Origin of the sequence: Nostoc sp. DedQUE08, assembly GCF_034530895.1 — a bacterium.
Lineage (GTDB): Bacteria > Cyanobacteriota > Cyanobacteriia > Cyanobacteriales > Nostocaceae > Nostoc.
The window spans coordinates 1-57,671 of sequence record NZ_JAVRCD010000053.1 but is presented as its reverse complement, the minus strand read 5'-3'; the positions used below and the strand labels follow the sequence as shown (position 1 = coordinate 57,671).

Below are 57,671 nucleotides of genomic sequence, written 5' to 3'. Positions count from 1 at the left end.
GCTAACCCCAACCCCGAACCATTTGACTCAATAGTGTTACTGGTACAAAAAGAAGTCGCAGAAAGATTGTATGCTAAAGCAGGATCAAAAGCTTTTGGGGCGTTGAGTGTGCGGGTACAATATTTGGCTGAGTGTGAGTTGATCTGCACAGTCCCAGCCGCCGCATTCCATCCACCGCCAAAAGTCGATTCAGCAGTGGTGCGATTGCGTCCCCGAAAAATAGAAATACCAGCGCTTAATCCCCGACAATTAGAGAATTTCTTAAAATTGGGGTTTGGTGCCAAGCGCAAAATGTTACGAAATAATTTGCAATCAGTTATAGAACGCGATCGCCTGAGCCACTTACTGGAACAATTAAAAATAAATCCCCAAGCTAGAGCCGAAGACCTCAGCGTTCAGCAATGGGTAATTTTAGCAAATGAACTGGGAGTAGAAAGTAGGGAGTAGGGAACAAGGCAGATTTTTCCCATTCGTCCTTCTTCATTCCCCATTCCCCATTCCCCACTTCTAGAAAATGCGTTCCTACAGCCTAATTGCCCCTGCTAAAATCAACTTGTATTTGGAAATCATTGGCGATCGCCCCGATGGTTATCACGAGTTAGCCATGATACTTCAAAGTATCGGACTTGCAGACAAAATTGATGTGCGTTCTCTCAGCACTGACAGCATTCGTGTTCACTGCAACCACCCACAAGTACCGACAGATAAAAGTAATCTGGCATACCGAGCAGCAGAATTAATGGTAAGGCAATTTCCCGAAGCCTTTGCTAAATATGGGGGTGTGGAGATTACCGTTAATAAGCAGATTCCTGTAGCTGCTGGGTTGGCTGGAGGTTCGACAAATGCAGCAGCTGTGTTGGTGGGGATAGATTTATTATGGAAGTTGGGGCTAACTCAGTCAGAATTAGAAGAGTTGGCAAGTACACTTGGTTCAGATGTACCTTTTTGTGTAGCGGGTGGAACTGCGATCGCAACAGGTAGGGGTGAGCAACTTTCTCCCCTGCCGAGTTTAGATAACATATATATAGTATTGGGGAAATACCGCAGTCTGGAAGTTTCCACACCTTGGGCATACAAAACTTATCGACAGCAGTTTGGTCATTCTTATATTAGAGATAGCAAAAATTTGGAAGCGCGTGCTAATGCAGTTCATTCAGGGGCTATAGTAAAAGCTATTCTGGATAGAGATGCCAGAAAAATTGCCCAAAAACTGCACAATGATTTAGAGCGTGTCGTATTGCCAGCCTATCCGCAAGTCTTGCAGTTGCGAGAAATGTTTGCAAATCAAGAAGGTGTTTTAGGAACAATGATGTCTGGTTCTGGGCCAACAGTTTTTACTCTTGTTGAGTCTCAGCAGCAGGCAGAACAAGTCAAACTGCAAGCTAGGGAAGCAATTCTTGATGAAGACTTAGAATTGTTTGTGACTCGGACAATTACACATGGTATTCAGGTGGCATCTTCAATTTAAATAAATCTTTATTGTTAATGAAGTATGGGCAATAAGCTGATGAATGAGCTTTTAAGTTGCATAGTTCAAATCATCAAAAAAACGCAAAGATGCAATTTAAATGACAAACAATAATTATTCCTAATGCTCCAATCCAAAATCTAACATCTAAAATCTAAATATTATGAATGACCAAAATCTAACGCCGCAAACAAATGCTAAAGAACAGGTGACAGCTAGTCCGTTACGCTGTTTTACTGGGGCGGCGATTTCTGGAGGGATGGCATTTGCAGCCTATTCGCTGATGATTGCGATCGCGACAAATTTTGCTAGTAAACCGATCCATTCAATCAATCCATTGGTGGTAAAGATTTCTTCTGCTGTTCGTACTCTGGTAGTTGGTGTAGTTGCTTTAGGTAGCGGGATTTTTGCTATAGTGGCAATTGGTTTGTTGGCTTTGGGAGTACAATTATTAGTGCAGCAATTGACGAAGCAAAAAAGTAGTGAAAACTAGTAATTTACTTTTAATCAGTAATCTAAAAGCACAAGTTTTTCTAATATTTTGCAAGGAGTTGATTTTACTCTTGCCAAATTTATTTAGCACAAGCAGCAGGTGCAGATGCAGTGCTACTGGTTCCAGTAATTCTCTAGTTTATTGTATCCCTAATGTTATCAGACATAGATCCTTGAATAGCAAATGTTGTAATTTTAGTGAATAGTATAAAATTTGACTTTAAAAGATTTTTGGTTGACACTTTACAGACTGGCTCAATATTCACGAATTTATGCGGAATTAATACCAACGACACTGAAATAAATAACATTATTTATAAGCAAAATTTATGAACACAATCAAGAGATATTTTTTACCCCCTATTTTTGTGACAATGGTTGTGAGCCTTGGTAGTTGTAGTTCTAACCCTACCGCAGGTAATATTGACAGCGCAACTTCATACCCTACTACAGTACCAGCACCGACGAATAGCCTACCTTCTCAGTCTCCCAGCCAAATTCCTAGCGTAGCTCAGTTGAGAGAAAAGTTTCCTAATCAAGAATCTTCTAAGGAAAATACGCCTTCTTCACCAAAGGAAAATACGCCTTCCTCACCAACTTCTAAGGTTGCCACTAGCAAAACTACTAACGTAACACTATACACAAGTGATACCCAATGTCAAAAGCTAATTCCAGAAAAGATTTCAGTACCAGCCGAGGAACCAGTGACAAATGTCGTAAGTAAAATCTTAGAAAAACGAGATACAAGCGACTTTAGCTTGTCTGGGTATCGTGTCAACATCAAAAATGGCATTGCTACAGTTGATTTACGAATATCTCCTGAGTCAAAGCGGCAAATAACTTCTCTTTCTAGTTGTGAACAGTTTGCTCTGTTTGGCAGTCTCCGCAAAACCTTAACGAGTAATACTCAATGGAATATAAAAGAAGTTCGCTTCACGGAGCGAGGCGAGGACATTGTTCTTTAGTTAAATATTGTAATAAGTGCCGTCATCAGCTAGCTAAAAAAATTTTCTAATCTGAACAGCTACAGGACTCATGCATCAGTAGTTGTCAAAATAGTGGATTTTCTAGCCAATTGAAAACAGCTGTAAATAGTGGTATGCTTAATTTTAAGCATAAGTTTATGTTAGCAATTTGCGGGTGTAATTCAGTGGTAGAATGTCATCTTCCCATGGTGAACGTCGTGGGTTCGAGTCCCATCGCCCGCTCTAGAATCTGTAACTGTACATTCGCACATTATATGTCGTAATTCGCAAATTAATGTCGTTTTTCGCAAATTAATGTCGTTCGGGCTATTTTTTAGAGTCAATTTAATTATGCTAGTTTTTCGCAAATTAATGTCGTATTAGATTGTGGTCTAATTGGCACACTAGCTTCTATATTAAACTTACTCACCAATATTCTGCTAAAACAAGTTTCAATGGGTAAATTTTCTTACTCCGTTCTCAGGACGACCCTTACCCATTAAACATAATTATGATGAAGCAACTAATCAGTGAAATTAACTAGTAGCATATTGTCTTTACAAGAAAATACTCATTTATTTCAACCTTTTATTAGCCAGTATAGATTTTGACACTTTAGATGATTTCCAGAATAAAAATTACTACTCAACATCATTCCATCGTAGAGGAGAACGGCTGTTGGCTCTTCTAATCGGTAAATTCTTTCTTGTAAATCACCTTAGTATTGGGAAGATGACATTCCTTTCAACCCTCTTAGGCAACTTTTAGACGAGATGGTTCTTGAGCATCAATAGCTAGTACTAATTGGAACAGACGCAAATACTTTAAACCCACCCCTAGCCAGGATGGTTGTCGAAACTTCAGTCTCGCGCCGACGCCTGTGCATCGGAATCCTTTCAACCCACCCCTAGCCGGGATGGTTGTTGAAACCACCTGCCTATCTCCCTGAACCTCGTCCCTTCATGTCTTTCAACCCACCCCTAGCCGGGATGGTTGTTGAAACTTCGGGGTCTTCAGGGTCTGGAGCAATTTTGAACTTAGACTTTCAACCCACCCCTAGCCGGGATGGTTGTTGAAACTCTACCCGTCTAGAACCCTTGCTATAAAAGCTTTCCATACACATAATTTGGCAGGTCTGCTTAAAATGTCTCGAATTGCAAATTAAAAAACTAAATGCATTGACATACTAGTTTCTTAAATCAAGACTGGATAAGGGTTTTAAAGTTTTGGCGGGACTCCAGGGATTTTGCCCCCGCTTTGACACGCCAAAAAAATATTTGGAGGGTTCCCCTGACGAAGGGGGTGATTCAGTAGCCACCACTGTGGTAATCCACACCGTTATGAATAACGACTATGGCTAAAAGCCTTACTCCTTATTGCTGGGAGCGCACCTATCCTGTCTTGCGACAGCAGCATCAGAAGCGGGCAGCTACCAGGGTCAGAAAGCATGACGATCTGACAACCGCCAAACTAACCCAGATTTTTCACAGTACATTGGCTCAAAAGAGCATGAACTGCGGCGCTGTTATAAAAATATTATATTTTCTAGGTTCGGATTAGTGAATTAAATTTAAGCAGCTTGACGTTCTTGGTAAGCAAAGACGGCTAAATTTCCCGCCTTTTCTTGTGGACTACCTTTAATTGGCTGTGTACCAATTTCAGTAGAAATTCCGACTTTTGCAGCTTGGGATTTAATACTCTCAATTAATCGACCGTAACTCCAGCGATGAATGCTTATACGATATTCTTTGGCATATTTTTGTTGAGCTTCCTTGTAACCAGGGCATTTCTTTTCTGCTCTGGATTGGATTTCGCTACTGATTTGCTCACGCATATCGCGGAGTTTTGGGATAACTATGCTATCTGCTTGATAGGTTTTGGCGATCGCAATAATTGCATCTGCTAATAATCTATCTATATATTGCCCTAACTCTGATTCACCAAAGGAGGTTGGCGCATTCTGTTTCTGAGCTTTGTGCCGTTCGTGAGATAGGCGTTGCTGTTGTTGTCGCTGACGATTGAGAAGATTGTAGTTTTCACCAAGTAGTTGTTTGACGCTGCGATAAGCTAGAACTTCATTTTTAACAACATCTACCACCGCTACTGTGACTGGCTTTTTTAGACCAAAACTAACGCCAACTAGGATTGAAGGTTGACCTTGATAATTAGGCTTGCTGGGACGAGGGAAAGGGTTGTTAATTCGATCTAGCGTTGATTGCTGACGAGTGATAGAAGCTTGTTGTTTATCGTTGAGGTCATCTTTCTGTTTTGTCTTCGTTAAACTTTTGGTAATTTTTGTGACTTTCTCCTCAATTACTTGTTGAGTCCCTTCAGTAGTCAACAACCGAGTATCTAAAGCACAATAAAGATTCAATTGATTTACTTTCCAGGCTTCACCTTTTTCTTCTCTTGGCAACCAAGCAAGCCTTCCTGAACGCAGAGTGAACACACTGCTTGAGTGTTGCTTTTTACTACTGCGTTTAATTTCTTGATCCTCTAGGAAACGTTGGAAGTAGTGCAAATGACGTTTGTCGCAGTAAATCTCAAAGGTCAGTTTTCTCAAACCCTTGCCATTGAACCGAACAAAAAGACGATTTTTATCATTCTTTAACCATGTCATATCTTCGTTAGATTCGTAAGCCACAGGAAAGGGGACATCAGCAGTTTTTCTTAAAAGTGCTGCTTGCCAAGCTTTTGCCTCTTTTTCATTTTGAGCTACATTAGCTGTAACAATTTCTAAAGTTTCTAACCACTCTTCTCCTGTCAAATCTCTACCTTTCGGTATGCGGCTTTGAAGTTGGTTTTTTAATCGCTCAATTTCTATTTCCTTTTTGCGTCTATTTCTAGTAAATTCTTCCGGGTCTTCGTTGAGTTCACTGATTTTACACTGATTTTTGAGCAGATATGCGAGAGCGCAACGAGTCAGAGGGTCTTGTGTTTCTCCGTAAGTGTTTAAGAGAATTTGGAAAAGTGAAGATTTTTTGGACTTTGTAGATTTTTTAGTCTTTTTGCCCTTGCTCTGGTTGCTATTCTGTTCGGACTGGGGGGTAAATTTGGTAAGAATTTCCGTGGCTTTAGTACGAATTACGTTTAAGCTACATTGACTTTCTTGTTCGAGTTCAAGATCGCTTTTGAGCATTTTCAGCCAACGCTCTTTCCCTTCTATTTGGTACTTTCTGCGTTTTTGTAACGCGAACCAGGATTTATATACATAATCCACTAAAGCGATCGCTGAGGTGTAAAAGCGTCCAGGTTGATCAGCAAAACGCTCTTGAGTTTCGAGGGAGTTAACAAGTGTTTTAAGTAATTTAGTAGGTATTTTGCCTTCTTCTAGCCAGGTTTCAAATCCTGGGTGCTTTCCTACCTGTAGCAACAATTCATTGATAAGTGGTGTATTTTTTTCAGCCATAAGTTCCCACAGTTGACGGAGAGTGTCTTCTTCCGCAACCAAGCGACATTGAATTGTAATAACGCTCATGGTGTCCTCAGCTTTGTGGATTGGGTAACACTGACAGGATTGTTAATTGTTTTTTTACTTCTAATATTATAGCGCAATGCCGCAATAGCGCAATTCCGCAAATGTTTTTTTACTGAGAGGCTGTGCAAAAATGAAAGCCGCAAGCTTTGGCTTCAAATTAGGATGGCAGAAGAAACTAGAGAAGTTCGGGGTAGACTCCCTAAAGACTTAAAAATCGCTTTTGAAATTGCCTGTGCGCGTCTGGAATTGACCCAGACTGCGGCTTTGGAGGAGGCGATTAGAGATTGGTTAAAAAAGAAAGAGTCCGCTACTTATGAAAAGTAGCAGGATTGTGGAAAGCGATCGCCTTTTACTCGTGTAAACTCTAACTAAGAACTTAGCTGTAATTGTTGAACAGCAGAGGCGATGTTTACGACGGCTACGCCTACGTATTCTTTTTTCTTAGAGCGATCGCTTTTTAAAATGCGACGTGTTGTTTCAGCACAAGCGTAAATTGAATTTGCTCACAAGAAACCCAGCAATTAAAATTTGGTTTTTGGAAAATTACCTTGGATACAACACCTCTTGCTTTACCGTAATGCTGCTGAGGTAGTTTGTCTCAAATTGCATTATCAAAGATATGTACTGAACTTTATATATTAATCGTAATTTTACGAAGTAACTTAGTTACCGATTAAACATTACAAATAATATCTATTGGCACTTTAGAGAGGGCAGGTAGTAAGAAATCAATCCTTACTGCCTATCCTTTGCTGCCTACTCTTAAATACAGAGAAACGATGACGGAAACGTTAAACCCTGCACCAGAAGGGGTGGAATATGTAGGACGGAATCACCCTTTGGTAGAAGGTTTAGCGCGTCACATTATTGAAGATGCACTCTCAAATAATCAAGAACCTGTAGCAGCACGGTGCGGTTTTACTACGACGGATACTGTCACCAAGCGCACGACTTTGCTGTTATTGCGGCTACGGCATTTGTTAAACAGTCCCAAACACCAAAGTTTGCTGGCGGAAGAGTGTGCAGTAGTTGGATTTACAGGCCCTCCATCAAATCCCATCTGGCTGATACCAGAGGATGCAAAATCTCTGCTGGAACAAGCTAACCCTGTGGGTGATGCGCCTCTAGGCATCAAACAAGCGGAAATTGAAGAGTTACTCAGCAAAATTACAGAGATTGAGTCTGATTTAGAACTATTTGCTAGAGAGCGATCGCATTCTCTTTCCCAATCCCATCGGCGAGTCAGATCCATCACCCAAGAAGGACAGATTCAGGTTAAACCCCAGCTACCAATGGATATTCTAGGGGTTTATATTCTCCAGCCTGGAAAAATTCGTAATTCGTAATTCGTAATTCGTAATTCGTAATTTTTTAGACAATTTTTAATATTAGGTGCGTGACAGATGAGTGTAGCAAGGATTACTTTAGCAGGCGTTCAGATTGAAGGGAATTTGCTAGCAGCCGATATTACTGCCGAATTGCTGGCAGGTAATATCAAAGGGCAAGCACCAGAGGATTTTGGTTTTACGAAAACTGACAAGCTAGCAGATGAAATTGCGATCGCTTGGGGTGATGCTAAAGCTTATTGGGTTGCATTTCAACGGCAATTAGACAGGTTAGATGCAGATGATACCGCTACCAGCGTTACCCGCGAACTGTGGGTAGTTCCCTTGCTACGAAGTCTCGGATATAACCCTGTTTACACTGCAAAAGCCGAAGTCGTGGAGGGACAAACCTATGCGATTTCTCATCGTGCGGAATTAGGCGAAAACAAGCCACCAATCCACATTATTGGTTGTCGCATCAAGGTAGATCATCGTCCTCCCAGTGGCACACCCAGGTTATCAGCACACGCACTGGTGCAGGAGTATCTTAACAAGACGGAACATTTGTGGGCGATCGCAACTAACGGTTTTCGCTGGCGGTTACTGCGCGACTCTTCCTTGATGACTCGTCTTACCTACGTTGAATTTGACTTAGAACAGATTCTCAACGGTGAGAACTTTGCCGAATTTGGGCTATTTTATCGGTTGTTTCACCGTTCACGCTTGCCTGAAGGTATGGACGATGCCGATAAGTGCTTGCTGGAATATTACCACCAAGAAGCACTGCAACAGGGTGGACGGGTACGCGACAGACTCCGAGATGGGGTAGAAAAAGCACTAATACAGCTAGGCACTGGTTTTCTACAACATCCCAGTAATGAAAACTTGCGGCAGAAGCTTGCTGCTGGTACAGAATTAACAGATATCGGATATTATCGCCAACTGTTGCGGCTGATTTATCGTCTGCTGTTTTTGATGGTGGCAGAGTCTCGCAATTTATTAATTGGTGAAGATGTCGAGAAAGCACGAATCTACCGAGAATATTACAGCATTGAGCGACTGCGAGAGTTAGCCGAGCGTCCCCATTGGCGGCGGGAAGGCTTTCAAGATTTATGGCAGGGTTTGCGGGTTACATTCTTGCTGTTTGATGAAAATTGGCGGGGAAAATATTTAGGATTATCACCATTAAATGGCGATTTATTTGGTTCGTATACTCTACCAGCTTTAGATGATTGTGCTATTGATAATCACGATTTGCTAGTAGCGATTCGGGAGTTATCATTATATCAAAATAAGGGGCAATTACGACGGGTAAATTATGCTGCCTTGGATGTGGAAGAATTGGGTAGTGTATATGAAAGTCTCCTTGATTTTCACCCAGAAATTTCTCCTAAAAATTACGAATTCAAATTAGTATTTGGTAGTGAAAGGAAAACTACTGGCTCTTACTATACGCCACCGCAGCTAGTAGGACAACTGATAAAAACAGCTTTAGAACCTGTAATCGAAGAAAAACTTCGTAGTACAAAAGAAAAGCTTCGGAATGCAGAAAGCAATTACGAATTAGAAAAAGCACTTCTCGACCTCAAAATTGTAGACCCCGCCTGTGGTTCCGGTCATTTTCTCTTAGCCGCAGCACGTCGGGTAGGAAAGGAATTAGCTAAAATTCGCACTGGGGAAGCTGAACCAGGTAGTGAACCTTTAAAGTTAGCGATTCGAGATGTTATTCAAAATTGCATTTATGGGGTGGATTTAAACCCCTTAGCTGTTGATTTGTGCAAAGTAGCCTTATGGATTGAAGGCTTTTCTCGCGGCTTCCCTCTTAACTTTTTAGACCACAGAATTAAGTGTGGTAATTCCCTTGTGGGTGTGATGGATTTGAGTTGTTTGAATGAAGGAATCCCTGATGAAGCGTTTAAGCCAGTAACAGGTGATGATAAAAAACTATCTACACAGCTTAAGAAACGGAACAAAAACGAACGAGATAAAGCAGGACAACTATCAATTGGTGAGAAGTTAGAAACTGATAGCGTAGATTATGCGGAAATGTGGCGACAGTTGGGGGTAATTCCTGAAACCACACCACAACAAGTTAAAGATAAGCAAAAGCAATATAAAGAGAATCTGCAAGAACCTAGTTGGTGGTTGAAATATTCTGCTTGCAACTTATGGACAGCAGCATTTTTTATGTCATTAACTGAACATCATTTACAGTTACTACCGACAACTGAAGCATTAAACCGTTTAAAGCGTGAAAAAGTAGAAAAAAATCGTAAATCAGAGGATAATTACGAATTACGAATTACGAACTACGAATTAAATAAGGTTGTAGATGCGGCGAATAAATTATCTGAAGAAAAACACTTTTTTCACTGGTGCTTAGAGTTTCCTGAAGTGTTTGAACAAGGTGGATTTAATTGTGTATTGGGTAATCCGCCTTGGGAACGGATTAAGTTACAAGAGAAAGAATTTTTTACTTCTAAAAGTGCGGAAATTGCTAACGCTGTAAATAAAGCAGCGCGGGAGAAGTTAATTAAGGAATTACCCAATAAAAATCCTGAGTTAGCACAAGCATTTGAAGATGCGAAACATGATGCTGAGGCACAAGGTAAATTTATTCGGGAGTCGGGTAGATTTCCTTTAACTGCGGTGGGAGATATCAATACTTATGCTATTTTTGCTGAGACTACGAGAAAGTTGATTTCTTCTGATGGAAGAGTTGGGGTAATTGTTCCTACCGGAATTGCAACTGATGACACTTGTAAAATGTTTTTTGGAGATTTGACGCAGAAACAAGCTTTAGCAAGTCTGTATGATTTTGAAAATCGAGAAGCTTTATTTACTGCGGTACATCGTAGTTATAAATTTTCACTACTGGCTATGAGTGGTAAACCAATCAAACAGAGTAAGTTTGCCTTTTTTATAACTCAACCAAAACAATTAGATAATCAATCTCGTCTATTTCAGCTTTCACCTCAAGATATTGCTTTAATTAATCCTAATACACTAACTTGTCCGATTTTTAGAACTAGTCAAGATGCTGAACTTACCAAGAAAATTTATCAGCGTTTTCCTGTTTTGGAGAATGAAACCCAGTCTAAAAATACATGGAATACTTTTTATATGAGACTAGTTGATTTAGGAGATCATTCAGAAAATATAAGATTCCCCTGGCAAGAAAAGGAAGAAAATTGTGATATTCCCCTCTATGAAGCCAAACTGATATGGTTATATGACCATAGATTTGCAACTTTTGAAGGACTTCCACAATTAGATTTAATCGATGGTAAAGCAAAAGCAGTAAATGATAAAGATAAATCAAATCAAGATTTTAAACTAGTTCACAGATACCATTTGCAACGCAGTTTCGCAGAAAGCTTATTTGATAAATATTCCGAATATACACATAAATGGTTATTAGTTTGGCGAGATATAACTGGCGCTACAAATGAAAGAACTTGTGTTACTACAATTATTCCTAAATTTTTAGCCTCACGCAGTTTACCTGCATTAGGATTTACTTCTCGCTCCAATCCATGTTTATTAATTGCTAACTTAAACAGTTTACTTATTGACTATATAACACGTCAAAAAATAGGTGGAAATCATTTAACTTATACAATTTTAAAACAACTGCCCGTTCTTCCCCAGCGAAACATTTCGCGTGTTGAAGAATAATGAAATCAAGCAATTTGGCGAATATCGCACCCAAAGATTAGTCCTAGAGGCATGGGATAGAATGTTTAAGTAATTAGTAATTAGTAATTATGAAAACAGATGCAATTTTTTACGAACTAATTAGAGAACTACCACAATTATTTTTTGAATTAATTGGCAAGCCTGACACCAATCCTAATGTTTATGAATTTACTGCACTAGAAATTAAACAAAAAAGCTTCCGATTAGATGGTTTATTTTCCACGATTGCAGGTTTTGAGAATGAGCCATTATATTTTGTAGAACTCCAAACATACAAAGATGAAGAATTCTACGAACGACTTTTTGGTGAAATTTTCCTTTACTTCCGTCAATATAAACCAGCAAACTACGAATGGTATGCAATTGTTATTTACGACAGACGTATTAATGAAACTCTACCCCACCCACGTTATCAGTTTTTGATAGAACATCATGTGCGTCGTATTTACCTTAACGAGCTTAACAGCGAAACAGATGACTCTATAGGGATAGGAATTACAAAATTATTTGTAGAAACTCCAAGAAAAACTCCGGCTATTGCCAAAAAACTTATAAACCAAGCAAGAGAAGAGTTAACTGATGAAAACTTACGTCTGAAAGTGTTAGCATTTATCCAAACCGTTGTTGTTTACAAATTTCCAGATATGACCCTGGAGGAAATAGAAACCATGCTTAACTTAGGTGAAGATATAGAAAAAACTGCTTTTTATCAAAGTATCCTGAAAAAAACTAAGTTACAAGTTGTACCAGCATTACTGAAGAGAGGACTAAGCATTCAGGAAATTGCTGAATCATTAGAGATAGATGTAGAAGAAGTAAGAAAAATTGCAGAAGAACAATAAGTATTTTGTTATTTTCCGTCTCTATAACGGGAAATATAGTAGAGAGGGTGCGTTAACGAACTAACGCACCCTCTCTACTAAAATCTAGAATCAAACTTTATGAAAATTATTATAAAACTACAGGAATTATTACAGCAGCCTGAAAATGCAATTTTACCTATTAGCAATTTATTAAGTCAAAAATTAGCATTCCTAGATTGTACAGGAGTAATAGCTGTTACACCAGAACAATTAACTTTGCTATTTACAAGTATTCCTCAAAATTGGGATATACAAGAAATTGCAGAAATCTTTGAATTTTCTACTATTACTCAAACCTTTAATCACCAACTTCGAGAATGGATTGACCAACGCTTCGGTCGAACAAATCCTCAAGTACCAGCAAAGACTAATTCATCTTCTTCTACCAATTCTCAATTCCTTGATATATTTAATTTTCGCAACGAAGTAATTGGCGACTACCGCCGCTATATTGAAAGCTTCCTTAAAATCCGCGACGAAAAAGTAAAAGCATTTGTCGATAACGAGTTAGAAAAAGGTCAACTCTGGACTGACCCTTTAGTGCAACTTAACCCTAAATATCGTCCAGGCGCATCAGTCACTACATTAGTACAGCAACGTGTTCTCCATCCCGACTGTACACGCTACTTTTCACAAGATGGTAAACCTTTTACCTTCCACTACCACCAAAAAGAAGCCTTTGAAACAGCACAACGTCAAGAACCCTACGTTGTCACTACAGGAACCGGTTCCGGTAAAAGCCTAACTTATGTTGTACCCATCATTGATGATTTGCTACACCATCCTGAAATCAAAGGAGTTAGGGCTATTTTGGTTTATCCCATGAATGCCCTAATTAATTCTCAAGAAGAAGAATTAAGAAAATTTCTCAAACAAGTACCTAACACCCATATTTGCGTTGAAAAGTACACTGGGCAAGAAAAACTAGAGAAGAAAACCGAAATTCAAAATAACCCGCCCCAAATTTTGCTCACAAATTACGTGATGCTAGAGTTAATGCTGTCTCGCACTCACGAAGATAAATTAGTAGCATCCCCCGATTTAAAATTTCTCATACTAGATGAACTGCATACTTACAGAGGACGGCAAGGTGCAGATGTCGCCATCTTAATTCGCAAACTTCGGCAACGCTGCGGCCAGAAACTTCTGTGTATTGGCACTAGCGCCACCATGTCTTCCGAAGGTTCCCGCCAGCAACGCCGTCAGGTAGTCGCAGATGTTGCTAGTAAATTATTCGGCGTAGAAATTCAACCCAGCAACGTCATCGATGAAACTTTAGAACGTTCTATCAAAAGTGCTGCACCCACCACCGAAAAATTGCGGGAAAGCATTACCCAAGGTTTACCTCCAAAGTCCGAACAAACCTTAGACGCTTTTAAACAGCATTCCCTTAGCCACTGGGTAGAGATGAACTTTGGTTTAGAAGACAAACAAGGACATCTCGTCCGCCGCACACCCATTACCCTAGAAACAGGTGCAAATCAACTCGCAAATGAAACCCAACTCAACGAGGAAACTTGCTTAAATATCCTCAAACAGATATTTCTTTGGGGAAGCAAAACTAAGGGGTTGGCATTCCGCCTGCATCAGTTTATTTCCCAAGGGGGTAGCGTTTACGCCACCATTGAAAATCGAGACAAACGACTTCTCACCCTGGAAGGCCAGTACACAACCACCGAAAACCGCCTGCTTTATCCCCTCGTCTTTTGTCGGGAATGCGGACAGGATTATTATGTAGTACGCTACGATTCTGAAAAAGATATTGTACTGCCCCAATTACCCACAGCCTTAGATAGTCTTGACAATGAAGATATCAAGGAAGGCTATCTAACCCTTGATGAACCCGGACTTTGGGATAAAGAAGACGAAGAGAGACTTCCTGACTCATGGTTTAAAGAAACTAAAAGGCAAGGGCGTATTCCCGAAAAGAAATATGCACCTTTTATTCCCCACAAACTGCAAGTTTTACCCAACGGTAAAGTCATAAATTCTGTATTACAGGGAACTACCTGTTGGTTTATTCCTAAACCCTTTCTTACCTGTCTCCACTGCGGTGTATTGTACGACCAAAAGAAAAACGAATTTACCAAACTCTCTCGCCTAAGTAGTGAAGGACGCAGTACCGCAACAACTCTACTTTGTCTTTCTACCGTCAGTCGCCTCAAGCAAGTTTTCACTGGCGAGAAAGCCAAAGCCGCAAAAATCCTCAGCTTTACTGATAACCGTCAGGATGCTTCATTACAGGCAGGACATTTCAATGATTTTGTCCAAACCAGTTTCTTACGGGCAGCTTTGAATAGTGCTATTCAAGAAAATGAAAAGTTAACTCACAAAGCACTTGCGGCGGAAGTTGTCAAACAGATGGGTTTATCTCAAGCAGATTATGCAATCGAAGCCGCAGAATTTGGCTTTGGTAAACGCAAGAATGAAGAAGCTTTTAGCAATTTAATTGAATATCGGCTATACGAAGATTTGCGTCGCGGTTGGCGAATTGTCCAGCCAAATCTAGAACAATGCGGTCTATTAACTATAGAATATGCCGAACTATTAGCGACTTGTGAAAATACTCAACTCTGGCAAAAATACCGCCATCCAATTTTACTGCAAGCCTCACCGTCACAAAGATATTTTGTTGTTAAAACCTTCCTCGACCACCTCAGAAAAAAATTGGTAATTGATGCGAAAATTTTACAACGAGAGGGTACAGAACAACTGAAAAAAGAAGTATCCCAAGCACTAAAAGACCCTTGGACAATTGATAATTTTGAATATTTACACGAAGCTAGTTGGGCAAGCCTCAGCCCCACGGAGAAAAAAGGAAAATCACGGCGAAATACAATTAGACTGACATTTCGTGGTGAAATCGGGCGCTTTCTGCGTTCTAATCGGGCATGGAATTGGTTGCAAAAACCTTTATCAGAGTCAGATTATAACCAATTAATTAATGCTTTGGTAAATGCTCTAGCAGATGCAGGTTACTTATACAAGAAGGAAGAAGAAGTCCAACTAAAAATTAATTCAATGGTCTGGGTAGCCTCAAAATTAACTGAAATTCCCCCCGACCCTTTAACCTCGCGTCGCTTGCAGGGTAGCGACAGAAATACTTCTGTCAACCAATTTTTTCAAGACTTCTACCAAACTAACGCTCATCAAATTAAAGCACTAGAAGGGCGAGAACATACCGGACAGGTAAAAAACGAAAACCGCCAGAAACGAGAAGACGCATTCCGTCATGGCAAATTAGCAACTTTATTTTGCTCCCCGACAATGGAATTGGGGATAGACATTTCCGACCTCAGCGTTGTCCATCTGCGGAATGTTCCCCCCAGTCCAGCCAACTACGCCCAACGCAGTGGTCGCGCTGGCAGAAGTGGACAGGAAGCTTTAGTAATTACTTATGCCTCCATTGGTAGCGGTCACGACCAATATTTCTTTAAACGTCAAAGTCAAATGGTTGCTGGTGTCGTCGCCCCGCCCAAATTAGAACTAGCAAACCAGGATTTAATTAAATCTCATGTGTATTCAATTTGGCTAGCACACACTGGCTTATACCTGGAAAATTCCATGAACCAAATTCTGGAGTTAGATTCGCCGGACTGTCCGCTAAAAGAAGATGTGACTCAGAAAATCAAGATGAGTCAGGAAAAATTAGCCAAATGTTTAGCAGCTACAAAACTGATTTTATCTGATACTTTCTGCCAAAACGATCTGAACAAAACTTCTTGGTATTCGGAAAATTGGTTACATTTTACCCTAGAAAATGCAGATAATGCCTTTGATCAAGCTTGCGATCGCTGGCGTAGACTATACAAAGATGCAGTTGAACAATTAGACAAAGCCCGCGACAGCACAAGTCGTTATACCAGAGGCTATGCAACCCAAGAAGAACGAGATATCGCTAAAGCCCAAGAAAAAGAAGCACTGCGACAAATTGACCTGCTAGTAGGACAAGTCCAAGGCAAAAGCAATAATCAGTTTGAATTTTACCCCTATCGTTACTTTGCTGCCGAGGGATTTTTACCTGGGTTTAACTTCCCCCGCTTACCAGTCCGGGCATTTATTCCCACAGAAGAAAGTGGCGAATTTATTTCCCGCCTCCGCAGCGTAGCTTTGAGAGAATTTGCTCCTGGTAATGTTATTTACTACGAGGGTAGTAAATTTATGGTGGCTAAAACCAAAATCCCTGTTGGCGGTGCTGACTATCAACGGGTAAATGTCTGCTTTAAATGCGGTTATTTTCATGAAGGGGCAACCAGTCACCGCGATACCTGTGAGAACTGCGGGGCAAAACTTGTCGATAGTAACAATAATAAGGCTTTACTTACACGCTTATTATCAATGAAAACTGCGATCGCTTGGAGACGAGAACGCATTACCTGTGATGAAGAAGAACGCCTGAAATACGGTTACAACATCACCACCCATTTCCGTTACGACCAGCAAAAACGCCAATCAGCAACAGTACAGACTGCCGATGGTACAGAATTATTACGTTTAACCTATGGCGCTACGGCAGACATCTGGCATATTAATCGCGGATTGAATAAGAAAAAAAGCGAGGAACGAGGATTTAAACTCGATATCAAAACTGGTATTTGGGGCGATGCCAAAAACGACTCAGCAAAAGATAGCATTCACGGCGACGTTAACTTAATGGTGAACAACACCTGCAATATTCTGGTTGTTGAACCATTAGGTGTACCCACAGACGAAAGAGAAGCTTTTATTGCCACCCTCCAATATGTCTTGGAAACTGCCATCCAAGCAGTGTACAAGTTAGAAGCCGACGAACTCGACTCCGAACGCCTGGGAGACGGAAAATATTTGCTGTTCTGGGAGGCTACGGAAGGCGGTGCAGGTGTTCTTTCTCAACTATTAGAAAAACCTAATGCTTTTCAAAAAATAGCCGATGCAGCTTTAGATATCTGCCATTTCAAAGAACCTAAAGATACCTGTATCCAAGCTTGCTATGAATGCTTACTTTCTTACCGCAACCAGTTCGACCATGCTTTGATAAATCGTCATCTTATCAAACCCTTACTTGACGAACTGCAAAACAGTACAGTGCAGGTAGAAGGAATATGCCGTGATGAACAGTATCAACAACTCCTGCAACAAACAGACCCCAATTCCGAATTTGAACGCATAGTTCTAGATGAAATTTATCACCGGGGATATAAATTACCCGATACTGCACAAAAATTGATTCCAGAGTCAAACTGTAAGCCAGATTTTCTTTATAAAGAAGATTGCATTGCTGTTTTCTGCGACGGTTCAGTTCATGACAGCCCTGAAAAACGCAAGCAAGACCAAATTGAACGGGATAATCTCAAATACAACACCAATTACCATATCCTTGTCTTACGACATGATGAAGATTGGCAAACATATCTAGCCATCTTGGAGAGTTTGTAATCGAATTTAAGTGGCTAAAGTAAACTGAAATTCAAACTCTTCCATCACTTTAGTCAAAGAAAAATCTCAGCCAGCTTTTAAACAACACGCAGAAACTGGGTTTGGAGCTTTATTTTCTAACATTATGCTTAGAATCATCTGTTTTACCTGAAAGTCTTGTATACCAATAATTATTGTTTTTTCTCTGGAGAGAGTGATGTAAGAGGATTATGCCGCCTTGCTAGGCTCTGTTTTAGCCCTGCGCTTAAAATCTTCAATGTCAATTACTTTGGATTGTTTAGCTATGTCCCAAATCTCATCAACAATATCTCGTAAAGCTGGGACAACTAGCAGTGTATACTGACCAATTCCTTTACCACGTCGATCTCCTACCTTAAGCACTGAAATTCTTTCGGCAAAATCTGACCAATCATGATCTATCCAAAAAACCTCTTCGTTAATCGCTACTATCCGCTTATCTCTCAAGCTTTTATTGATTTGATACTCTTCAAAGAAATCTAAAATCTTCCGAATAACTTGAAGCGAAGTAGTTTCTCTGAGATTTCGTATTGCTCTAATGTCTAAAACCTGTTGCCAGCTGTAGTAAACTTCAGGCTTTTTCTTACCGTTCCATTCCCGTGTAGGTTTGATCAGCTCTGAACGCTCAAGATACTGCAACTGATTGGAAGTTGCCCCAGTCAGTTCCATTGTCTCTCGTCTAGTAAACTGTCCAATTACACTCATATTTAAATAAAACGTATTCAAAAACGCAAAAATAAATACATCTGCTAGTATAGTTTTTAGTGCATGAGCCAAGCGCCACTTAGCCCATGCTGGTTGTTTTTTCCTTTTTTACAAGGAGGTTTTCCTATGCAATATCATCCAGGTCAACTAGCTCAGGTTAGTGGTCAATATGCAGTTATTGACACACTGGAAAGAAACACAGGATATGAAGTTACGGTTGTTAGGGGAGAACCCTTTCCACCAACTTCTGCTCCTGGTTACACTTTTGTACTGGTTGACGCGACGAAACATAGAAGATAACTCTATCTTACCTTTGCTGGTTTTTTAAGTAAAAGTAAAATACATCTTCAAACAGGGACGGAATATTAAGTATTCCGTTCCTATTTTTGTTAGAAGCAATATGAATACAGAGACAAATTTAAATGAAAGGCTAAAGCAGTTGATTTTAAGAAGATTTATGACGCTTTGCCATCTTTTGAAAAAGTAAAAAGCAATGTGGACATTCTCCTTGCTCTCAATCTGCGAGAACTAAGAAGAGTGCCTCATAGTTAGTGCATTTTGTCACACCCAACTGGTGGCGATCGCACTTACGCCACATCAACAATAGAAACAACTTTATCATCACCACCATCCGGGGCATATTCCAAAAGCTCACCAGGCTGACAATTCAACGCCCTGCAAATCCCGTTTAAGCGTTCTGGTGTTAATCGCGGCATCTCGTCAACCTTGCGAAGTCTATAAACCGAATTTTCTGTTATCCCTAGCACCTCTGCCAAGTCCTTGTTTCTAACCCGCTTTCGCGCCATCACTTCATTTAATTTCCAACGAATCACTTTATCCAAAGGCATATCACTACATCCTCAGTTTAGTAGCTGCTAGACGTAGATTTCTCTACTTATCAGTATCTATGCTTAAAAGTAGATTTATAACATTCTAAATTTTATTAATCTACACTTGACGTAAATCTACGTGTCACGTAGATTAGGTTATAGAAAAAACAAAAGCGATCGCCACTCCGGGAAGAGACTGCGATCGCCTTTTGTGCAACCCCATTGATGAGGTCATTCACATGATTACACAAGAAGTATTTGATAACCAAAGTTTGGCACAATCCGAGTTTGAGGAATACGTTGAGGAGTTAGCTGATGCAGTAGCACCAGAAATTGAAATCGACTCAGTGCCAGATGATCTTGGAGAAATGTACCGAGTTTGGTATGGTTCTCAGCTTCTCGGAACTTTTTATCAAAATTTTGAGGGCAAATGGGTAGCACAACCCTGTAATAGAGATGAAAGACCTTGTTGTAACACTCCTGAGTTAGCACAGATTTTCATCGTCGCTGTCAATGGTTTGCTAGTAGCAGATGTAGCCTAATAAGTTTCATGCATTAATTTTCCATTACCTGGAGACGTGAACTTAATCACGTCTTTTTCTTATTTAGAGTTTTTTCAATAGCGCTTCTGACGCTTCACCATTTTTGCAAAAGGCAGGGAACAATGGGTGCATTCCCCTAGCTCCCAATCAGCAGGGATTGGAAATGGTGTCTCACAGTTAGTACATTTTGTTAATAAACCCAACTGGTGGCGATCGCACTTCATTTTCTCCTTAAACTGCCACTCAATGCGGTGACAAGGAGCTTCTGCATAGCAAGCACCACATAACCGAATTGGTCTGGGTTTCATAGTCATACCCTTTGGTGGCAGCATCTCATATAACCTCTCGACCTCCACACCAATCAGCTTACTCAAAGCTTTTAATTCCTTAAGACTCGGAAAGGGATTGAAATAAAACTTCTCCCATCGCGTTGTGATAGCACCAAGACCAGTAATTTTTCCTAAAGAATATCCTGAAGGAAGACTGTTAGCCTTAAATCGGCGCAAGCGTCCCAGATAATGACTGATGCTTTCATTTGGATATGGCTCAACATAGCCCAACCTTGGCAGAATCTCATAATCTTCATTTATTGCTATTTCTGTTTTCAGGGGGAATGTATTTTCTGCCATAGCGACTAGCGATTTTTTCTAAAATGCTTTGATCAACTTTGCCAAAACCATTCTTGAGTGAATGTAATACTGCCTTCGTTAGTATTTTGACTAGCAATCCTATTCGCGCACCTGTACTTTCTGCCAGAAGCTCGAAGATAATTCCCTCAGATAAATTAGAAGCTTCAGGCAGAGCCAGAATATCGAATTCAATTGTACTTAGTGTTTTCTTAAAATCATCGTATTCTAGGCGGTCAAACTCATACAGTGTTGGAAAGCTAGTCAACAAATCAAAATCTGCCAAGATTTTATCTAGCTCCTGTCCTCCAACTAAAACGACAGGAACATGACATTCGTCAAAAAGTTGCTTGAGGTCTAGCAATGCTTCTCTTTGGAGATTTTCAGCATTGTCAATAATGACCTGTTCTATCCCAAATAATTCAAGACTACCAGCCAATCTTGGACGTAAATCTACCCGCTTACCTGTTGGTGCTGCGTGGTTAATATCCTTAAGAATTTGCGAAAATAGACGCTTGGAACTCGATGCTGACCAAGCTCTGACATAGGAAAGTTTTTTCCTATCCTCTTGGCGATAGTGACGAGACGCTCGACTTTTCCCCACATCTCTGGGGCCAATTACTCGACCGCATTGTTTCAGTATCCGCAACTCATCTAACCATCTGAAATATTCGGAAGCACGATCAGTTGGTATGAAGCAATTATTGAATATCTCTTCAATTTCAACGACTTTAGCAAGTTGGGCATTTAAATCTAACTGAGGAGCTAGGGCTTCAACGGAGGACTGAATAGCAAGTTGCGCTCGCGCCATAAATTACCAAATCTTCTTCAAATCTTGTTTACGGTTAGGGATAAGCAGCTTGTGTCTCTCCTGCTCTTGAGTGTCAGCTTGACCAGATACTTCTGGTTGCAGTTCTGTTTTCGGAAGCTGTATTTCTTCCCTTGAAACTCTCTCTGGCAAGAGTTCCAGTTTGTCATCTTTGTTTGAAGAAACGTTAGCTCTACTTGTCCTCAGTTCAACAACATTTGAGACTTTCTTGGAAGCTGAACGTAGACGCTTTTGTTCTGAGCGTCTTTTTTCCTTTTTGTCTTCTTTACGTTCCTTTACAAGTTCCTTCCGTTTACCTAATGCTAATAAGGCATCATAGTTAAAATGCTCCTTACGAGCTTGACTTCGCTCTTTATTCAAAGCTTTCAATTCTTCTATACTCAAATCATGGGTATCCATGTTGACGGCATGAGCGTAACCCAAAAATTCTTCTCCATTATCATTAGTTTCGCAGCTGTAGATATATAAAGTCAGGATATGGTCTGGATCATATCTCAGCGTTACAAATTCACCTCTATATGCCTTGAGCGATTCTCCTCGATAAATCAGGTTCTCAAACTGTATAGATCCATGCGCTTGAACAACTCGTTGCGCTTCTTTCATCAAACAGATATCTAATTCTCGCTCATCCAAAGGTTCAGGTAGTTTTCTTCCCATTCCTGTAAACCAGCGCTCAAATCTTGTTTCGCGGGGATCTTTGGGATATGGTTCATGGTTATAAATATCACAAAAGAAACTAGCTAGGATCTTGTCTATATCTTGTATTGTCAAACACGCTTCCTTCTCTGCATTTTTGGGGCGTTCCTGAACATTTGATCCTGTATAACCAGGTAAATCTTTGAGAACTTGAGTATTAATAGTTCCAAAAAGCCGTTCTACAATACCGCCTTCGGGAGGGCGATCGCGTAGTTCACACTTAAATCCTAGTTTCTTCCCAATGGCTTTTAGATGTTTTGATCCCAAATCTTTTCCACCATCAGTAAAAAAATATTGCAAAGGAGGCCCGCATATTTCCCAAACTTTATTTAGCTGATAATCTTCAGGATACTTCTTGGGCAAAATAGCATGTCTTAAGGATAAAGCCACCTCTGTAGAACCTGGTTGTTTGATCCATAAGTGGAAACCAACAATACAGCTTGAAAAAGTATCCACAACAGTAGTTAGCCAAGGACGGTCAGACCATAAATTACCATCACTATCAACTATGCGAATATCCAGTTCAGTATGGTCGCATTGAATAATTTGGTTACTAAAGTCAGCCCTCAGTAGCTGTCCATCTTTTGTTACAACTGTCATCCAAGATCCCGAACCCGGATTTCTAACTCTTGTCTTCCGTTTATGTTGTTGGATTAAGGGATCTAAAATTCGATAAACAGTAGCTGGATGAGGATAATCTCCTGGTTTAAGTCCAAGATCCACAATCGCGTGTCGCTTTACTTCGCGAACTATAGATGCTGGGGAAATTGGATGTTTGTCTTTAATACTCTTTTCATAAATTGTTTTGATAAATTCTTGCCAGTCTTCGCTGACTCGATGTTTTCCCTTATCTGAGCGTTGTACTCCTGCTGATTCTGATAACTTGTCATCATGGTATTGCTTGAGGAGACGTTCCACCTGGCGAGTAGAAACACTGAGTGTATCTGCAACAGCCTGCTTTCTCTGAGATTTAATCATGCGATTTGGTGATTCAGCAAGCCACTGGATCAGATTAAATGCCAGTTTATGCCTATCTGATGTTTCCAGAATAATTTGGGATGGATCTACAACAAAATTATTCTTGTCAAGAAAAATAGCATCTGGGACTTGCGTTGATTCTTCCGTGAATTTAATTTGTTTGTCTGCCATTGGAGTGAAAAACACTCATGAATAATTATTGTACTAATGTACCATTAATTGACCAAGAATGCGACATACAATTTGCGAAATGGTTAAATATTAATAAACGACCTTTAATTTGCGAAATCAGGATTTGCGACATTTAATATGCGAATTGAGCAAATTCTAATTTTGTGTAAGTAAATAGTTTATAATCCTTACAGGATAAAGCTTTCAGGGATTTAAGGCAGTTGCGACATGATTTGCAAATTGCGACATTTAATGTGCGAATGTACACTAGAATCTGTAACTTTTAGCCAGTAGTGCGATCGCTATTTTCCTTAAATAAGAAAAACCCTGACATAATACTTACTATGTCAGGGTTTTAGGTATTTGAAATGCTGTGGCAGTATTTTGTTAAATTGACAAATAATTAGTTAATGTACAATTCATCCTTTATACTTCAATCGGTATTTTACTTACCCGCCTAAAGTCCGCGTATAAATTACCTGACCTTGGGAATCATAAAGAAAAAGGGATAGATTGGCATTTTCACCAATTACGGCTAGGGCTTCGCGTAAGATTTGCAAGTGATTGGTAACGTCAACAGCAGTATCCGAATTCTGAGAATAAGGATTAGCGAAGTTATTTTGCCTTATTTGGTCATACTCAGGGGTTAGTCGGACAATAATTTCTGCATTGTCTATGCTAAAGGTGCAAATCCGAATTCCATTAATGCAAGTCTTATCTAAGTCAGTGCGGGTTTGTTGCAAACTACTAACAACTTGTACTTTTTCTTGTGTTTGTTTGAGCGCAGACGAATAGGGTTCGAGGAGAGACTGAGCCTGAGTGTAGTACAAGCTATCTTGAGGAACTTTTTTAGCAGTTTGCAAAGCCTGCTCCCAATATATCGCCGCTGCTTGCCATTGTTTTTGTTGTTCATAAACTTTGGCTTGCTTGGCAGTGGTAAGGGCCTGTTGGTAAGTTTTAACAGCTAATTGTTCTTTAGTAGCGCGATCGCGTACTAATACTAATTTAGGTTTATAATCTAGCAACAGCTTTTGGGCTTCTTGGTATCCAACGCTATTTCGGGGAATCGTATTCAAGGCATTAATTACCACCAGCCAAGTAGATTGCGCCTTTTGCCAGTCTTTCAAGGATTTAGCAGCAGTTTCCTGCTTCTCGGCTGCAACAGCTACACCTTTTGCCATTGTTAGTTTTTTCAGCCATTTTTCCTCAATAAATATCTGTTGATTTACAGCGTGCAAACGAACACGATAATTCAGTAATTTACCCTGCACCAGCCCATAGAGTTCACTACTAGAACTTATACTTTCTAGTGGCGCTATGGCCTGTCGCCATAAGTGTTGCCTAGTTTGTAATTCCTCTAAGCTAGATGCTGGAGTTTGAACTTTTTGTGTCGCCAAAGATGCCGTTTGCAAAGCTTTGACCACCCGATCGATTCTTTGCGATCGCCCAGATAAACTTGCTTTTAGTTCCTGTGACAGCTGGTAACGAGGCGACCAACTAGGAATTACATTCAGGTCTGTGCTGGCTGCTGTAAGTTGCTGTTGTACAGCAACTAATTCTTTTTCAGACTTAGCGCGGCGCATCAGTTGCGGAGATTTTATTTTTAATTGCTCGGCGTTTTGTATTTCCTTACACTCAGACATCACGCAAGGGCGAGTCAATAAGTAAGCACCACCGCCTAAAACTATAATTCCCACCAACGCTGCACCCAAGAGGATAGGTTTGACCTGGAATCCTGGCTTTGAAGCCGAGAAATTCGGCACATCTGCAAACGGGTCAAACAGTTCTTCTTCTTTTTCTTCTTCGCTCTCATTGATTAATGGAGAATATGTCAGAGATGATGAGGGGAATATTACTTCCTCATCTTTTTGTACTTCCTCATCTCCCTCTGCTACCCATCCTCCCGTCGGCTTCAACGCCAAGAAACATTTAGCATAAGGGAGTTGTTCGCCAAAAACTCTGAGGAAACATTGTACCCGTTGCTCTTTGTGGGGTGCTAAAGACTGAAGTACCTCCTCAATGACTGCAAAAATTAGTTGAGCGTCAACGATTACATCTGACGCGTGTTGCGTTAAAATCATTAACTCGCCTTTATTGACGACGCACTTAACCTCGAAGACTTCAGCGGTTGAGACTTCTACAAGTAATTGTTCTTGCAAAGTTTTGGCTAAAAGCTGTAAATCTTCCTGCTGGACTGCTACTTTCATACAGCTTTCCCGCTGAACTCTATATTGTTTTGATTATCTTTAAGGGGATGAAATGAACTTTTTAGATTTGTTGAATGCAAATGCACAGTTTAATCAACCACAGCCTGAGAATCTGAACGACCAACTTTCTAACACAAATTCTGACTTTTCACCAAAAATTAAAAAAGTAATTATTGTTCGTGCCGATACATTTTTACAGCGCTAGATACAAAATTAAATAATCTGTCTTCAGATATAAATTAAAAATAAAAAATGGGAATAATAGAAGATTTGGGTATTTTCACTGCATTACTTTGCGATAATTAAACTCACAAAAGCTACTGCTTTGCAAAATGGTAGTTGCAGAACAATTTTTACCAAATTATCTAAAGGTTAAGAAAACGATGTTATGTCAGAGGGTTTTGACAAAAAAGCTAGTTATCTTCTATGCTGGGAAACTTACTGAGGAGATTAATTATGTGTTGTGGCCCTGTCACAAACAAGTTGACTATCAAAATTAATATGCTGAATTTGCTGAATTCGATAAAATTGATCCGTGAAAAATAAGTTTTTATAGCTGCAAAAAGGTTAATTCTGCAATAAAGGTGCTGCAAAATATCAAGACAGGAATAACCAAAATCTTGGAAAGTGTCAATACAAGGTGTATCAATGGATTTATTAGAGTACCAAGTTAAAGAATGGTTTGCGAAGATAGGCATCCCGGTATTGCCTTCCCAACGAATTGACCATCCTACAGATTTGAAACGGTTAAAAATTCGCTATCCAATTGTACTGAAATCTCAAGTCCACGGAGCGGAACGGGCAAAAGCTGGTGGAGTCAGATTTGCCCAAACGACTATCGATGCGATCGCAGCTGCTCAAAATATCTTTAGTTTACCAATTTGGGGCGAATTGCCGGAAGTTGTACTGGCAGAATCTAGATACGACGCCAACCAAGAATTTTATCTAGCAGTAGTTTTAGATACTGCTGCCTGCCGACCGGTACTTTTAGGTTGCAAAGAAGCAGATATAGATTGGGAATCGGCTGGGGAAAGAATGCACTACGTTGTCGTGGAACAGGAATTCTCACCATTTTATGCCCGACGATTGGCTTTGAAAATGGGTTTGCAAGGAACGCTGATGCAGTCGGTAAGCAGCGTTGTGGAGAAGATGTACCACTTATTTGTCCAAAAAGACCTGGATTTAGTCGAAATTAATCCCTTGGCAGTCAGTACTACTAGTCAAGTTATGGCTCTTAATGGTAAAGTCAGGGTCAACGAACGGTCGATCAAGCGTCATCCCGATCTGGCCGAGATGGCAGCAAAAATTATCAGTCGTCATACCACTACTGAAATTAACGGTATTTTGGGCGACTGGGATGGTGTACAAATGCATGGGAAAATCGGTATTTTAGGTAACGGTACTGGTTCAGTGATGGCAACTTTAGATTTAGTTGCAAATGCTGGTGGCAATCCAGGTGTTTGTTTGAATCTACGTCATGCTTTCCTTACAGATACTACACCAACTACCTTCCGCGATCGCCTAGAAACAGGTTTGAAAATGCTGGAGGCTGATAAAAGCATTCAAGTAATACTAATTAACTTTCTGGGTAGCATTCCGCAAACTGAGGAAGTGGCTGAAGTTATAGCTAGAGTAGTGCAGCAAGACGACAGTGAACTTCAATCACAGGTTGTACGTTCTAATGGTAGTAAACGGCGACAGCTTAATTTTCCATCCTTAGTTGTCCGGCTTGCGGGTTCTGAATTTAACACTGCGAGAAAATATTTGACAACACTAAAAACCCACACCGATGCGCTTGTTGTGGTAGAAAATTTAGATGAGGCAGTGGCAGCAGCAGTTCTCCTTGCTAAACCAACGGCTAATAAAAGATAGTGAATGTCATTTTGTGACAATTCAAAAATCAAAAATTATTAGTTTTTACCGTCGGGTATAAATTGTTGAACTTGATGCTCAAATTAAATACAGCTTTGCTTTCTGGGACTAAATTATATAGTACATTCCAACTGAATATTCCTAGCTAGGGGCGCGTTTTCTCACTTTTGGAACACTTAGCTTCCAGACTCATTTTTGGAATTTCAGTAAAAATTGAATCAATACAACACTGTAAATGTGTTGTTTCTATGCCCAGTAGTTCAAAGCGCTGGGTTATCAAACTTACGGTAATTTTTTATGAACCTAACGCCAGAAAGTAAAGTTTTAATTCAAGGCTTTTGTGAATTTATATCAAGCACTCATGTCGATCAAATGAAAGCTTATGGCACGAATTTAGTAGCTGGTGTCAATCCTGGATGCGGCGGGCAGGAATTGCATGGACTGCCAGTATTTGATTTAGTAGAGGAAGTAATAGAACAATTTGGGGCAATTGACACCACAATTATTTGTGTAGATCCTTATGATGTTTTAGATGCAGCATTAGAAGCGATCGCATCTAATATTCGCCAGATTATTATTATTACTGCTGGTGTGCCGCCTTTGGATATGGTGCAATTACTCCGCAAAGCCGAAGCTTGTGAAACTTTGGTAATCGGGCCAAATAGTCCGGGGATCATTGTACCGGGAAAAATTCTTTTAGGAACTCAACCCAGCGAATTTTATACTCCTGGAACAGTGGGGATCGTTAGTCGTAGCAGCACCCTCACCTACGAAATTGCCTACGAATTAACAAAAGCAGGTTTAGGGCAGTCAATTAGTGTCAGTATTGGTAGTGATGCGATCGTCGGTTCCTCATTTTTGCAATGGCTGCAAATTCTCGATGAGGATGAAACCACAGAAGCGATCGTTTTAGTTGGTCAACCTGGTGGTGGTAGTGAAGAAGCAGCAGCGCGGTATATTGCTGAAGCAATTGATAAACCAGTAATTGCCTACATTGCAGGAAGACTTGCACCACCAGGAAAAACTTGGCGTCAAACTGGGACTTTAGCAACAGTTATCGGACGCGATCCTGACTTTGGCACAGCCCAAAGTAAATTAGCTGCTTTAAAAGAAGCGGAAGTAACAGTAGCTGAACGTCCTTCTCAAATTCCAGAATTATTGAGAAAGGAGATTAACTAATTACTAATACTTCTCTACGAGAGGCTGCGCCAACGGCTACGCTCAGTACAAGTTCGTAATTCAATTTTTAACTACGAATTACGAATTACGAATTACGAATTATTTTAATGAGCGATTTTGAGGAAACAGGTAGGCGATCGCAGCATAACCTGAAGCACTGAGTAAACTAACCAAAAAAGCAGCCAAAATAAAAGTAGACATAATGTTACACTCTATGCATTTCTAAAATCCTGGCATTCATCAACAAGCTAGAATTTTGGATACTTTCAAATTAGCAATTGGGTATGACACAGCCATGACTAGCTTGTGTCAATCCCTCGGATATTAAGGTTTTGTCTCAAGCCAAAGGCAGAAAAAAGCGAAACGTACTACCAGCTCCCAATTCGCTTTCTACCTGAATTTGACCGCTTTGTAATTCAATCAAACGGCGGGAAATAGTTAAGCCAATACCAGTACCTCCCGAATGGCGATCGCGCGATTGATCGGCTCGCCAGAAGCGCTCAAACACATGAGGCAAATTTTCTGGAGCGATACCAATGCCTGTATCACTAACCGCAATCCAGAGTTGAGATGCGTCAATCCCAACAGTAATGGTAATTGAACCTTCGTTAGTGTAACGAACTGCATTACCTAGCAGATTAACTAGCACCTGTTCTGTACGGTCAACATCTGCCAATACAGGAGGTAGCACAGATGGACATTTCAAGAGCATAACTGGCCCATCTTCCAATAGTTGGTCGGAAAATTTCTCCACTAATGACTCTAACAACGGACGCAAATTTACCCGTTGGATATTAATTGGTAGATAACCGGCTTCTGCTTTGGATAGTTCTTGCAAATCGTTCACCAACCGCTCTAAGCGTCGAGTTTCTTTCGCTAAACGCCGATAGATTTCAGGAGACGCTTCAATTTCCCCATCAGCCAGTTCTTCCAAATAACCGCGCACCACAGTTAATGGTGTGCGTAATTCATGGGTCATATCTCCAATCACTTCTCGCCGCCGCGCTTCTACACCTTCTAAACTGGCAGCCATTCGGTTGAAACTACTGCTCAATCCACTAAGTTCTGGAATGTCAGATACAGGTAGTCGTGCATCCATCTGACCAGCAGCAAATTTTTGGGTGATTTGTTCCATCTCGGTCAATCGCTGCATAATTCGTCTGGACACCCAGTAACTCAATCCTCCGGCGGCGGTAGTACCGACTAAGACTGACCAAATAGTGCTGCGTTGCCAAGCAAGTTCAAATCCTGTAACCAATTCAGCACGGACATCGATTAAGTCGAACCCCTGATTTTCTAATCCTTCCAAATGCAAGACAAACAAGCGGGGGGAAGAGATTTTGCTAATGCTCACCAGACTAGCTACCCCCACGATCATTACTACTAAGTGGGAGAAAAACAGGCGCCCTCTCAGCCCCATCTTCATAACATTTACGCTACCAAAGGATCTTCAAATTTATAGCCCACCCCAACAACAGTTTTAATAAAAGTCGGATTTGCCGGATCGGGTTCAATCTTTTTTCGCAACCGAGCTACATGAGTATCTACCACTCGTTCATCGCCAAAAAAATTATCTCCCCAAAGTTTATCAATTAGTTGGGTACGGTTCCAAACTCGACCAGGATTACTGACAAAGGTGGTTAGCAAGTTAAATTCTAGGGTGGTTAAGTCCAAAATTTCAACTTCTTGAGAATTCGTCTGACGACTGGCAGTGCGCTGGTCTACATCAACAATAAAGTGTTGGGTGCGATTGACTTGATGTTGTCCTCCTTGGCGGAGGCTACGCCGTAATAGTGCCCGCACCCTAGCTACCAACTCTCTGGGGCTAAAGGGTTTGACCATATAATCATCAGCACCAGTAGACAGGCCAATGACGCGATCGATTTCTTCACCCTTAGCAGTAAGCATTAAAATGTAAGGATCTTTCGCACCTGGTTTTTGGCGAATTCGGGCACAAACTTCCAACCCATCCAAACCAGGAATCATTAAATCTAGAATAATTAAATCCGGTGGTTGCTCTTGAAACATCCGCAAAGCATTCATGCCATCGCGGCTAGTGCGACAAAAAAATCCTTCTTTTTCTAAAGAGAGTTCGATTAAACGAGCAATTTCTGGTTCATCTTCAACTATTAAAATATCCATCTGAATATAGGGTCGAACAAAATGGACAGAGCAAAGACACAAAGACACAGAGATATCTTTTATGCGTCCCTGTGTCTCCCACTCTTTGCCTCTTTTTAATTAGAGGTTTGAATTTGACGCTGTGCGATAACTATAGCCAAGATTAGAATCTTTTTGAATGTGTGTTTTAATACTATCGAGGTCAATGAAGCAGTCAGCAACATCAATCAAACTTTCACTAGTGGTAGTTTGCAGACTGACTACTTCCACCCGAACCCCCATTCTGCTAACAGCGTTTACAGCATAAGCTAAATCTCCATCGCCACTGACTAAAACCGCTGTATCATAATAAGGAGCTAAAGTTATCATATCTACAGCAATTTCTACGTTCAGATTTGATTTTTTGAAATTCTCTGCTGGTACAACGAGTTCCTTTGCTACTACGCGATAGCCATTGCGACGCATCCACAAGAGAAAACCCTGTTGCTTTTCATTACTGATATCAACCCCAGTATAGAAAAAAGCACGCAACAGTCTGGAACCACTGGTTAAATGACAAAGCAATTTAACGTAGTCAATTTCTATGCCGAGTTGTAAGGCTGTATGGAACAGGCTTAAGCCATCAATAAAAATAGCAACTCGACCGCGATTTAAGTTATTCAAAATCGAACTATCAGGTGCAGGATCTCGCATCTTGGTATCTTTACCTTTGACAGCAGTATCGCTCAAATTTTGCCCTTGCCAATGTGGTTTAGCTTTGAGTACTTTAGGTTCCTTAAATTCATTGCTTTGTTTACTAAAATTAGTTATAATCATTGATACCTCTGATTTTAAAGCTGTAAAGAATTTTGACTAAATTTTCTATAGTATAGTCTGTGCCTGATTTATAACCTAGCAGGTAATGGTCTTAAGTCACTATATACAGACAAGTTTAACTGCTGCTAGACAAGATTCAAAATAGACAGCGCAAGGTTTTCACTATTGTTACGGTTGATTCAACGAGATATTGCTTCTGCCCACAGATATGTTAATCTTTACCCATCGAGACAGCAAGAGTTTCGAGAAAATAAATCTTGTTGTCAGGGTAAGGACTGTTTTTGTTAGGTCTGTATTGCACTCAACCTAGAAGCGCTATATCTATAATAATTCGGTAAGTATGAATTGTAAGACCTGTAATAGAGGCAACCCGACATAAGCAAATTCCGCACAAGAATCCCACTGCTTTTAGGGAGAATGAGCGTAGCAATATTTATGCAGCTGTGGGAGTGTCAAAGAGTTAGAAGCACTAATAACGTAATATTGAGATGCGATCGCACCTCAAAAGGTAAGTTGCCTTAATTTTATGTAAGAGACAAATGAGAAGGACAGGGAGGTTGATTACTCTCTTGTCCCCCTGTCTTATTAACGCACCGCAGCAGTTTCTAAAGATAAATCTTGAAACATGGGTGTACTGAGATAACGTTCGCCAAAGGAAGGCTGAATCATGACAATTAAACGTCCGGCATTTTCTGGACGTTTACCTACTTGAATTGCAGCGCACAAAGCTGCACCAGAGGATATCCCAGATAATAAGCCTTCTTCTTTTGCCAAACGTCGTCCATAGGCGATCGCTTGTTCATCGCTGACTCTAATTACTTCATCAACCAATTCTAAACGGAGGACATCTGGGATAAATCCAGCCCCAATACCTTGAATTTTATGTGGCCCAGCTTCACCACCAGATAGAACTGGGCTGTTGCTGGGTTCAACTGCGATCGCTTTAAAAGTCGGTTTGCGCTGTTTGAGTACTTCTGCAATCCCAGTAATCGTTCCACCAGTACCTACCCCAGCAATGACGATATCTACTTCCCCGTCTGTATCTGTCCAAATTTCTTCAGCGGTGGTTTCTTGGTGAACTTTGGGATTAGCAGGGTTGCGGAACTGTTGCAGCATAAAAGCATTGGGAGTATTAGCCACAATTTCTTCGGCTTTGCGAATTGCTCCCCGCATACCCTCAGTTCCTGGTGTCAACTCCAAAGATGCACCATAAGCTCTAAGCATAGCGCGTCGTTCTTGGCTCATAGTCTCAGGCATGGTCAAAATCAAACGGTAGCCACGCGCTGCTGCTACCATTGCTAGAGCAATTCCTGTATTACCTGAAGTAGGCTCAACTAAAATGGTCTTTCCTGGGAAAATTGAGCCAGCGGCTTCCGCCGAGAGTACCATACTTAACCCAATGCGGTCTTTCACCGAAGCCGCTGGGTTCATCCCTTCTAATTTAACAACTATCCTTGCTACTACTCCCTCAGCTTGAGGAATCTTGTTCAGTTGAACTAAAGGAGTTCGTCCAATCAGTTCTGTGATGTCTTGAGCAATCCGCATTCTTTAACCCCTAAAATCCTAAATCTTAGTACAGAGTATTTACTGATAACAATAAGCTTTGATGTATTTATTTTGCCGTTTAATGTCAATGAGTGCATATACTATGTATTCTAACTAAACCACAAAATATGAAAGTTTAGGAAGAACTTTTATTAGATATTCCCATTGATTCTCATTTTAGAAGAGGCTAGCTTACCATTCTTCTAGTTTAACATTTGTAATTGCTGACTATTGTCTCTTGGATTGAGATTCAATTTTTATGATTCTGTATAGATGAATAATTTTTTCATTATTTTCTATTTATTCTGAAAATATAATTTAATTTTAAAATATTTAATTGCTTTTCCTAATTTATTAGTCTATCTTTATCAAGAGACATTGATATTTGATTTTGAGTGCAGATTTTGTCAATCCCAAATTGCATCTAAAACAGTCTTTAACCATTGCCTACATTGCTTTGAGATTGAGTGCAAAAACCCCAGAACCCCACCTCGAAAATACTAGAACCCCGTCCAAAAAACACTAGCACCCATACCCCAATGAATTTTTATAAGACCTATCATGTGTGGATTACAGGCTTTGAGTACTATTCTAATGAATTTAATAATCTTAACAGGGCTGGGGTAAACTGTTTGGTGGAGAGCGGCTGATATAAATCGTATAGGATTTACGCAGAGATTCCCCTCTACCCCCCAACATTCCTGAGCGAAAGCTTAGTGAACTAGGGGGGACTTCTTAATCTTCTTTTTGAGAAGAGGATGAAACCAGATTCCCGAATCAAGTGCGTTCTTTCTGACTGAATAATCCTATGTTTTGTGAAAATGGTGGTAACTTTTTATTAATCAGTAGTCAGTAGTGACGAGAAAAATAACTGGCAACTAATGATTGTAAAAATTACCGATTATACATATTTTAATATCAAAACTGTTTGAGAGGTAGAAATATATAACTACTTTAGATAAACAGCAAAAGATATTTTCTTACTGGGTGCATACTACCTAGCAAGGGAGAGCCAAGATGAAAGCCAAACTATTCAATGTTCTTACAGTTTGCGTCGTTACCTTAGCAGTGCTTTCACCAGGACTAGTAGTATTTGGCATAATTTGGGAGCGACATCTGGAGTTAGTAAAATCTCAGAATTTAGCTTACGAAGTTAACAACACAACTACAGATGCTCCCGCCTTGGCTCCCCAGAAAGAGGGTACACATTCCCCTCAGACTAGCATTCAATCCTTCGATCGCAATGTGGTTCATCAAATGCTAACTGTTGCTGAACAATATAAATTTGCCACTATCCTGCAATGGTTCTTCTTGTTAACCCCGATTTGTGTTGGGTTAGGGATTCTCTTTTACGACAGATATCTGGTTCATCGTGCTGCTGTTTTAAAAGAACAAGTTGAAATGTTGGAAAGGCTGTGGCGCCAAAGTATCGAACAGTAACTTATTCACAATTTACTAAAATCAAGAGAATTACCATGACAGACCAAGAACAACGCCAAAGCTTGTATTTTAATCTGATTGATGAGTTACTTAAATGTCCTAATGGTCAAGAACCAGAAATTTTGGAATCTAAACCCGAATTGATTGATTCCGGTTTAGTAGAAACAATGTTACAAGTAGCTACTATGTTTGCCCATGAAGGCAATCAAGATGGTGCCCAATTTTTATTTTTTGTGGCACGAGAGCTAGCGAAAGAATTAGGTTTATACCCGGAAGTTCCCAGTACTGAAGTTGCAAATACTGAAGTTGCAAATAAGGAGTAAAAATGCTGTTGACTTCAACGGATGCGGGACAAATAGCTTTAGAACTGCTGATGGCAGATTGGAATATTTCAGAAGAGAACCGAGAGTGGTTTACAATTTTTAGCTCTCGTCTGATTGGCGAGAGTTGGTACACTGTGGAACTAGGTATAGAAGGATTTCCCGATCGGTGGTTTATTCAAGTATATGACACTGGAGCGTGCGATCCAAACTATACATTTATTTCACCAATCCGTAGTTCTGAAGGATTTACGGACTTTATAAATGTGCCGGAAATCATAGCAGAGGTCTTAGTTTGCGAACGCAATGCTCGCTAATAATTAAAATTCAAAACTTTGAATTAAACAATAATTCGTAATTCGTAATTCGTAATTCGTAATGAAATAAAGACTTAGAGTCAGTGACCTCTGACAGTTGTAACAATTATTATGGTTAGGGTTGAAATCCTAATCTATGTATAACATAATTACGTTAGGGAATCTGCTAATATCATTATGAATTACAAATTATAAATTACGGGTTTTTAATCTAAAGATGCTTTACGCAAATCTGAGGTGATACCAAATGAGGTACACCTCTTTTTTTATATAATATTTAAGGTTTTATTTAAGCTTAGTCAGTTATTTTGTTATCTTTAATTGACAAAATTATGTTATATTAAATAGCGTGATGGACGCTACAGAAATATCAGTTCCAATGATTGCTGAAGATATCTTAGCCAAAGAATTCACAAGAGTCGTCAACCATTACTACCCGCAAGTTGGAGAATTGCTGGATGGGTGTTATGTGAAAGTCATCACCTGTTTTTGGGGACGACCTGCTAGACGTTTGCAATATATAGGAATTTATTGCTCTGACGAAATGATTTCCTGCGTGCAAGCTCAAAAAGAAATACTCAGAGAAGTAGCAGACAACATGGGTTTAATCCAGGTTGTCTGTATGAATGCCAAGCGATTGTTGCGCGATCCGATGTCGAAGGTCAAAGAGAACAACCCACGTCTATGGTTGGAGTTGCAGTGGGTTGCAACTTAGTGATTCATCACATTAATTGAGAGGGGTAAATTCTTTTGTAGAGAGGACTTTATTCCTCAAATATTTAAGCACGCTTTGTGCTTACTACAAATCTATCGACCACTAGAATAACCAGCACCTACGGTGAATACAAAGTATCAACGCAAGTAATGAAAACTGGAATTTTCTGCAATTACGATAATTTTCACCAAGATGCTCGTCGTGCCATCTTTGAGCAAGTTGCACTGGTAAAACAGGCAGAAAGCTTAGGTTTTGAGGAAGCGTGGGTGAGCGAACACCATTTTAGTGAATCTAATCTCAGCCCGTCCATGTTGGTGTTGATGGCACATTTGGCGGGATTGACTTCAACTATCCAATTAGGCACTGCGGCGGTGTTGCTGCCATTCCATAACCCGATTCGGGTGGCGGAAGATATTGCCACTTTGGATAACTTGTGCAATGGACGATTATTATTTGGAGTTGCCAAAGGCGGCCCCTTTCCTCAACAAAACAAGCATTTTGCGACCCTCCCAAGTGAATCCCGTCCCAAGATGCTAGAGGCGATCGCATTAATTCAAAAGCTCTTATATGAAACTGATGTATCATTTAATGGGCGATATTATCAATGCGATCGCTTAACGATTTATCCGAAACCATTGCAAAGTCAAATACCAGTGTATGTTGCTACTGGTGGTGATGACGGTATTGAGCTTGCTGCTAAACATTCCTTCAGCTTGATGGGTGGGCCGCCATTTTCTCTAGAGAGATTGAAGGATACTGTTACCAAATATCGAGCCTTAAATTCTAGTGGTGCGGAAAAATTAGTGCTGGCACGCTTCTTTTTTGTTGGCAAAACATATGATGAGGCGGTGAGTGAGGCGTTACCTTTCGTTCGCAAATTTAGCCAGAAAATGAAAGCTAATTCGGCTGAAGTATTGCAAAACAGTGCGAATTCCAACCAAAAACCATTCGACCGCACAAATATTTGTTTCGATGAAGATTATTTGATTGAGAATTCAATTATCGGTGATGTGGAGACTTGTCGAGACAGAATCAAGAAATTTCAGGACGAATTAAATTTAGGTACGCTAGCACTCAAACCCTCGTCTGCAGATTTGCAAAAAAACCTAGAGAGTTTGACGCGCTACAACCAAGAGGTGCGAAATTATGTCTTCTAAACTATACCAGCTTCCTCCCGATGATTTACCTCCCGCTGAGGTAACGAAACAGGATGGAATGCTGCAAATGGAGTTAGAACAGTCTGCTGGCAGATGCTTTTATCTAGCTTGCGATCGCATTACGCGAGTACTGTTATCTAATTGTCAATGGTATCTCACAACAAATGCTAACATCCTCACATTAATTATTGACTGCCCTGACTTAGTATCTTACTGGCATATCGTCAGCAATATTCCCCAGTTGGGTAACAGGTTAGAGCGATTTGCTGCCAATGGCAAAATCCGCGTTTATCCGCCATTTGGCAAAGGAACGCCGTTTGAAATCAGCGTAAATGAAATATCTGCTTATCGAGATTGGCTGTGAGGTAAATAGGCACACACTAGGAATCCTACAAAATATAGCTGATTCATCCTTACTACACCCTGTACTTCTAAAGTGCAGGGTGTTGCAATTTTAGAAGAGTTACAATATTGTCTGTCTTTTCTTGTTATTTCAGATAACTCAGAGTGTATGCGCTGGCAACCTATAGATAATTTACCGCAAGATTGGCAAAATTTGGCTAGTTCAGAGCTACCACCATTAGTTACTGTCTGGAATGAACAAGCTGACCGTCTTCGTAACTCTGGTGCATTCAAAGTTTTTATGGAAAAGATGCGCCGGGAAATAGCAATTGAAACCGGAATTATAGAGCGACTTTACACAATTCCTCAAGGTATTACCCGATTACTTATTGAGCAGGGTATCAATGAGGCATTAATTCCACATGGAGTTACAGACCGACCTATTAAGCAAGTTATAGCCTTGATTCAGGATCAAGAAATGGCTATTGAGGGATTATTTGATTTTGTAGGTGGTCAACGTTCTCTTACGCCGTTTTATGTAAAGGAACTGCATCAGCTGCTTACCAGAAATCAGACTAATACAGAAGCTTTAGTTCCATCTACAGGACAAATTATTAGTGTTCCTCTAATCCGAGGTGATTGGAAGAAGCAGCCTAATAATCTATTGAGAGCAGATGGTTCCATTTATGAATACTGTCCACCGGAACAGGTAGCATCTGAAATGGATAATCTCATTCAATGGCATCATCAGCATCAAGAAAACCAAGTTGCACCAGAAGTAGAAGCTGCATGGCTGCACCATCGATTTACTCAAATTCATCCGTTTCAAGATGGAAATGGGCGAGTTGCTCGTTGTCTTGCTAGCCTGGTTTTTATTCAAGCTAGATGGTTCCCTCTTGTACTTACGCGTGATGATCGTTCAGCTTATATTACATCTTTAGAACAAGCGGATCAAGGTGAATTGTCTGGCTTGATTAATTTGTTTGCTAAAAGTCAGAAACAGTCATTTATTCGCAGTCTTGGTTTGTCAGAACAAATCTTGTCAGAGACAAGGCAGACTCGTACTATTCTCGCATCTGTTACTGATAAACTTAAACAGCGTCAGTTAGCATCAATTCAAGAACGATGTAAAGAAGCTGAGAGATTTGCCGAAAATTTATTTAATATAGCATCCAATCGTTTGCAAAATATTTCTGAAGAAATCAAGCTATCTGTACAAAATTTAGTACGAGATGCTCAAGTTTTTACAGTATCAGCTTCAGCAGGGGATGAGCGTTCATATTATCATCGCTATCAAATTGTGGAGACAGCAAAACAGCAAGGTTACTTTGCTAATCTCCGAAGCTATCACAGTTGGGTACAATTGATTATTAGAGTAGAGACACCTACAGTTATTTTGCTTTCATTTCATGTTCTGGGACACGAGTATTTAGGCTTACTTGTATGTTCTGTATGTGCTTATCACAGGGATGATACAGAAGAAGGCGATCGCAATATTAGTGATATTCAACCTTTAACAGAATCACCATTCCAATTTTCTTATGCAGATGAAGAAGATAACTTGGTGAAGCGCTTCAATGAGTGGCTAGAAGAAGCTATTATTACAGGACTAGAATACTGGAATAGAAGTCTCTAATATCTTCTACTCTTTGCTGTTCCTTAAAAAAAAATTAGATATTCGTCAAGCGGGAAGAGATTAATGTTGACAAGTTTTTAACTTTTCAATTAGCCACACATACCAATTTTCTAACCCAGCACCAGTAGTTGCAGAAACCTGAAAAATCTGAATTTTGGGATTTACTTCTTTAGCATATTCTATGCACTTTTGAATATTAAATTGCAGGTAAGGTAGCAAATCAATTTTCGTGAGAATCATTACATCACTAGCACGGAATATATGCGGATATTTTATCGGCTTATCTTCTCCTTCTGTAACGGAGAGAATAACGGCTTTTGCCTGTTCTCCCAAATCAAATAAGGCTGGACAAACCAAATTTCCGACATTTTCAATCATCACAACTGAGCTTAATGGCGGATTCAGTTGTTGTAAACCTCTTTCTATCATTGAGGCATCTAAATGACAGCCTGTTCCAGTGTTGATTTGGATGACTTTAGAACCTGTTTCTTTAATTTTTTTGGCATCGTTAGCAGTTTCTTGGTCGCCTTCAATGACACTAATAGATAATTGATGTTTTAAATCATTGATAGTTCGCGTTAAAAGAGTTGTTTTACCAGCACCGGGAGAACTCATTAAATTTAAAGCGAGAATATTACGACCTTTAAACCATCCCCGATTTTGGGCAGCTAGCAAGTTATTCTTCGCTAATATATCTTGTTCTAAAGATATTGTTGTGTTGTGTATTTTGGCATGAATTTGAGGTGCTTCTATATGAGTATCATGACTGTGGGAGTGAGTGATGACAGTACCATCTGGTAAAGTGTGAGTATGATTATGTTCCGCTTTATCTGTTTCTAAATTTGTAATTTTTATTTCGCCATCATCAGAACAACCACAAGTTACACACATAATTCCTCTATTTCTATTTCTTTAATTTTAAGTTCTTCGCCAGTAATTAAATTTAATTCCACACTACCACAGTTACAGATTCCGAACGGTTTATCTAAATTAACTTCTGCACCGCATTGACGACATTTTGCTAAACCGGGAATTTCTAAAATTTCTAATGTCGCCCCTTCTAAAACTGTACCCTGAGTGCAAATATCAAAACAAAATCGGATAGCGTCGGGCATAATGGCTGAAAGTTTGCCAATTTCTAATAAAACTCGCTGCACTTTTGCGCCTTTAGCATTTTCAGTCACAATTGCCACAATATTTTGGGTAATTCCAAATTCGTGCATATTATAAATCTATTAAAGATTAACAAATTCGTGGCAATTGGTCGCCTACTAACATATCAACAATCCTTTCAGCACCAAAAGCTGTTTTTAATAATACGATACCTGGAGGTGAAGTAATAACTTCGCCAATAATACAAGCATCTTTGCCTGCTGGGTGGGATTTCATAGCTGATAAAACATTTTCAGCATTCTTTTTTGGAACCACTACAACTAACTTACCTTCATTAGCTAAATACAATGGGTCTAAACCGAGAATTTCGCAAACTCCGTTAACTTCTTCACGCACTGGAATAGATTCTTCAAAGAGACGAATTCCCACATCGGAACTGAGGGCGAATTCATTTAGTACTGTGGCTAAACCTCCACGTGTGGCATCTCGCATAGCATGAACTTGTGGGCATACATGGAGAATAGTTTCTACTAAACTATGCAACGGCTGACAATCACTTTCAATATTAGTATCTAAGGCTAATTTCCCACGGGCAATTAAAATGGCTGTCCCATGATTGCCTATTTCACCATTAATTATTATTGCATCTCCAGGTTTAATATTATGAGCAGAAATGTTAACTATTCGCGGGATGATACCAATACCAGCAGTATTAATAAAGAGTTTATCGGCAGCACCACGATGTACAACTTTTGTGTCACCAGCGACAATTTGAATACTCGCTTTTTCTGCGGCTATTTTCATGCTGGCTGCAACACGCCGCAAGGTTTCTACGGGTAATCCTTCTTCTAAAATTACGCTACAAGTTAAATATAAAGGTTTAGCACCACTAACAGCTAAATCATTAACTGTACCGTTTATAGCTAATTCTCCTATATCACTACCGGGAAAAAATAACGGGTCTATAACATATGAATCTGTTGTAAATGCGAGTCTATCTCCTTGTTGGAGGAGAGGGGCTAAGTTGAAGCTGGCTTGGTCTTCTAGTTGTGAGAGAATTGGGTTATCAAAATTGCTGATAAAGATATCGTCGATTAAATCACGCATGGCTTTACCACCACTACCATGTGCAAGAGTTATATGAGTGTCTTGCACTTTATGGCGACGACGGACTTTTTCTATTTTTTGGATTGGGTTTGTGGGGGAAATATTCATATTAAAATTTTTTTAAACGCAAAGGGACGCAAAGGGAAGCGCAGAGGTACGCGGAGTATTTAATCTGAGGAGAAGCCGCAGGCGGGGAGGGGTTCTTGAGTTATTTTTGGTTTTTGGGCGATTGTTTTTTTGGCAATTGTGGAGAGTCGCCCGTATTTGTAATAGGCTGCGCAAGCACCTTCGGAAGATACCATGCAAGTACCGATTGGTGTTTCTGGCGTGCAAGCTGTACCGAATACTTTGCACTCCCAAGGTTTTAAGACTCCTTTGAGAATTTCTCCACATTTACAAGCTTTATGGTCGGCTACTTTCAGGTTAGGAATGGTAAATTTAAGTTCGGCATCAAATTGAGCATATTCAGGTTTGATTTGTAATCCTGAATAGGGAATGTCACCTAAGCCGCGCCAATCAAAACTATCTCGCACGGCGAAAACTTTGTTTATGGCTTGTAGTGCTACTGTATTCCCAGTTTTTTCTACAATTCGGTTATATTGGTTTTCGATTTCACAACGATTTTTTACTAGCTGTTGCAATAGCATCCAAATGGATTGGAGAATATCTAAGGGTTCAAATCCTGAGATGACTATCGGCTTATTATATTGTTGGGAAATAAATTCATAAGGGTCAGTGCCAATTACCATGCTGACATGACCAGGCCCAACAAATCCATCTAGTTGCAAGTCGGGATTATCTAATAGTGCTTTGAGGGCGGGAATCACGAGGACGTGATTGCTAAACATACTAAAGTTATGAATTCTTTCGGCTGCTGCTTGCAGAATGGTGAAGGCGGTGCTGGGGGCTGTGGTTTCAAAGCCTAATGCGAAGAAAACTACTTCTTTGTCGGGATTATCTCTGGCAATTTGCAGGCTATCTAGGGGAGAGTACACCATACGGATGTCTGCACCTTGTGCCCTGGCTTGCAGTAAAGTGGTTTTGGAACCAGGAACTCGCATTGCGTCGCCAAAGGTGGCAAAAATGACGTTATGATTTTGAGAGATTGCGATCGCATCATCTAATCTCCCTTTTGGCATTACGCATACTGGACAACCAGGCCCATGAATTAGTTCGATGGCTTGGGGTAAAATTTCTTCGATGCCGTATTTAAATATGGAATGGGTATGTCCGCCGCATACTTCCATAATTTTGATGGGTTTTTCTAGCTGATGGCTTAATTTGGCGATTTCGCGGCGTAAGGCTTCTGCTTTTTCCGGTTCGCGGAATTCGTCAACATATTTCATAAGGATTGGGGAATAGTAAGTTTTATGCCAATACGGTATTTCTTTCTTCTCTCTGTGCCCTCTGCGGTTCGTTAAGTACTAATCCGTGCTTGTGCTGCTGCTAATTCTTGGAAGAGTTGTAATGTTTCTGCTGCTTCTTGTTCGTTAATTCGATTCATGGCAAAACCAACATGAACTAGTACCCAATCTCCAATACAAGCTTCGGGAGGATGTTGTTCATCTACGATACAAGCAATATTTACTTCGCGCTTTACACCACCAATGTTAACTAGGGCTAGTTTATGGTTAACGTTGGTAATTTCTATAATTTGTCCGGGGATTCCTAAGCACATTTTTTTATTTGTGAAGATAAACTAACCGCAGAGGCGCGGAGGGCACAGAGAGAATTATTTGTGAGAAAAAGGTTGTAAAATATCAACTCTCATGTATTAATTGTGCGGCTGCAATCACTGCTTGTCCTAAAGATAAGCCGCCATCGTTAGTTGGAATTAAACTGTGAGTGAGTACTTTTATTCCCAATGTTTGTAATCGTTTGCTAACTTGCTCTAACAATATACAATTTTGAAATACTCCTCCGGTTAAAGCTACCTGATTAATCAGATTTTCTTGACTAAGATGCTGAACCATTTTCACAATGGCGTTAGCTAAACCTTGGTGAAATTTGGCAGCTATAACTGTTTGTGGAATCTGCTGCTGTAAGTCATTTAGCAAGGCTTGCCACATTGGACGCGGGTCTATACAGTAAATACTATCTAAAAAGCTAAAATTAAAAGGGTAGATTAGCGTTTCTTTATCATTATTTAAGCTGCTAACATCTACTATAGCTTCAAGTGCGATCGCAGCTTGTCCTTCATAGCTACATTCATCTCTATAAATACCGATAGCTGCCGCTACTGCATCGAACAATCGCCCCACTGATGAAGCTGGAGGAGAGTTAATCTTCTTATCTATAAGTTGATTTAGTAGTTGGAGTGGCTTGCTTTTCAGAAATTTTACGATTTCTAAATCAGTATACTTTTGTTCGCAATCATTCCAAAGATTAGCAGCTACTAATTGGGCATAAGTATTACGCCAAGGCTGATAAATAGCTTGTTCGCCACCAATCATTGCTACTGGTTTAAATGTTGCAAGTCGTTTAAATTTACGGTAATCTGCTAAAAGAAATTCTCCACCCCAGAGTGTACTATCATCGCCGTAACCTAAACCATCTAAAGCAATGCCTAATATTGGAGGCGAATCTAAAGAAATCCTGTTTTCTGCCATACAAGCGGCAATATGAGCGTGATGATGTTGAATGGGGTAAATTTTTATTTTATTTGTGTCTGCAAGTTCTTTCCCAAGTTTGCTTGATAAATATTCAGGATGTTTATCAATGGCAATTACTTCTGGTTGATGCTCAAATAAATTTAAGTATAAATTTAAATTTTCTTGGTAAGCGTTAAAAGCCGCAGCATTTTCTAAATCTCCTAAATGTTGAGAGAGAATTGCTTTTCCTTCACGCAATAAGCAAAAAGTATTTTTTAACTCACTACCCATTGCTAAAATTTGCGGTACTTTGTGAAATCCCAGTGGTAAACTAATTGATGCTGGTGCATATCCTCTGGCACGGCGAATTGTTTGAACTTTATCACCAAGAACACGCACAACCGAATCATCTACCCGATTAATAATCTCTCGATTGTGAAAGAGAAAATAATCAGCAATTGTCCCTAATTTTTCTCTTGCTTCTTCATTATCAATACATTGTGGTTCATCAGCAAGATTGCCACTTGTTAAAACAATTGGGCGATTCATCCGCCGCAGAATTAAATGATGCAACGGCGTATAGGGTAGCATGAAACCCAAGGTATTTTGCTTTGATGCTATCGATGGCGCTACTACTTTTTTACCTGTTGCTTGTAATAAAACAATTGGTGCAGCAGAACTTGTTAATAATTCTTTTTCTTTGGCGTTGATACTGCAATATTCTTCAATTACCTCAATATTTCGCGCCATTAAAGCAAAAGGTTTATGATAACGCTTTTTTCGCTGACGCAGTTTTTGTACAACGGTTTCCTGTGTCGCATCGCAAGCTAGATGAATACCACCTAACCCTTTAATTGCCACAATCTCACCTTTTTGCAACAAGGTACAAACAGCATCAACATCATCCAACATCGAAAACATAGAAGCAGTAACCGATTTGCCATCAGCGCGTTCTAACCAAGCTGCGGGGCCGCAAACATGACAAGCTACAGGTTGGGCGTGAAAACGGCGATTTTCGACATCATGATATTCCTTTCCACATTCTGAACACATCGCAAACGCAGACATACTGGTATTGCATCTGTCATAAGGAATGGCACAAATAATACTCAACCGGGGGCCGCAATGAGTACAGTTAGTAAAGGGGTAGCGATAAAAGCGGCTGAAAGGGTCGAATATTTCTTTTTGACACTGGGGACAAGTGGCTGCATCAGGAGTAATTTCTGTTTTAATGGCATTACTGACACTAGTAGAAATCACAAAATTATCAAATTTAAGTTCATCTTCATAAGGAGTTCTAGTTAGTTTGTTAATTTTTGCTAGTGGCGGACATTCTGTTTGCAATCTGGCAACAAATTCTGTTAATGCTTCCTCACTACCAGATACCCGAATTAATACACCTTCACCATCATTACAAACATCTCCACACAAACCGCAAGCTTTAGCCAGACGATATACGGTAGGACGAAAGCCTACTCCCTGAACAGTACCGCTAACTCTAATTTCTTCAGTCGGCATAGTTAAACTGCCACAACAAAATTCGGTTATTTCCAGAATCAGCTATCACTGCTGTATCACCGCAAATTTTTATCCCGTAACACCAATTTAAGCTATCTCGTTTCGGTAGTCCGAAATTACGATTTTCACCTTTACTTTGAAAATTTATTTGTCCTGCTAACCCATCTGCCATTACACCTTGCAGTGATAAAATTGATTCTGGCTTTCTCCATCCTAATAAACGAGAATTAGCAGTATCTGCAACTACTAACCAATCTCCAGCCACCGCCACACCATAAGGCATACTTAAACTACTAGCGCTAGGATAATAAACTCCTTGATTCATTTCCACAAAATCAAAGCTTTTTTGTCCTAAAACCACTGCACAAGGAGTATTATTTTCTGTAGGTATTCCTTGCCAAATCATTATTCGGTGATTACCTGCATCGCTGACAACCAGATTTTCTCCCCAAAAGGCGATGTCGTGACACCAACGCATACTCGCTGCGGTTGGAGAATCACCGCCGTTTTCATTGCGAGATATCATATCTGGTTGTCCCAAAACTAAATCAGCAGGTTGACCATTTTCTGTTGGTAATTGATGCCAAATTAATAGTCTTCGATTACCAGTGTCAGCAATAAATAACTGTCCTTGATGATAGTAAACACCATAAGGCCAGTGCATTGTACTAGCAGATGCTTGCTGATTTCCTCGATTTGGTTCATTATCAGTAAAATTAACTTGTCCTAATACCAAATCTGCTGGAACATTATTATCTTCTGGTAAGCTTTTCCAAATCAAAACCCGATGATTCCAAGCATCTGCTACAGCTAACCCTTCACCGCAAGCACAAATCCCTGTTGGTACACTTAAAGTTGCCCTTCCCGGTGTACTTTTAGCATTTTGTCCTTCATGATAAAAATCAGGTTGTCCAATTACCCAATCAGCAGGTTGACTATCTCTTGTGGGTAAATTTTGCCATCCTAATAATCGATGATGTCCTGTATCTGATACCCATAAAGGGCCAGTTTCTGATAATAAACAAGCACCACGAGGCCCAAACATATTTGTAGCATTGGGCGCTACTGGTATGACTAATTGTTCTGGTTCTATAATGTTACCTAAAATTACCTCTGCACCTTGAGGTGATAGAGGCAAATATTGAGAAATTTCTGTTGCTTTTAGCGGTAATTGTGATATGGGATTACTTATGATTGGGATATCCATGAACCGCAGATAGACGCTAATAATTATTTAAAAACATTAATGTTGATTAGCGTGTAACAACAGTAACGGTTTTGCATTATGCTTTTTTCAAATTAAGTTAAAACCTTTAATCGACTTCTGTATTAATCAATTTTAAAAAATCTAGTCAAATTTAGTAACTTTTGCTACATAGCGAATCTTTTGCATGAGTGCGCGATGTACTGAAATGAGAAAGCAAACTGGGGTTTGAGAAAGTAAAAGCTGCTTTTGCTTGCGGAAAACACCAAAATGAGTAAGTAAAAGCTCATTTTGCTTGCGGAAAACACCAAAATGAATAAGTAAAAGCTGCTTTTGAGTAAGTAAAAGCTTATTTTGCTTGTGGAAAACACCAAAATCAGTAAGCAAACTGGGGTTTGAATAAGTAAAAGCTGCTTTTGAGTAAGTAATATGCCTTTTTACTTTCTCAAAACACTAAAATCAATATCTGAATTACACAAATGAGAATTAATTTAAAGATATTGAGAAAGCATTCAGGCATTTTGCTTGCACAAAAGACTAAAATCAATGCGCGAACTACTGAAATGAAAAAGCAAAGTAACTGTGATTGACTAATCGCCAAGTATATTTGTTGAAATGTTACCTTTGCATCATCATTTTTGCAGTTTCACAAAAACCTTATCGCCTTTAATCTTGACTGGATATGACTGAAGCGAAATATCAGGTGCAGTTAAGCATTCACCTGTCTCTAATTTGTATTGGAATCCATGAGCAGGACAGGTAATGATACCATTTTCAACTTTACCCTTTTCTAAGGGAGATCCAAGATGAGCGCAACTATTACGGTAGCATTTTACTGTAGCACCTTGACGATGTAAAATAAGTGAAGTACCAGCAAGTTGTACTGCCACTACACTAAATTCAGGAACTTCATCAAGGGTCGCTACTTTCATCCAAGTACAAGTTATTTTTGCAGAGAATGGACTGATTAAACTAGAATTAGCGTTGTTAATAGTAGAACTGCTATTAACTGCCACTACTTTAGTAATTTCGGGGCAATGGTTTTTGATTGCTTGTTCTACTCCCTGAGATAAAGTTAAAGTAGAAGTCGGACAACTGCTGCAAGTTCCAATTAATCTGACTTCTACTGTATCTGGTGGTTTAATTGCCACTAATTCTACATCACCGTTATGGCTTTTTAAACCTGGGCGAACTTCTTCAAGGGCTGTCTGAATGCGTTGTGAAAGCGGAGGTTTTGGTGGTTTGACTAGTTCGTGATACAGTAGCACTGCATAGACTAATTCATCTGCAACCGCATGACGCAAAGCTGGCATTGATTCTTCTTTCAGGCTTTTAATCAAGCTAGTCAATGCAGCTTTATGCAAAGCTTCAATTGCCCTTTTTAAACCCACCGCTACACACCGTTGGCTTTCATCCCACTCGGATATAATTGCCTCAAAACGATTAATTTCCTGAACTAATTCTTCAAGATTTGTCATTTGTCATTTGTCATTGGTCATTTGTCATTGGGCATTGGTTATTTATCAATGACAATTCACTTCATTTTGAAGTCTTTGAGGAGAAATGGCATAATTATGCCTGTTACTAAGCTAGATAATATTATTGGTAGGTAGAAGGGAATCGGGGCTTGTGCGAGTAATACTAGCAGTAAGAAACCTACAGCAATACCAATAGTAGTTTGCTTGACAAAATACACAGGGTCGCGTAGTAGCTTTCCTTTAAAAAATAACTTAGCAGAAAACCAACCTATCTCTAACATGTTTTATCCTAATAATTTGTCAAGAAATTTAAGGCAGCAAGCCCTAATAAGATGGCGGGAATTACACCTGCAGGGGCAAATAATGCACCAAGCATCGCTGAAAACTGATAGCCTATATCTTTCCCAGCTAATAGCATTCCACCAATTGCACCGCCAACCATAGACAAGGCTGCTGCTATGATTAACCACACGACTTCTGTTGCTATGTTCAAATCGCCATCTGCTAAACTTGTGAGAAAATTTATCAGATTTTGCGTTGTTAAAATATCTCTCATGCTGTTTTTTTACTCGTTGTTAAAGTGATAAGAGTTAAATCAGATTTATAACTTCTAATCCTTCATTTCTGTTTCTACATCTTGTAGTGCTTGAACTACGATCTCTGCTTGTGCGATTTGTTGGTGTTCCGTAAATATTTCTAAAGCAGCTTGATAGTAAGTACGCGCCTGTAAAAGATTTTGAGGATTACCAGGTTCTGGTTTTTCTGGGTCGTCTGGTAAGTTGAATAGGGCGTTGGCTTTGTTTGAAATTGTGTTAGCGTACTCTAAAGGTGTATCTTTGGGATTACGCACTTTTAACGCTTCGTCATAAGCTGCGATCGCCTTTAAATTATTCTCCACAGGATGGGAACTCACTAGATATTGCAAAGCATTACCTAAATTGTTCTGCAACATCGCATATTCTCTAGGATGGTCAATCAAATTAATGTGCTTTAGCGCCACCTCAAATGATTGCACAGCTAACCCTTGACGCAAGTATTCTCGTTCCGATGCTAGGGGCATAGAAAGGTATGCGATCGCAATATTGTTATACAAAATCGCGTATTCTTGGGGGTAATCTTCCCAAGTAAAGACCCGCAAAGCCTCATGATAAGCTTGGATGCTGTCAGTTATCCGCGCTAAATTGAATGGTACTAGCGACTGCAACACCAGCCCAAAATTCATCTGCGTCTCTGCCACTTCCTCTGGCGTTGCTAATTGCTGTAAAATTGGCAGTGCTTCTTCATAACCGACTTTCGCTTGCATCAACAGTTGGTAATCAGCATCCGGTATTGCCTGTAATGTCCCTGCCATCCCTACTTGGGCCCTGGCTTTTAATAAGGGATACTCCTCACCACACATTTCATAGGCCCGGTAATATAACCCAACTGCATTTCGCAAGTCTTGGGCAGCTTTGGGCTTTTTTTGAAAACCCTGTGCTATCTCAATCAGCATCTGGATTTTTTCTTCTGCTGAGGCTGACTCTGAAGCAACAGCTGCTACCGCAGCCTTCACTGCTGAATCTGTAATGCTGGGGGTCATAACTCTGCCGTACTTTAGCCAATTGGGAATTGAATCTGTCAACGCCCACGAATGATTGAGATACGTAAAAGCATCTAATCACGGGCCATACTGATTTACGCAGGCTTCGAGTCCTTTAGGCGGAATTCCCCTTTTTTATTTGAGCTAGGATTAAAGACTATAAACTAGGGAAAAAACTTAATTCCCTATAGCCAATGTCCTATACCATGCTCAATACAATACTATAAAACACCCTATTTCTAAAATTCTAGGGGGAAATTGCTAATATTAATGTCAGCTTTAAACACCTAATATTTTTTAAATACTTTTTGTATCATCGTCTTATACAATTTCAATATTTTTTATTGAATTGTTGACATACATAATATTTATTGTAATCAAAATAGTTACCACGGGTTAGTCGTTGTGTAAAATATGTTCATCAACTGTAAAACAAGCTCCTTTGAAAACAGACAGTATCTTTTATCGGATCTTTCAGAGTATCCCCAGTACTTTTTTTGAACTGATTAACCAACCGCCCCAACTAGCTAGTGCTTACCAATTTTCTTCAGTAGAAGTTAAACAACTGGCGTTTAGAATCGATGGTGTCTTTCTTCCCAATACGCCAAACTTACCGATTTATTTTGCCGAAGTGCAATTTCAATCAGACAAAAAATTCTACTCACGTTTATTTACCGAAATCTTTAACTATCTCGACAAAACCGAATTAACTAACAATTGGCGTGGTGTTGTCATCTTCCCCAACCGCAGCGTTGATACTGGAGATACCGAAAGATATACAGAATTACTCAACTCTCAACGAGTAACTCGCGTCTATCTCGACGAATTAAGCTCCATTGAGGCATCATCAATTGGTATAGAGACAGTTAAACTTATCATCGAACCCGAATCAACTGCGACAATAAAAGCTCTAGAGATAGTCAACAGTGCCCGACAGCAAATTCCAGATGTCACTACTATTAGGGAAATTATACAATTGATAGAGACAATATTAATCTACAAGTTACCGCGATTGAGCCAGGAGGAGATAGGAAAAATGTTTGGATCAAATGAGTTAAAGCAAACTAGATTTTACCAAGATGTTTTTGCAGAAGGTAGACAAGAAGGGAAACAAGAAGGTAAGTTAGAAACGATACCCCAGTTATTAGGGTTTGGTTTAAGTATTGAGCAGATAGCTCAAGCGTTAGGTTTGGACGAAGAAGTTGTTAGGCAAGCTGCACAACCAAAATCCTAAAACAACTGATATATAGTTGACGGGGCGCAAAGTTTAGCGCCCCTATTTTTGGCTCATTTATTACATAAAAATCTGATGACTTAAAATACTCATCACCTAATGCAGATTAACAGTTGACAGATATTATTAATAATTACAGAGTTGTGACTGCGATAAATTAAGCAGATTGAGTTGGTTTAACGTCAAGACTTAAAAATAAGATGCAGTGTTTATTTGTAGTAGTTTGCATTTATAAAATGTGTTACGTAGATAACAGACATAGCTATTAAAAATAATCTTGAGAGTATTTAATATATTGTTAATGATTAATTCTTTTTTAATGAAAGTAAATTAGATAAAAAATATCTTACTATTAAAAAATAAATATTGATAAACAGGTGAAACTTTGCAAGCAATATCACCTACATCATGCATGGGAAACAATACAAAAATACCTAGCCGATGACTAACGTACTATGGCTACAAGGTGGTGCTTGTTCAGGCAACACCATGTCATTTCTCAACGCTGAAGAACCGACAGTCTGCGATTTAATTGCCGACTTTGGTATCAATATACTTTGGCATCCTTCCTTGGGGCTGGAACTAGGCAATGATTTGCAAACACTACTACGGGATTGTATTTCTGGCAAAATTCCTTTAGATATCTTGGTATTTGAAGGCAGTGTTGTTAACGCCCCTAACGGTACTGGCGAATGGAATCGGTTTGCCGATCGCGCCATGAAAGATTGGTTATTAGACCTCGCCAAAGTTGCTCAATTTATCGTCGCTGTGGGAGACTGTGCAACCTGGGGAGGAATTCCCGCCATGTCACCTAACCCCAGCGAATCGGAAGGTTTGCAATTTCTCAAACGTCAAGAAGGTGGCTTTTTAGGGAAAGATTTCGTATCACAAGCAGGATTACCTGTAATTAATATACCTGGATGTCCCGCCCATCCCGACTGGATTACGCAGATATTAGTTGCGATCGCTACTGGACGCATAGCAGACATTGCTTTCGACGAACTAAATCGTCCCCAAACCTTCTTCAACACCTATACCCAAACAGGTTGTACCCGCAACGTCCACTTTGCCTACAAAGCATCAACCGCCGAATTTGGTCAACGTAAAGGATGCCTATTTTATGACTTGGGTTGTCGCGGCCCCATGACTCATTCTTCCTGTAACCGCATCCTATGGAACCGCGTTTCATCCAAAACCCGCGCCGGAATGCCTTGTTTGGGTTGCACCGAACCAGAATTTCCCTTCTTTGACCTCAAACCAGGAACCGTATTTAAAACCCAAACAGTAATGGGAGTTCCCAAAGAATTGCCGCCAGGGGTGAACAAAAAAGAATACGCCTTACTGACAATGGTCGCCAAAGATGCAGCACCACCTTGGGCAGAAGAAGACTTTTTTACAGTTTAGTCATTAGTCATTTGTCATTAGTCCTTTGTGATTTGACTAATGACTATAACCTTTCACACTTCTCTATACCTCTCAACGAGAAATCAAGGATTTCAACTATTTTGCAGTGAGGCGAGTGAATAATTACCAATCACAAATAACAAAGGACAAATGACAAAGGATAAATGACAAATGACAAATAACAAATAACAAAGGACAAATGACAAATGACAATTCAATCATTAGACATTTCGCCCGTCGGTAGAGTTGAAGGCGATTTAGATGTCCGAGTTGATATTGAACATGGACGGGTAGTCAACGCCTGGACACACGCCGAACTTTTCCGAGGATTTGAAGTTATCCTTCGCGGTAAAGATCCCCAAGCCGGATTAATTGTTACACCTCGCATTTGCGGAATTTGCGGCGGTTCTCACCTGACTAGTGCATCTTGGGCATTAGATACAGCTTGGGAAACAGAAGTTCCCCGCAATGCAATTTTGGCGAGAAATCTCGGTCAAATTGTCGAGACTATTCAAAGCATTCCCCGCTATTTTTATGGTTTGTTTGCTATTGATTTAACCAATAAAAAATACCGCCATAGTCGCTTTTATGAGGAAGCTGTTAAACGTTTTGCCGCTTTCACAGGCAAATCTTACGAACTAGGTATAACAATTTCCGCTAAACCCGTAGAAATTTATGCACTGTTGGGCGGACAATGGCCCCATTCCAGCTACATGGTTCCCGGTGGCGTGATGTGCGCCCCCACTTTAACAGATATTACCCGCGCTTGGGCGCTTCTCGAATATTTCCGCACCAATTGGTTAGAACCAGTTTGGTTGGGTTGTTCTTTAGAACGCTACGAACAAATCCAAAGTTATGATGATTTTAGAGATTGGTTAGATGAAAACCGCAATCATCGAGATTCCGACTTAGGTTTTTATTGGCGCATGGGTTTAGACATTGGTTTAGATAGATATGGCGCTGGTGTTGGTAAATATGTCACTTGGGGATATTTAGCCCATGAAGATAAATACCAAAAGCCGACTATCGAGGGACGAAACGCGGCAACGATCATGAAAAGTGGAGTGTACGACAGCTTCACACACACTCACACCTTAATGGATCAGTCATTCACCCGCGAGAATACAACTCACTCTTGGTACGATGAAGGGACAGAGGATATTCACCCTAGCGATCGCAACACTAAACCCACTGCAATCAATACAAAAGACTTCGATAACGCCTACTCTTGGTCGAGTGCAGTTCTTCACAAAGACTTCGGACGTTTAGAAACTGGCCCCTTAGCGCGTCAATTAGTAGCTGGTGGTAAACATGGCGAATCTTGGCAACACTACGACGGCTTTATCCTTGATGTCTTCAAACGGATGGGTGGTGCTAGTATTCATGTGCGTCAGCTAGCACGAGTTCACGAACTTGTCAAGTTATATCGTCAAGCCGAACACTGTTTGCGCGAATTCAAATTAAACGACCCTTGGTATATTAAACCCAAAGAAAAAGATGGACGCGGTTGGGGTGCAACGGAAGCAGCGCGAGGTTCCTTATCTCACTGGGTAGAAATAGAGGGCGGTAAAATTAAGAATTACCAAGTTATTGCTCCAGGTACTTGGAATATCGGCCCTCGTGACGGTGATGGAATCCGCGGCCCCATTGAAGAAGCGTTAATTGGCACACCCATTTACGATTCTAGCGATCCGGTGGAAGTTGGTCATGTGGCGCGATCGTTTGATTCATGTTTGGTGTGTACAGTCCACGCCCATGATGCTAAGACTGGTGAAGAGTTGGCGCGTTTTCGGACTGCTTAATTTAGTTGTCAGGTGCGTTAGTCGTAGGCTAACGCACCAAAATTTCTGTAGTTAGCCTGGTTTAGAAAGTTCAGACTCATACTGTTCTATCACTCCCAATAGTTTTCCCAGTCATCTTGGAAGGCTTGCTGTAGCTTTTTCATATAGGCGTTAGTTTTGATTTTTACCATCCACAAATCAGCAGGATTGCTACCACCTTTGCAGACTACACCCTCGGCTAGGCCATACTTCCCAGCGCGGACATCTTCTACAAATTGTCCGGTGAGTTTGCCACGATAGACAACGCGGGCGATCACTAAATTACTAAAATCTTGTACAAACTGTTCGGGGGGAATCATCCCGCGATTAGTTTCTACATCAAAGAGAATCAGTTGTTTCGATTCTTCGGGTTTGTGCATCCCCGCGAAGGAATTCGCCCCGAAAAATTCAGTGAAGACGGTGATTTCTGGGCTATTGTAAGCGGGGTTTTCTCGAAACAGTTTGTCTAGGGGGGTGGCGAAAAGCTTTTGAAACAGGTTAGAAGCCTCTTCTAGCCCTGGATGGGCGGCGTTGAACTCAGCAATACCCCTCTCATCCAAATCAAAGCGATCGCGCCGAGTCCCAAACCCATACCACCCTAGTTCGACTTCCCAAACCCAATGCAGATTCGTACCGTCGTATTTATCAAAAGCAATACAGCGACTGGAGGGGTAGTTTTTGCTACCGAGAATTTTAGGATATGCTAGCTGAATGCGAGGCATGATGTTAAGAATAAAAAACTATTTTCCCAGCCTAGCTTGGGCTAAACGCTAACTGTCTCTTCCCGTTGCGTAATTATAGGCAATGGCTGATAAACGCGCAAACATGGCTCAGATTCAGGATTAATCATTTACACAATCAGCTGATTCAACAGTCGTAGCGTAACATACTAAAACTTCCATAAACAGTGAGTTAGGCTTGCATTAATGCATTTGCATAAAACAGCAATTTACACGGTAAGCTTGTGTCTGATTTAGCGCTACATAATTATCTTCCTCGCGTTCCCGATGCAGCATTGCAAGAATACATAGAATGGTGTGTTTTAGAGCAAGCTCAAGCCGCAGAATGTAACTTTACTCCTGATAGAAGTAAGTTAGATAATTTGCCACCAGAAGACTACGTTCCTAAACTTGTCGAGCAGTTCATGAAAGTTAAACCAGACCCAATTAAAGCTGGTTTGGTAGCAGCGATCGCTGGTAAGGAAGCTGACAAACACGCTTTATCTGGTTTAGCGATCGCTGCTGATTTTGTATCTCTTTACGTCAAGTATTTAATTCCTAAAGAGGGAAGTACTAAAGAACAGGCTGAAGAGATATTAACTCAAGCATCACAACATCAGTATGAGAAACTGACTGAAGTTGCCAAGAAACATGGTGTAGAGTTATAGTTTCCGGCTGATAAATTCTTTTTCAGAGGCTTTGTCTGTCCCATCAGTCAAAGCCTCATATTTTGCAGATTATGGCAACAACTCGAAATAATCAGTTTCAGCAGAAGCTTGATGATGAGTCGTTCTTAGTCTTATACCTTTACTATGTCCTTAAGCTTTAAACTATGCTTCACTGCATTTATATATACAGCGCAACTTCTTATTTTATAATTTAGGAAACATATTATTAGTTTATAGTTAAATGGACAGAATCGTAGTTAACTCTCACATTCATTTCGGTAAACCTTGCATCGCAGGAACACGCATCACTGTACAAAGCATTCTTGAACTTCTCAATGACGGACTTTCATTTGAAGAAATTATCCGAGACTACTATCCAGACCTACAAATTGAAGATATTCGTGCCTGCTTAGGCTTAAACAATTAAATTTCATCCCATGCTTACTATTATCGGTTGCGGCAATCTCAATCGCAGTGACGACGCAGTAGGCGTAATTATCGCCCAACGCTTACAAAAATATCTAGCTGAAAACCCTCACCCTCATGTGCGAGTATATGACTGTGGCACCGCAGGGATGGAAGTAATGTTTCAAGCTAGAGGTAGTAAACAATTAGTAATTATTGATGCAAGTTCAACTGGTTCTGAGCCAGGTGCTGTGTTTAAAGTTCCAGGAAAAGAACTGGAAGCAATGCCCGAACCTAGTTATAACTTGCACGATTTTCGTTGGGATAATGCTTTAGCCGCCGGACGGAAAATCTTTCAAAATGATTTTCCTGAAGATGTGACAGTTTATTTAATTGAGGCAGCAAATCTTGGTTTGGGACTAGAGTTAAGTCCTGTTGTCAAACATTCTGCTGATTTAGTTTTTGAAGAGGTAGCTGCACTTATCAGCCAGAATATTAACTAATCCAAAATCCAAAATCTAAAATCCAAAATCGAATCACGCCCAATCCCGATAAACAGAAAGTTCATCTACCCTCATTTCAAAAGGTACGCCTTGACTCTCTGGCGGACAAACACGGATTTTAGCACTACTAACAATTCCATGTAGCAATGTCCCCATTGGTACGATTTTTTGCAAAATACGCCAATTAGTGACTCGATCGGGACATTCAATAACCAATGTTAGAGCATTGGCATGAGTTGTGACATACCACCGACAATCAGACAGAAGATTTTGAATTGTGCGATCGCAAGCGTCATAAAAGTATCTGCTAATAGAATACTCTAGTTGTTGCCGCAGTATAATATCCGCAGATGTCGGTTGCATAGGATGCGAGTCATCACTATTAAAGTAATACATCTTTCTAGCCATATCTTTTTAGCTTCCTGCTTATATTCCAATCACCATTCCATAAAGTACATCTTCATTTGTTTCTAATAATTCTTGGGTTTCGTCATCATAATAAGCACCAATCCCACTACATTGAATACCCAAATAATTACTAGTTAAATAAAGTCTCTGTCCCAGAAAACCAGCTATTTGCATAGCAGTTTGATAATTTAAATAATCTGACACAAAAAATAAAGTTACAGCGCCATCTCTAGCAATAGCTTGATTAATACATAAGTAACCTGTCTTTTCACTAAAGTTACCCGCTTTAATCAAATACGTACCTTTATATAACCCAGGTGTCATTCTCTCTACTCGATGCACCACTGAGTAAATTTCTATCTCCTCATAGTTTTCTGTCGGTATTGACTGCTGAAGTTGTTGCACTACATATAAATAATCTTCTTGAGAAATAGCCTCTTTCCGGAAACGTCTAATAGAACGTCTATTCCAAACAGTTTGAGAAAATTTATCCTTATCAAAGTTAAATTGAGGATACTCTAATTTCTGCTGGCGACTCTTTTGTAGAGTAGTTGCTTGATAGGCATCTTCAATAAATTGATTAGGTTCAAAATAATCAGTACCAGAGACAAAAGGAACTTTCAGCCTTAAGCTTCTGATTTTCTTTTCTTGTACTTCTCCTGACACCGCACAAGCAGTGATAAACTCTTTATTCTCAAATCCTAAATCTGAATTGAGGGCAAGTTTATCAAAGTCAAAAACTAGTTGTATATCTCGGTTGTGGAGAAAAGCTGAAGCGGCAACTGCACCTAAATGGTGTCCGCTATCTAAGAAGCAATATCTTATGCTCCTGTTTTGATATTTCCAGCTAGACCTATAATAAACACAACTAATTAAAAAGATGAATCCGTTGATACATTTACCCGGTATAATATAATTTTCTAACCCATCATCAATTAATTCATAGATGAGAGTTAGACAATTATTCTCAACTTCTAGATGGTATATACCATTTACCATCCCCTCAATCCCGCGAACCTGTACGTAAACTTCTGTAGGATACAGAGCGCCTGCTGATGGATTCACTCGCAGTTTTAATGGGCCATTTTTATATACTTTTTCGGCGTTGCATAAATGCGGGATGAATCATGGAAACACGGGTATTTCTCTATAC

The 57,671-nt window shown here is 40.0% G+C and carries 52 protein-coding genes, 1 tRNA gene and 2 pseudogenes (1 of these 55 running past the window's edge); 29 read left to right on the top strand and 26 right to left on the bottom strand.

What is annotated here, in order from left to right:
* The 6 genes and pseudogenes from rsmA to RMY64_RS27915 form a co-directional block, all read left to right on the top strand.
* A protein-coding gene (gene rsmA, locus RMY64_RS27935) for a 16S rRNA (adenine(1518)-N(6)/adenine(1519)-N(6))-dimethyltransferase RsmA (protein WP_322674530.1) crosses the window boundary here: on the top strand, positions 1-447 show its 3' portion. It extends 378 nt beyond the left edge of the window; the window shows 447 of its 825 coding nt (coding positions 379-825); its start codon lies off the left edge, out of view; it ends in the stop codon at positions 445-447.
* Between the two features lie 67 nt (positions 448-514).
* Positions 515-1,468, top strand: a complete 954-nt coding sequence (gene ispE / locus RMY64_RS27930) for a 4-(cytidine 5'-diphospho)-2-C-methyl-D-erythritol kinase (RefSeq protein WP_322674529.1) — start codon at positions 515-517, stop codon at positions 1,466-1,468.
* A 163-nt stretch (positions 1,469-1,631) separates the two neighbouring features.
* Positions 1,632-1,961: a DUF3082 domain-containing protein gene (locus tag RMY64_RS27925; RefSeq protein WP_322674528.1), complete on the top strand. Its 330-nt coding sequence runs from the start codon at positions 1,632-1,634 to the stop codon at positions 1,959-1,961.
* A 43-nt stretch (positions 1,962-2,004) separates the two neighbouring features.
* Positions 2,005-2,095, top strand: a pseudogene (locus tag RMY64_RS36930) (indole-3-glycerol-phosphate synthase TrpC); the annotation flags it as partial.
* 194 nt (positions 2,096-2,289) lie between these two features.
* A complete protein-coding gene (locus tag RMY64_RS27920; RefSeq protein ID WP_322674527.1) occupies positions 2,290-2,925 on the top strand; it encodes a sporulation/spore germination protein in 636 nt (211 codons plus the stop codon).
* Positions 2,926-3,096: 171 nt separating this feature from the next.
* A tRNA-Gly gene (locus RMY64_RS27915) sits at positions 3,097-3,168 on the top strand.
* Positions 3,169-3,678: 510 nt separating this feature from the next.
* Here the strand turns inward: RMY64_RS27915 and RMY64_RS36925 are convergent.
* Together RMY64_RS36925 and cas12k are read right to left on the bottom strand one after the other, a co-directional pair.
* Positions 3,679-3,858 carry a hypothetical protein gene (locus RMY64_RS36925; protein ID WP_416212164.1) on the bottom strand — a complete coding sequence of 60 codons (180 nt, stop codon included), beginning with the start codon at positions 3,856-3,858 and terminating at the stop codon, positions 3,679-3,681.
* A 637-nt stretch (positions 3,859-4,495) separates the two neighbouring features.
* Complete coding sequence (cas12k, locus tag RMY64_RS27910; RefSeq protein ID WP_322701705.1) at positions 4,496-6,403, bottom strand: type V CRISPR-associated protein Cas12k; 1,908 nt, start codon at positions 6,401-6,403, stop codon at positions 4,496-4,498.
* Between the two features lie 162 nt (positions 6,404-6,565).
* Between cas12k and RMY64_RS27905 the strand changes: the two genes are divergently transcribed.
* From RMY64_RS27905 to RMY64_RS27885, 5 genes are all read left to right on the top strand, one after another.
* Positions 6,566-6,727 carry a hypothetical protein gene (locus RMY64_RS27905; protein ID WP_322674525.1) on the top strand — a complete coding sequence of 54 codons (162 nt, stop codon included), beginning with the start codon at positions 6,566-6,568 and terminating at the stop codon, positions 6,725-6,727.
* A gap of 455 nt (positions 6,728-7,182) precedes the next feature.
* Entirely contained in the window at positions 7,183-7,749 is a 567-nt protein-coding gene (locus RMY64_RS27900) for a hypothetical protein (protein WP_322701704.1), read from the top strand.
* A gap of 57 nt (positions 7,750-7,806) precedes the next feature.
* Positions 7,807-11,406, top strand: a complete 3,600-nt coding sequence (locus RMY64_RS27895; protein ID WP_322701703.1) for an Eco57I restriction-modification methylase domain-containing protein — start codon at positions 7,807-7,809, stop codon at positions 11,404-11,406.
* An 89-nt stretch (positions 11,407-11,495) separates the two neighbouring features.
* Positions 11,496-12,269, top strand: a complete 774-nt coding sequence (locus RMY64_RS27890; RefSeq protein WP_322701702.1) for an Rpn family recombination-promoting nuclease/putative transposase — start codon at positions 11,496-11,498, stop codon at positions 12,267-12,269.
* A gap of 99 nt (positions 12,270-12,368) precedes the next feature.
* Positions 12,369-17,705: a DEAD/DEAH box helicase gene (locus RMY64_RS27885; RefSeq protein ID WP_322701701.1), complete on the top strand. Its 5,337-nt coding sequence runs from the start codon at positions 12,369-12,371 to the stop codon at positions 17,703-17,705.
* Positions 17,706-17,912: 207 nt separating this feature from the next.
* On the opposite strand, the gene RMY64_RS27880 is transcribed toward RMY64_RS27885, so the two are convergent.
* A complete protein-coding gene (locus RMY64_RS27880; protein WP_322674520.1) occupies positions 17,913-18,428 on the bottom strand; it encodes a MerR family transcriptional regulator in 516 nt (171 codons plus the stop codon).
* Between the two features lie 126 nt (positions 18,429-18,554).
* Here RMY64_RS27880 and RMY64_RS27875 point away from each other — a divergent pair, with 126 nt between their 5' ends.
* Positions 18,555-18,728: a hypothetical protein gene (locus RMY64_RS27875; protein WP_322701700.1), complete on the top strand. Its 174-nt coding sequence runs from the start codon at positions 18,555-18,557 to the stop codon at positions 18,726-18,728.
* 287 nt (positions 18,729-19,015) lie between these two features.
* Here the strand turns inward: RMY64_RS27875 and RMY64_RS27870 are convergent, their stop codons facing one another.
* Positions 19,016-19,276: a helix-turn-helix domain-containing protein gene (locus tag RMY64_RS27870; protein ID WP_190895668.1), complete on the bottom strand. Its 261-nt coding sequence runs from the start codon at positions 19,274-19,276 to the stop codon at positions 19,016-19,018.
* A gap of 221 nt (positions 19,277-19,497) precedes the next feature.
* Here RMY64_RS27870 and RMY64_RS27865 point away from each other — a divergent pair, with 221 nt between their 5' ends.
* Entirely contained in the window at positions 19,498-19,800 is a 303-nt protein-coding gene (locus tag RMY64_RS27865; protein ID WP_099100424.1) for a hypothetical protein, read from the top strand.
* Positions 19,801-19,874: 74 nt separating this feature from the next.
* Here the strand turns inward: RMY64_RS27865 and RMY64_RS27860 are convergent, their stop codons facing one another.
* The 4 genes from RMY64_RS27860 to RMY64_RS27845 form a co-directional block, all read right to left on the bottom strand.
* Positions 19,875-20,429, bottom strand: a complete 555-nt coding sequence (locus RMY64_RS27860) for a TniQ family protein (RefSeq protein WP_322674518.1) — start codon at positions 20,427-20,429, stop codon at positions 19,875-19,877.
* Positions 20,383-21,237, bottom strand: coding sequence for an ATP-binding protein (locus RMY64_RS27855; protein WP_322674517.1), 855 nt, complete (start codon positions 21,235-21,237; stop codon positions 20,383-20,385). The genes RMY64_RS27860 and RMY64_RS27855 overlap by 47 nt, the downstream gene beginning before the upstream one ends.
* A gap of 3 nt (positions 21,238-21,240) precedes the next feature.
* Positions 21,241-23,100 carry a transposase gene (locus RMY64_RS27850; RefSeq protein WP_322701699.1) on the bottom strand — a complete coding sequence of 620 codons (1,860 nt, stop codon included), beginning with the start codon at positions 23,098-23,100 and terminating at the stop codon, positions 21,241-21,243.
* Positions 23,101-23,549: 449 nt separating this feature from the next.
* The gene (locus tag RMY64_RS27845; RefSeq protein ID WP_322701698.1) at positions 23,550-25,307 is read right to left on the bottom strand and encodes a hypothetical protein; all 1,758 of its coding nucleotides are present in this window, start codon (positions 25,305-25,307) and stop codon (positions 23,550-23,552) included.
* Positions 25,308-25,359: 52 nt separating this feature from the next.
* Here RMY64_RS27845 and RMY64_RS27840 point away from each other — a divergent pair, with 52 nt between their 5' ends.
* The 3 genes from RMY64_RS27840 to RMY64_RS27830 all read left to right on the top strand — a co-directional run bounded on the left by RMY64_RS27840 (position 25,360) and on the right by RMY64_RS27830 (position 28,358).
* Positions 25,360-25,512: a hypothetical protein gene (locus RMY64_RS27840; RefSeq protein ID WP_322691057.1), complete on the top strand. Its 153-nt coding sequence runs from the start codon at positions 25,360-25,362 to the stop codon at positions 25,510-25,512.
* A 443-nt stretch (positions 25,513-25,955) separates the two neighbouring features.
* On the top strand, positions 25,956-27,179 hold the full coding sequence (locus RMY64_RS27835; RefSeq protein ID WP_322674513.1) for a succinate--CoA ligase subunit beta: 1,224 nt from the start codon (positions 25,956-25,958) through the stop codon (positions 27,177-27,179).
* Between the two features lie 297 nt (positions 27,180-27,476).
* Positions 27,477-28,358 (top strand): CoA-binding protein, encoded by an 882-nt coding sequence (locus RMY64_RS27830; protein WP_322674512.1) that lies wholly within the window; start codon positions 27,477-27,479, stop codon positions 28,356-28,358.
* A 337-nt stretch (positions 28,359-28,695) separates the two neighbouring features.
* Here the strand turns inward: RMY64_RS27830 and RMY64_RS27825 are convergent, their stop codons facing one another.
* The 4 genes from RMY64_RS27825 to cysK all read right to left on the bottom strand — a co-directional run bounded on the left by RMY64_RS27825 (position 28,696) and on the right by cysK (position 32,840).
* On the bottom strand, positions 28,696-29,784 hold the full coding sequence (locus RMY64_RS27825; RefSeq protein WP_322701697.1) for a HAMP domain-containing sensor histidine kinase: 1,089 nt from the start codon (positions 29,782-29,784) through the stop codon (positions 28,696-28,698).
* 5 nt (positions 29,785-29,789) lie between these two features.
* Complete coding sequence (locus tag RMY64_RS27820) at positions 29,790-30,500, bottom strand: response regulator transcription factor (protein WP_322674510.1); 711 nt, start codon at positions 30,498-30,500, stop codon at positions 29,790-29,792.
* Between the two features lie 99 nt (positions 30,501-30,599).
* Positions 30,600-31,295, bottom strand: a complete 696-nt coding sequence (locus RMY64_RS27815; RefSeq protein WP_322674509.1) for an NYN domain-containing protein — start codon at positions 31,293-31,295, stop codon at positions 30,600-30,602.
* A gap of 585 nt (positions 31,296-31,880) precedes the next feature.
* Positions 31,881-32,840 carry a cysteine synthase A gene (gene cysK / locus RMY64_RS27810; RefSeq protein WP_322683943.1) on the bottom strand — a complete coding sequence of 320 codons (960 nt, stop codon included), beginning with the start codon at positions 32,838-32,840 and terminating at the stop codon, positions 31,881-31,883.
* Positions 32,841-33,857: 1,017 nt separating this feature from the next.
* Here cysK and RMY64_RS27805 point away from each other — a divergent pair.
* From RMY64_RS27805 to RMY64_RS27775, 7 genes are all read left to right on the top strand, one after another.
* On the top strand, positions 33,858-34,280 hold the full coding sequence (locus tag RMY64_RS27805; RefSeq protein WP_322674507.1) for a hypothetical protein: 423 nt from the start codon (positions 33,858-33,860) through the stop codon (positions 34,278-34,280).
* 35 nt (positions 34,281-34,315) lie between these two features.
* Entirely contained in the window at positions 34,316-34,603 is a 288-nt protein-coding gene (locus RMY64_RS27800) for a hypothetical protein (protein ID WP_322674506.1), read from the top strand.
* 2 nt (positions 34,604-34,605) lie between these two features.
* On the top strand, positions 34,606-34,917 hold the full coding sequence (locus RMY64_RS27795) for a hypothetical protein (protein WP_322674505.1): 312 nt from the start codon (positions 34,606-34,608) through the stop codon (positions 34,915-34,917).
* A 352-nt stretch (positions 34,918-35,269) separates the two neighbouring features.
* On the top strand, positions 35,270-35,632 hold the full coding sequence (locus RMY64_RS27790) for a hypothetical protein (protein ID WP_069068421.1): 363 nt from the start codon (positions 35,270-35,272) through the stop codon (positions 35,630-35,632).
* Positions 35,633-35,781: 149 nt separating this feature from the next.
* On the top strand, positions 35,782-36,789 hold the full coding sequence (locus tag RMY64_RS27785; protein ID WP_322674531.1) for an LLM class flavin-dependent oxidoreductase: 1,008 nt from the start codon (positions 35,782-35,784) through the stop codon (positions 36,787-36,789).
* Entirely contained in the window at positions 36,779-37,153 is a 375-nt protein-coding gene (locus RMY64_RS27780) for a hypothetical protein (RefSeq protein ID WP_322674504.1), read from the top strand. Before RMY64_RS27785 ends, RMY64_RS27780 begins: the two co-directional genes overlap by 11 nt.
* A 147-nt stretch (positions 37,154-37,300) precedes the next feature.
* Positions 37,301-38,767: a Fic family protein gene (locus tag RMY64_RS27775; RefSeq protein WP_322701696.1), complete on the top strand. Its 1,467-nt coding sequence runs from the start codon at positions 37,301-37,303 to the stop codon at positions 38,765-38,767.
* 60 nt (positions 38,768-38,827) lie between these two features.
* On the opposite strand, the gene hypB is transcribed toward RMY64_RS27775, so the two are convergent.
* The 11 genes from hypB to RMY64_RS27720 all read right to left on the bottom strand — a co-directional run bounded on the left by hypB (position 38,828) and on the right by RMY64_RS27720 (position 49,357).
* The gene (gene hypB / locus RMY64_RS27770; RefSeq protein WP_322701695.1) at positions 38,828-39,658 is read right to left on the bottom strand and encodes a hydrogenase nickel incorporation protein HypB; all 831 of its coding nucleotides are present in this window, start codon (positions 39,656-39,658) and stop codon (positions 38,828-38,830) included.
* A complete protein-coding gene (hypA, locus tag RMY64_RS27765) occupies positions 39,649-39,990 on the bottom strand; it encodes a hydrogenase maturation nickel metallochaperone HypA (RefSeq protein WP_322683939.1) in 342 nt (113 codons plus the stop codon). The genes hypB and hypA overlap by 10 nt, the downstream gene beginning before the upstream one ends.
* A 19-nt stretch (positions 39,991-40,009) precedes the next feature.
* Positions 40,010-41,095, bottom strand: coding sequence for a hydrogenase expression/formation protein HypE (hypE, locus tag RMY64_RS27760; RefSeq protein WP_322701694.1), 1,086 nt, complete (start codon positions 41,093-41,095; stop codon positions 40,010-40,012).
* Between the two features lie 59 nt (positions 41,096-41,154).
* Positions 41,155-42,333 (bottom strand): hydrogenase formation protein HypD, encoded by a 1,179-nt coding sequence (gene hypD / locus RMY64_RS27755; protein ID WP_322701693.1) that lies wholly within the window; start codon positions 42,331-42,333, stop codon positions 41,155-41,157.
* 71 nt (positions 42,334-42,404) lie between these two features.
* A complete protein-coding gene (locus RMY64_RS27750; protein WP_322701692.1) occupies positions 42,405-42,665 on the bottom strand; it encodes a HypC/HybG/HupF family hydrogenase formation chaperone in 261 nt (86 codons plus the stop codon).
* Between the two features lie 82 nt (positions 42,666-42,747).
* Positions 42,748-45,096: a carbamoyltransferase HypF gene (hypF, locus tag RMY64_RS27745; protein ID WP_322701691.1), complete on the bottom strand. Its 2,349-nt coding sequence runs from the start codon at positions 45,094-45,096 to the stop codon at positions 42,748-42,750.
* The gene (locus tag RMY64_RS27740; protein ID WP_322701690.1) at positions 45,086-46,303 is read right to left on the bottom strand and encodes a hypothetical protein; all 1,218 of its coding nucleotides are present in this window, start codon (positions 46,301-46,303) and stop codon (positions 45,086-45,088) included. Before RMY64_RS27740 ends, hypF begins: the two co-directional genes overlap by 11 nt.
* Positions 46,304-46,932: 629 nt before the next feature.
* Positions 46,933-47,778 (bottom strand): NifU family protein, encoded by an 846-nt coding sequence (locus RMY64_RS27735; RefSeq protein ID WP_322701689.1) that lies wholly within the window; start codon positions 47,776-47,778, stop codon positions 46,933-46,935.
* A 56-nt stretch (positions 47,779-47,834) separates the two neighbouring features.
* Entirely contained in the window at positions 47,835-48,059 is a 225-nt protein-coding gene (locus tag RMY64_RS27730; RefSeq protein ID WP_229491136.1) for a hypothetical protein, read from the bottom strand.
* An 8-nt stretch (positions 48,060-48,067) separates the two neighbouring features.
* Positions 48,068-48,334, bottom strand: coding sequence for a hypothetical protein (locus RMY64_RS27725; RefSeq protein WP_322674494.1), 267 nt, complete (start codon positions 48,332-48,334; stop codon positions 48,068-48,070).
* 54 nt (positions 48,335-48,388) lie between these two features.
* On the bottom strand, positions 48,389-49,357 hold the full coding sequence (locus RMY64_RS27720; RefSeq protein WP_322701688.1) for a hypothetical protein: 969 nt from the start codon (positions 49,355-49,357) through the stop codon (positions 48,389-48,391).
* Positions 49,358-49,799: 442 nt separating this feature from the next.
* On the opposite strand from RMY64_RS27720, the gene RMY64_RS27715 reads away from it, so the two are divergent.
* The 3 genes from RMY64_RS27715 (at position 49,800) to RMY64_RS27705 (ending at position 53,797) form a co-directional block, all read left to right on the top strand.
* Complete coding sequence (locus tag RMY64_RS27715; protein ID WP_322701687.1) at positions 49,800-50,591, top strand: Rpn family recombination-promoting nuclease/putative transposase; 792 nt, start codon at positions 49,800-49,802, stop codon at positions 50,589-50,591.
* 441 nt (positions 50,592-51,032) lie between these two features.
* A complete protein-coding gene (locus RMY64_RS27710) occupies positions 51,033-51,995 on the top strand; it encodes a hydrogenase small subunit (RefSeq protein ID WP_322674491.1) in 963 nt (320 codons plus the stop codon).
* Between the two features lie 206 nt (positions 51,996-52,201).
* Positions 52,202-53,797: a nickel-dependent hydrogenase large subunit gene (locus RMY64_RS27705; RefSeq protein ID WP_322701686.1), complete on the top strand. Its 1,596-nt coding sequence runs from the start codon at positions 52,202-52,204 to the stop codon at positions 53,795-53,797.
* 89 nt (positions 53,798-53,886) lie between these two features.
* Here RMY64_RS27705 and RMY64_RS27700 read toward each other — a convergent pair whose 3' ends face one another.
* Positions 53,887-54,537 carry an RNA ligase family protein gene (locus RMY64_RS27700; protein ID WP_322701685.1) on the bottom strand — a complete coding sequence of 217 codons (651 nt, stop codon included), beginning with the start codon at positions 54,535-54,537 and terminating at the stop codon, positions 53,887-53,889.
* 242 nt (positions 54,538-54,779) lie between these two features.
* Here RMY64_RS27700 and RMY64_RS27695 point away from each other — a divergent pair, with 242 nt between their 5' ends.
* The 3 genes from RMY64_RS27695 (at position 54,780) to RMY64_RS27685 (ending at position 56,110) form a co-directional block, all read left to right on the top strand.
* Complete coding sequence (locus RMY64_RS27695) at positions 54,780-55,202, top strand: hypothetical protein (RefSeq protein WP_322667916.1); 423 nt, start codon at positions 54,780-54,782, stop codon at positions 55,200-55,202.
* Positions 55,203-55,443: 241 nt separating this feature from the next.
* Entirely contained in the window at positions 55,444-55,629 is a 186-nt protein-coding gene (locus tag RMY64_RS27690) for a DUF433 domain-containing protein (RefSeq protein ID WP_322674488.1), read from the top strand.
* A 10-nt stretch (positions 55,630-55,639) separates the two neighbouring features.
* Complete coding sequence (locus RMY64_RS27685) at positions 55,640-56,110, top strand: hydrogenase maturation protease (protein ID WP_322674487.1); 471 nt, start codon at positions 55,640-55,642, stop codon at positions 56,108-56,110.
* Between the two features lie 33 nt (positions 56,111-56,143).
* Here RMY64_RS27685 and RMY64_RS27680 read toward each other — a convergent pair whose 3' ends face one another.
* Positions 56,144-56,518 carry a hypothetical protein gene (locus tag RMY64_RS27680; RefSeq protein WP_322674486.1) on the bottom strand — a complete coding sequence of 125 codons (375 nt, stop codon included), beginning with the start codon at positions 56,516-56,518 and terminating at the stop codon, positions 56,144-56,146.
* Between the two features lie 18 nt (positions 56,519-56,536).
* Positions 56,537-57,619: pseudogene (locus RMY64_RS27675) on the bottom strand (SagB/ThcOx family dehydrogenase); the annotation flags it as partial.
* Positions 57,620-57,671 lie beyond the last annotated feature (52 nt).

What these genes read in the sequence shown, in the direction of transcription:
- RMY64_RS27690 (WP_322674488.1), top strand. Translation starts at nt 55,444, where the DNA reads ATGGACAGAATCGTAGTTAACTCTCACATTCATTTCGGTAAACCTTGC.
- RMY64_RS27865 (WP_099100424.1), top strand. Translation starts at nt 19,498, where the DNA reads ATGATTACACAAGAAGTATTTGATAACCAAAGTTTGGCACAATCCGAG.
- RMY64_RS27780 (WP_322674504.1), top strand. Translation starts at nt 36,779, where the DNA reads ATGTCTTCTAAACTATACCAGCTTCCTCCCGATGATTTACCTCCCGCT.
- hypA (WP_322683939.1), bottom strand. Translation starts at nt 39,990, where the DNA reads ATGCACGAATTTGGAATTACCCAAAATATTGTGGCAATTGTGACTGAA.
- RMY64_RS27730 (WP_229491136.1), bottom strand. Translation starts at nt 48,059, where the DNA reads ATGTTAGAGATAGGTTGGTTTTCTGCTAAGTTATTTTTTAAAGGAAAG.
- RMY64_RS27710 (WP_322674491.1), top strand. Translation starts at nt 51,033, where the DNA reads ATGACTAACGTACTATGGCTACAAGGTGGTGCTTGTTCAGGCAACACC.
- RMY64_RS27700 (WP_322701685.1), bottom strand. Translation starts at nt 54,537, where the DNA reads ATGCCTCGCATTCAGCTAGCATATCCTAAAATTCTCGGTAGCAAAAAC.
- ispE (WP_322674529.1), top strand. Translation starts at nt 515, where the DNA reads ATGCGTTCCTACAGCCTAATTGCCCCTGCTAAAATCAACTTGTATTTG.
- RMY64_RS27890 (WP_322701702.1), top strand. Translation starts at nt 11,496, where the DNA reads ATGAAAACAGATGCAATTTTTTACGAACTAATTAGAGAACTACCACAA.
- RMY64_RS27805 (WP_322674507.1), top strand. Translation starts at nt 33,858, where the DNA reads ATGAAAGCCAAACTATTCAATGTTCTTACAGTTTGCGTCGTTACCTTA.
- RMY64_RS27815 (WP_322674509.1), bottom strand. Translation starts at nt 31,295, where the DNA reads ATGATTATAACTAATTTTAGTAAACAAAGCAATGAATTTAAGGAACCT.
- RMY64_RS27825 (WP_322701697.1), bottom strand. Translation starts at nt 29,784, where the DNA reads ATGAAGATGGGGCTGAGAGGGCGCCTGTTTTTCTCCCACTTAGTAGTA.
- RMY64_RS27740 (WP_322701690.1), bottom strand. Translation starts at nt 46,303, where the DNA reads ATGGATATCCCAATCATAAGTAATCCCATATCACAATTACCGCTAAAA.
- RMY64_RS27750 (WP_322701692.1), bottom strand. Translation starts at nt 42,665, where the DNA reads ATGTGCTTAGGAATCCCCGGACAAATTATAGAAATTACCAACGTTAAC.
- RMY64_RS27875 (WP_322701700.1), top strand. Translation starts at nt 18,555, where the DNA reads ATGCAATATCATCCAGGTCAACTAGCTCAGGTTAGTGGTCAATATGCA.
- RMY64_RS27680 (WP_322674486.1), bottom strand. Translation starts at nt 56,518, where the DNA reads ATGGCTAGAAAGATGTATTACTTTAATAGTGATGACTCGCATCCTATG.
- RMY64_RS27835 (WP_322674513.1), top strand. Translation starts at nt 25,956, where the DNA reads ATGGATTTATTAGAGTACCAAGTTAAAGAATGGTTTGCGAAGATAGGC.
- RMY64_RS27845 (WP_322701698.1), bottom strand. Translation starts at nt 25,307, where the DNA reads ATGAAAGTAGCAGTCCAGCAGGAAGATTTACAGCTTTTAGCCAAAACT.
- cas12k (WP_322701705.1), bottom strand. Translation starts at nt 6,403, where the DNA reads ATGAGCGTTATTACAATTCAATGTCGCTTGGTTGCGGAAGAAGACACT.
- RMY64_RS27735 (WP_322701689.1), bottom strand. Translation starts at nt 47,778, where the DNA reads ATGACAAATCTTGAAGAATTAGTTCAGGAAATTAATCGTTTTGAGGCA.
- RMY64_RS27850 (WP_322701699.1), bottom strand. Translation starts at nt 23,100, where the DNA reads ATGGCAGACAAACAAATTAAATTCACGGAAGAATCAACGCAAGTCCCA.
- RMY64_RS27790 (WP_069068421.1), top strand. Translation starts at nt 35,270, where the DNA reads ATGGACGCTACAGAAATATCAGTTCCAATGATTGCTGAAGATATCTTA.
- RMY64_RS27885 (WP_322701701.1), top strand. Translation starts at nt 12,369, where the DNA reads ATGAAAATTATTATAAAACTACAGGAATTATTACAGCAGCCTGAAAAT.
- cysK (WP_322683943.1), bottom strand. Translation starts at nt 32,840, where the DNA reads ATGCGGATTGCTCAAGACATCACAGAACTGATTGGACGAACTCCTTTA.
- RMY64_RS27820 (WP_322674510.1), bottom strand. Translation starts at nt 30,500, where the DNA reads ATGGATATTTTAATAGTTGAAGATGAACCAGAAATTGCTCGTTTAATC.
- hypD (WP_322701693.1), bottom strand. Translation starts at nt 42,333, where the DNA reads ATGAAATATGTTGACGAATTCCGCGAACCGGAAAAAGCAGAAGCCTTA.
- RMY64_RS27720 (WP_322701688.1), bottom strand. Translation starts at nt 49,357, where the DNA reads ATGACCCCCAGCATTACAGATTCAGCAGTGAAGGCTGCGGTAGCAGCT.
- RMY64_RS27920 (WP_322674527.1), top strand. Translation starts at nt 2,290, where the DNA reads ATGAACACAATCAAGAGATATTTTTTACCCCCTATTTTTGTGACAATG.
- RMY64_RS27900 (WP_322701704.1), top strand. Translation starts at nt 7,183, where the DNA reads ATGACGGAAACGTTAAACCCTGCACCAGAAGGGGTGGAATATGTAGGA.
- RMY64_RS27895 (WP_322701703.1), top strand. Translation starts at nt 7,807, where the DNA reads ATGAGTGTAGCAAGGATTACTTTAGCAGGCGTTCAGATTGAAGGGAAT.
- RMY64_RS27795 (WP_322674505.1), top strand. Translation starts at nt 34,606, where the DNA reads ATGCTGTTGACTTCAACGGATGCGGGACAAATAGCTTTAGAACTGCTG.
- RMY64_RS27830 (WP_322674512.1), top strand. Translation starts at nt 27,477, where the DNA reads ATGAACCTAACGCCAGAAAGTAAAGTTTTAATTCAAGGCTTTTGTGAA.
- RMY64_RS27925 (WP_322674528.1), top strand. Translation starts at nt 1,632, where the DNA reads ATGAATGACCAAAATCTAACGCCGCAAACAAATGCTAAAGAACAGGTG.
- RMY64_RS27880 (WP_322674520.1), bottom strand. Translation starts at nt 18,428, where the DNA reads ATGAGTGTAATTGGACAGTTTACTAGACGAGAGACAATGGAACTGACT.
- RMY64_RS27905 (WP_322674525.1), top strand. Translation starts at nt 6,566, where the DNA reads ATGGCAGAAGAAACTAGAGAAGTTCGGGGTAGACTCCCTAAAGACTTA.
- RMY64_RS27855 (WP_322674517.1), bottom strand. Translation starts at nt 21,237, where the DNA reads ATGGCGCGAGCGCAACTTGCTATTCAGTCCTCCGTTGAAGCCCTAGCT.
- hypF (WP_322701691.1), bottom strand. Translation starts at nt 45,096, where the DNA reads ATGCCGACTGAAGAAATTAGAGTTAGCGGTACTGTTCAGGGAGTAGGC.
- RMY64_RS27860 (WP_322674518.1), bottom strand. Translation starts at nt 20,429, where the DNA reads ATGGCAGAAAATACATTCCCCCTGAAAACAGAAATAGCAATAAATGAA.
- RMY64_RS27705 (WP_322701686.1), top strand. Translation starts at nt 52,202, where the DNA reads ATGACAATTCAATCATTAGACATTTCGCCCGTCGGTAGAGTTGAAGGC.
- RMY64_RS27785 (WP_322674531.1), top strand. Translation starts at nt 35,782, where the DNA reads ATGAAAACTGGAATTTTCTGCAATTACGATAATTTTCACCAAGATGCT.
- hypB (WP_322701695.1), bottom strand. Translation starts at nt 39,658, where the DNA reads ATGTGTGTAACTTGTGGTTGTTCTGATGATGGCGAAATAAAAATTACA.
- RMY64_RS27685 (WP_322674487.1), top strand. Translation starts at nt 55,640, where the DNA reads ATGCTTACTATTATCGGTTGCGGCAATCTCAATCGCAGTGACGACGCA.
- RMY64_RS27840 (WP_322691057.1), top strand. Translation starts at nt 25,360, where the DNA reads ATGAACTTTTTAGATTTGTTGAATGCAAATGCACAGTTTAATCAACCA.
- hypE (WP_322701694.1), bottom strand. Translation starts at nt 41,095, where the DNA reads ATGAATATTTCCCCCACAAACCCAATCCAAAAAATAGAAAAAGTCCGT.
- RMY64_RS27870 (WP_190895668.1), bottom strand. Translation starts at nt 19,276, where the DNA reads ATGCCTTTGGATAAAGTGATTCGTTGGAAATTAAATGAAGTGATGGCG.
- RMY64_RS27775 (WP_322701696.1), top strand. Translation starts at nt 37,301, where the DNA reads ATGCGCTGGCAACCTATAGATAATTTACCGCAAGATTGGCAAAATTTG.
- RMY64_RS27725 (WP_322674494.1), bottom strand. Translation starts at nt 48,334, where the DNA reads ATGAGAGATATTTTAACAACGCAAAATCTGATAAATTTTCTCACAAGT.
- RMY64_RS27800 (WP_322674506.1), top strand. Translation starts at nt 34,316, where the DNA reads ATGACAGACCAAGAACAACGCCAAAGCTTGTATTTTAATCTGATTGAT.